The sequence below is a fragment of the Varibaculum timonense genome (assembly GCF_027694345.1).
Taxonomy (GTDB): domain Bacteria; phylum Actinomycetota; class Actinomycetes; order Actinomycetales; family Actinomycetaceae; genus Varibaculum; species Varibaculum timonense_A.
In genome coordinates this window covers 57672-115342 of the sequence record NZ_JAQEVU010000003.1, presented here as the reverse complement: position 1 = coordinate 115342, position 57671 = coordinate 57672, and the positions used below count along the sequence as shown (strand labels likewise).

Annotated in this window: 46 protein-coding genes and 1 other RNA gene (2 of these 47 cut by a window edge); 39 read left to right on the top strand and 8 right to left on the bottom strand. The window is 49.5% G+C overall.

Annotated elements, in window-relative coordinates; translation table 11 throughout:
- Window positions 1–323, top strand: partial view of an amidophosphoribosyltransferase gene (gene purF / locus PG728_RS03295; RefSeq protein WP_270625837.1) — the 3' portion only. Its footprint begins 1138 nt before the window's first position; the window shows 323 of its 1461 coding nt (coding positions 1139–1461); its start codon lies beyond the left edge, outside the window; it ends in the stop codon at window positions 321–323.
- Here the strand turns inward: purF and PG728_RS03290 are convergent.
- Window positions 307–1248, bottom strand: a complete 942-nt coding sequence (locus tag PG728_RS03290; RefSeq protein WP_270625835.1) for a DMT family transporter — start codon at window positions 1246–1248, stop codon at window positions 307–309. The genes purF and PG728_RS03290 overlap by 17 nt on opposite strands.
- Before the next feature lie 274 nt (window positions 1249–1522).
- Here PG728_RS03290 and pyrB point away from each other — a divergent pair, with 274 nt between their 5' ends.
- Entirely contained in the window at window positions 1523–2569 is a 1047-nt protein-coding gene (pyrB, locus tag PG728_RS03285) for an aspartate carbamoyltransferase (protein ID WP_072509831.1), read from the top strand.
- Between the two features lie 230 nt (window positions 2570–2799).
- Here pyrB and PG728_RS03280 read toward each other — a convergent pair whose 3' ends face one another.
- The gene (locus PG728_RS03280; protein WP_072509610.1) at window positions 2800–4284 is read right to left on the bottom strand and encodes a DUF1846 domain-containing protein; all 1485 of its coding nucleotides are present in this window, start codon (window positions 4282–4284) and stop codon (window positions 2800–2802) included.
- Window positions 4285–4505: 221 nt separating this feature from the next.
- Here PG728_RS03280 and PG728_RS03275 point away from each other — a divergent pair, with 221 nt between their 5' ends.
- Together PG728_RS03275 and PG728_RS03270 are read left to right on the top strand one after the other, a co-directional pair.
- Window positions 4506–5324 carry a Nif3-like dinuclear metal center hexameric protein gene (locus PG728_RS03275; RefSeq protein ID WP_270625832.1) on the top strand — a complete coding sequence of 273 codons (819 nt, stop codon included), beginning with the start codon at window positions 4506–4508 and terminating at the stop codon, window positions 5322–5324.
- A 15-nt stretch (window positions 5325–5339) separates the two neighbouring features.
- Entirely contained in the window at window positions 5340–6071 is a 732-nt protein-coding gene (locus PG728_RS03270; protein WP_270625830.1) for a zinc ribbon domain-containing protein, read from the top strand.
- Between the two features lie 27 nt (window positions 6072–6098).
- On the opposite strand, the gene gdhA is transcribed toward PG728_RS03270, so the two are convergent.
- A complete protein-coding gene (gdhA, locus tag PG728_RS03265) occupies window positions 6099–7436 on the bottom strand; it encodes an NADP-specific glutamate dehydrogenase (RefSeq protein WP_270625828.1) in 1338 nt (445 codons plus the stop codon).
- Between the two features lie 263 nt (window positions 7437–7699).
- Between gdhA and uvrC the strand changes: the two genes are divergently transcribed.
- From uvrC to PG728_RS03190, 15 genes are all read left to right on the top strand, one after another.
- Entirely contained in the window at window positions 7700–9661 is a 1962-nt protein-coding gene (gene uvrC / locus PG728_RS03260; protein ID WP_270625826.1) for an excinuclease ABC subunit UvrC, read from the top strand.
- A gap of 29 nt (window positions 9662–9690) precedes the next feature.
- Window positions 9691–10641 (top strand): RNase adapter RapZ, encoded by a 951-nt coding sequence (rapZ, locus tag PG728_RS03255; RefSeq protein ID WP_072509615.1) that lies wholly within the window; start codon window positions 9691–9693, stop codon window positions 10639–10641.
- Window positions 10638–11636 carry a gluconeogenesis factor YvcK family protein gene (locus tag PG728_RS03250; protein WP_270625822.1) on the top strand — a complete coding sequence of 333 codons (999 nt, stop codon included), beginning with the start codon at window positions 10638–10640 and terminating at the stop codon, window positions 11634–11636. Before rapZ ends, PG728_RS03250 begins: the two co-directional genes overlap by 4 nt.
- 76 nt (window positions 11637–11712) lie before the next feature.
- Window positions 11713–12693 carry a DNA-binding protein WhiA gene (whiA, locus tag PG728_RS03245; RefSeq protein ID WP_072509617.1) on the top strand — a complete coding sequence of 327 codons (981 nt, stop codon included), beginning with the start codon at window positions 11713–11715 and terminating at the stop codon, window positions 12691–12693.
- Window positions 12694–12909: 216 nt separating this feature from the next.
- Window positions 12910–13917 carry a type I glyceraldehyde-3-phosphate dehydrogenase gene (gene gap / locus PG728_RS03240; RefSeq protein WP_072509618.1) on the top strand — a complete coding sequence of 336 codons (1008 nt, stop codon included), beginning with the start codon at window positions 12910–12912 and terminating at the stop codon, window positions 13915–13917.
- Between the two features lie 113 nt (window positions 13918–14030).
- Entirely contained in the window at window positions 14031–15227 is a 1197-nt protein-coding gene (locus tag PG728_RS03235) for a phosphoglycerate kinase (protein WP_270625820.1), read from the top strand.
- Window positions 15228–15229: 2 nt separating this feature from the next.
- Entirely contained in the window at window positions 15230–16003 is a 774-nt protein-coding gene (gene tpiA / locus PG728_RS03230; RefSeq protein ID WP_072509620.1) for a triose-phosphate isomerase, read from the top strand.
- Between the two features lie 126 nt (window positions 16004–16129).
- Entirely contained in the window at window positions 16130–16378 is a 249-nt protein-coding gene (gene secG / locus PG728_RS03225; RefSeq protein ID WP_270625819.1) for a preprotein translocase subunit SecG, read from the top strand.
- A 39-nt stretch (window positions 16379–16417) separates the two neighbouring features.
- Window positions 16418–17731: a CapA family protein gene (locus tag PG728_RS03220; protein WP_270625817.1), complete on the top strand. Its 1314-nt coding sequence runs from the start codon at window positions 16418–16420 to the stop codon at window positions 17729–17731.
- A 252-nt stretch (window positions 17732–17983) separates the two neighbouring features.
- On the top strand, window positions 17984–23080 hold the full coding sequence (locus tag PG728_RS03215) for a sugar-binding domain-containing protein (protein WP_270625816.1): 5097 nt from the start codon (window positions 17984–17986) through the stop codon (window positions 23078–23080).
- 235 nt (window positions 23081–23315) lie between these two features.
- A complete protein-coding gene (tig, locus tag PG728_RS03210) occupies window positions 23316–24662 on the top strand; it encodes a trigger factor (RefSeq protein ID WP_270625814.1) in 1347 nt (448 codons plus the stop codon).
- Between the two features lie 157 nt (window positions 24663–24819).
- Window positions 24820–25515, top strand: a complete 696-nt coding sequence (locus PG728_RS03205) for a ClpP family protease (RefSeq protein WP_270625813.1) — start codon at window positions 24820–24822, stop codon at window positions 25513–25515.
- A 4-nt stretch (window positions 25516–25519) separates the two neighbouring features.
- Entirely contained in the window at window positions 25520–26182 is a 663-nt protein-coding gene (locus PG728_RS03200; RefSeq protein WP_072509625.1) for an ATP-dependent Clp protease proteolytic subunit, read from the top strand.
- 83 nt (window positions 26183–26265) lie between these two features.
- Window positions 26266–27510, top strand: coding sequence for an ATP-dependent Clp protease ATP-binding subunit ClpX (gene clpX, locus PG728_RS03195; RefSeq protein WP_072509626.1), 1245 nt, complete (start codon window positions 26266–26268; stop codon window positions 27508–27510).
- 117 nt (window positions 27511–27627) lie between these two features.
- A complete protein-coding gene (locus PG728_RS03190; protein ID WP_072509627.1) occupies window positions 27628–27954 on the top strand; it encodes a chorismate mutase in 327 nt (108 codons plus the stop codon).
- A gap of 108 nt (window positions 27955–28062) precedes the next feature.
- On the opposite strand, the gene PG728_RS03185 is transcribed toward PG728_RS03190, so the two are convergent.
- The 4 genes from PG728_RS03185 to PG728_RS03170 form a co-directional block, all read right to left on the bottom strand.
- Window positions 28063–29976 carry an AMP-dependent synthetase/ligase gene (locus tag PG728_RS03185; protein WP_270625807.1) on the bottom strand — a complete coding sequence of 638 codons (1914 nt, stop codon included), beginning with the start codon at window positions 29974–29976 and terminating at the stop codon, window positions 28063–28065.
- Between the two features lie 23 nt (window positions 29977–29999).
- The gene (gene valS, locus PG728_RS03180) at window positions 30000–32687 is read right to left on the bottom strand and encodes a valine--tRNA ligase (protein WP_270625805.1); all 2688 of its coding nucleotides are present in this window, start codon (window positions 32685–32687) and stop codon (window positions 30000–30002) included.
- 245 nt (window positions 32688–32932) lie between these two features.
- Complete coding sequence (locus PG728_RS03175) at window positions 32933–33892, bottom strand: DUF5692 family protein (protein ID WP_270625802.1); 960 nt, start codon at window positions 33890–33892, stop codon at window positions 32933–32935.
- 3 nt (window positions 33893–33895) lie between these two features.
- Window positions 33896–34942, bottom strand: coding sequence for a hypothetical protein (locus tag PG728_RS03170; RefSeq protein WP_408648192.1), 1047 nt, complete (start codon window positions 34940–34942; stop codon window positions 33896–33898).
- Between the two features lie 209 nt (window positions 34943–35151).
- On the opposite strand from PG728_RS03170, the gene PG728_RS03165 reads away from it, so the two are divergent.
- The 3 genes from PG728_RS03165 (at window position 35152) to PG728_RS03155 (ending at window position 41468) form a co-directional block, all read left to right on the top strand.
- Window positions 35152–36498 carry a DUF5692 family protein gene (locus tag PG728_RS03165; protein WP_270625801.1) on the top strand — a complete coding sequence of 449 codons (1347 nt, stop codon included), beginning with the start codon at window positions 35152–35154 and terminating at the stop codon, window positions 36496–36498.
- Between the two features lie 47 nt (window positions 36499–36545).
- Complete coding sequence (gene uvrA, locus PG728_RS03160; protein ID WP_270625797.1) at window positions 36546–39377, top strand: excinuclease ABC subunit UvrA; 2832 nt, start codon at window positions 36546–36548, stop codon at window positions 39375–39377.
- A gap of 273 nt (window positions 39378–39650) precedes the next feature.
- Complete coding sequence (locus PG728_RS03155) at window positions 39651–41468, top strand: AMP-dependent synthetase/ligase (protein WP_270625796.1); 1818 nt, start codon at window positions 39651–39653, stop codon at window positions 41466–41468.
- Here the strand turns inward: PG728_RS03155 and rnpB are convergent.
- Window positions 41469–41817, bottom strand: an RNA gene (gene rnpB, locus PG728_RS03150) — RNase P RNA component class A. It abuts the gene before it with no gap.
- A 124-nt stretch (window positions 41818–41941) separates the two neighbouring features.
- Here rnpB and PG728_RS03145 point away from each other — a divergent pair.
- The 17 genes from PG728_RS03145 to pyrF all read left to right on the top strand — a co-directional run.
- Window positions 41942–42565: an L-threonylcarbamoyladenylate synthase gene (locus PG728_RS03145; protein ID WP_270625794.1), complete on the top strand. Its 624-nt coding sequence runs from the start codon at window positions 41942–41944 to the stop codon at window positions 42563–42565.
- A complete protein-coding gene (locus tag PG728_RS03140) occupies window positions 42565–43917 on the top strand; it encodes a replication-associated recombination protein A (protein ID WP_270625792.1) in 1353 nt (450 codons plus the stop codon). The genes PG728_RS03145 and PG728_RS03140 overlap by 1 nt, the downstream gene beginning before the upstream one ends.
- Window positions 43918–44029: 112 nt before the next feature.
- Window positions 44030–44653: a 30S ribosomal protein S4 gene (gene rpsD / locus PG728_RS03135; RefSeq protein ID WP_072509635.1), complete on the top strand. Its 624-nt coding sequence runs from the start codon at window positions 44030–44032 to the stop codon at window positions 44651–44653.
- Window positions 44654–44781: 128 nt separating this feature from the next.
- Complete coding sequence (locus PG728_RS03130) at window positions 44782–45132, top strand: DUF948 domain-containing protein (RefSeq protein WP_072509636.1); 351 nt, start codon at window positions 44782–44784, stop codon at window positions 45130–45132.
- A 3-nt stretch (window positions 45133–45135) separates the two neighbouring features.
- Complete coding sequence (locus PG728_RS03125) at window positions 45136–45312, top strand: hypothetical protein (RefSeq protein ID WP_270625790.1); 177 nt, start codon at window positions 45136–45138, stop codon at window positions 45310–45312.
- A 50-nt stretch (window positions 45313–45362) separates the two neighbouring features.
- Complete coding sequence (gene alaS / locus PG728_RS03120; RefSeq protein WP_270625786.1) at window positions 45363–48044, top strand: alanine--tRNA ligase; 2682 nt, start codon at window positions 45363–45365, stop codon at window positions 48042–48044.
- A complete protein-coding gene (gene ruvX, locus PG728_RS03115; RefSeq protein WP_270625784.1) occupies window positions 48044–48520 on the top strand; it encodes a Holliday junction resolvase RuvX in 477 nt (158 codons plus the stop codon). Before alaS ends, ruvX begins: the two co-directional genes overlap by 1 nt.
- Window positions 48520–49776: an endolytic transglycosylase MltG gene (gene mltG, locus PG728_RS03110; RefSeq protein WP_270625782.1), complete on the top strand. Its 1257-nt coding sequence runs from the start codon at window positions 48520–48522 to the stop codon at window positions 49774–49776. Before ruvX ends, mltG begins: the two co-directional genes overlap by 1 nt.
- Window positions 49764–50591, top strand: a complete 828-nt coding sequence (locus tag PG728_RS03105; RefSeq protein ID WP_270625780.1) for a shikimate dehydrogenase — start codon at window positions 49764–49766, stop codon at window positions 50589–50591. Before mltG ends, PG728_RS03105 begins: the two co-directional genes overlap by 13 nt.
- A 16-nt stretch (window positions 50592–50607) precedes the next feature.
- Window positions 50608–51252, top strand: a complete 645-nt coding sequence (locus PG728_RS03100; protein ID WP_270625777.1) for a prepilin peptidase — start codon at window positions 50608–50610, stop codon at window positions 51250–51252.
- 93 nt (window positions 51253–51345) lie between these two features.
- Window positions 51346–52557, top strand: a complete 1212-nt coding sequence (gene aroC, locus PG728_RS03095) for a chorismate synthase (RefSeq protein ID WP_270625776.1) — start codon at window positions 51346–51348, stop codon at window positions 52555–52557.
- Entirely contained in the window at window positions 52554–54248 is a 1695-nt protein-coding gene (gene aroB, locus PG728_RS03090; protein WP_270625774.1) for a 3-dehydroquinate synthase, read from the top strand. The genes aroC and aroB overlap by 4 nt, the downstream gene beginning before the upstream one ends.
- 8 nt (window positions 54249–54256) lie before the next feature.
- Window positions 54257–54784: a shikimate kinase gene (locus tag PG728_RS03085; protein WP_072509643.1), complete on the top strand. Its 528-nt coding sequence runs from the start codon at window positions 54257–54259 to the stop codon at window positions 54782–54784.
- Between the two features lie 86 nt (window positions 54785–54870).
- Complete coding sequence (efp, locus tag PG728_RS03080) at window positions 54871–55434, top strand: elongation factor P (protein ID WP_270625772.1); 564 nt, start codon at window positions 54871–54873, stop codon at window positions 55432–55434.
- A gap of 6 nt (window positions 55435–55440) precedes the next feature.
- Entirely contained in the window at window positions 55441–55881 is a 441-nt protein-coding gene (gene nusB, locus PG728_RS03075) for a transcription antitermination factor NusB (protein WP_270625770.1), read from the top strand.
- A 77-nt stretch (window positions 55882–55958) separates the two neighbouring features.
- Entirely contained in the window at window positions 55959–57257 is a 1299-nt protein-coding gene (locus PG728_RS03070; protein WP_270625768.1) for a dihydroorotase, read from the top strand.
- 9 nt (window positions 57258–57266) lie between these two features.
- Window positions 57267–57671, top strand: partial view of an orotidine-5'-phosphate decarboxylase gene (pyrF, locus tag PG728_RS03065; RefSeq protein WP_270625766.1) — the beginning only. Its footprint extends 450 nt past the window's final position; only the first 405 of its 855 coding nucleotides appear in the window; it begins with the start codon at window positions 57267–57269; its stop codon lies beyond the right edge, outside the window.

Genomic DNA, 57671 nt, shown 5'->3' with positions numbered 1-57671 from the left:
CTCGCGAGGTACATGTGCGGATTGCTTCCCCTGAGTTTATTTTTCCTAGTTTCTACGGTATTGATGTTTCTAATTCCGCTGAACTAATCAGTGCCCATATGGATGTCGATGAACTGGGTGCCCATTTGGGAGCAGATTCTCTGGCGTACCTGTCGGTTGCGGGTCTGGTTGAATCGGTAGGTTTGAATCTTCCCGGACCTTATGGTGGTTTGTGTATGGATTCATTTGCCGGGCATTACCCGGCGGGTCTTGGTAGCTACGAGGAAGAATACCTTGAAACTATGACGAAGATTCAAAGCGACTTTTCTAATAAGTCTCGCTAGTTTTCTTCCGGGTTAAGCGAATCTTATCGCGCGCCTGCCAGGCGGGGATTAGCTCGGTTGTTAGCATTGCCACCAGCACTAAAGCGCCCCCGATAAGCATTCTCGAAGTCACGTCCTCGCCGCCGAAGAATACCGCAAAGAAAGCGGCAAACACCGGTTCCATGGTCATAACTACCGCGGCTTTAGTAGGACGTAGCTGACTTTGTGCCCAAGTTTGCAAGATAAGGGCGCCGATAGCGGCAAACACTACTGTGTAGGCGATTGCCACCCACGCCGAAACAGTATGGGGCAAAGTTATACCGAATGGGAGCGCCGCGAGGGGACAAAATAAGCCTAAAGCGATTAGCTGTACCGCCGCTAAGGTTAAGGGGTTATCTCTCGTAGCCCAGCGAGCCGTCAACACGATATGTAATGAAAAGAGAATCGCCCCGATTAAGGTGATTGTTTCCCCAATCCCGATTGATAGCCCCTTCAGACTCAATACCATCAATCCTGCCAGGGCGATTATGGCGGCCGCCAAGTTTACCGGTTTGATTTTTTCGCGGAAAAGTAACCATACCAGCAGGGGAGTGAGCACCACATATAGACCGGTAATAAACCCTACTACCGATGCATCGGCGCTCTCTAACCCTTTGGTTTGAAAAATCTGGGCACTGGCATAGACAAAACCTAAGCCGAAGCCGTGAATCCAGGTTTCTTTGGGGGCGCGGCGCAGGCGGGAAAAGAAACATATTCCAACCAGAATTCCTGAGGCTAAGAAGCGAATCGCTAGGAACGATAAGGTGCTCATATCGCTTAAGAGGTCTTTAATCAAGAAAAAGGTGGATCCCCAAACAGTGGTCGCAACTAGCAGCGCACATACCGCTAAACTTTGTCGATAGTAGCGGTTAAGTCCCTTAAAATAAACCTGGTTGGATTTAATCATCACTCGATTCTAGAGCCGCCCTCGTAAGGAATTCTATTTGGAACGGTGTGTACTCTAGCACCCCCTAGAAATCGGGCAGGTAGCTGGGGCTGGCTATCAGAGCACCTCAAGCGAGAGCTGGTTATTTTATGCTATTCTTCCCTTCAGGTAAACGTTAGGAGAGTGATGGAAACCAGGAAGCTATCGCATCTAACTGGTGTTCCTATTCCCAATTCAAACCCGCTGTGGCGGGGTATTTTTTTATCAAAAACTATTAACAGGAAAGGGCGTAAATATGCAGGATCACTATGATTTTCCGCGTTTTGGAGTAGGGCAACATCTGATCTCGGTGTCTCAGTTCGATCACGAGAATCTGCAAGAGTTCTTTGACCTAGCCGAGTTTTTGCGTCCTATTGCGCAGCGTAAACAAATTTGTACCGTACTTGATGGGGCGGTTCTTTGCTCCCTGTTCTTTGAGCCTTCTACCCGTACCCGCCTTTCTTTTGAATCTGCTTTTTTGCGTCTCGGGGGAGAAGTCGAAACCACTACCGGTTTCACTTTTTCTTCTATGGCTAAAGGGGAATCAATCGCCGATACCTCGCGCGTGGTGTCCGGGTTCACCGATGTTTTAGTAGTTCGCCACCCCGATGCTGGTTCGGTAGCTGAGTTTGCCCGCCACTCTATAGTGCCGGTACTGAATGCGGGAGATGGTTCTGGCGAGCATCCCTCTCAGGCGTTATTAGATGTGTTCACGATGCGCAAGGAACTCGATAAAAGAGGTAAGAGCCTGGATGGCTGCACTATCGCTATCATGGGTGATTTAAAGTACGGTCGCACTGTTCATTCCCTAATGAAACTAATGAGCCTCTATGAGAATGTCACCTTTAGGCTGTTTTCTCCTCCCTCCCTGGAACTACCGGGACAAATTGCTGACTATGCTACTAAACGGGGAGGACGAGTAGTTACCTGTGGCACTCAGATTGAGGCTTTAGAGGGCGCAGATACGGTTTACGCTACCCGAGTCCAACGCGAACGGATGACTGAAGAACTGGCGAAATCAAAACAGCTGCAAGGCTGCTTACTCGATAAAGCCATGCTTGAACAAGCGGGTGTTGCCCAAGATATTATTATCTGTCACCCGCTGCCTCGTGATTCGCGTCCTAATGCGCTAGATCTTTCAACTGACGTGGACTGTTTGCCCGGTCTGTCGATTTTTAAGCAAACAGATAATGGGGTTCTGGTACGGATGGCAATGTTCCTAACCACTATGGGGGTAGGTAAACAGTTGGTGCAAGCAAAAACCAAGCAAAAAATCTGGAAAGTAACTCCCGAGGAAGAATAGTCAGTTATTTAGCTGTCTATCAGTTAGCTTTTCGGTCAGGGCTTTTAGAGCGAGCCAGGATAGGTAGCTAGGTTATTATTGTCTACTCTGCTAATAGATTTTTCGTTATAAATTTTTCGCCTCAGAGAGTGCAAGTAGTGGCATAAACGTTTATCGGGGTTGAGTAAACTTGGTTTACTCAACCCCGATACTAACTAAGAGCGATTTACCTATGGATTGCTTCCCGAACCTTACTTCTTGAATAGGGTTTTGCGGGCATAAACCGGCTCAGAGGTTACTTGCAATCCCAATTGGCGGAAAATGTGGGTATCGACTGAACCGAGAATCGTGGTGGTGTGGACTTCGCAACCTCTAAGATTAACCAGTTGCTCTAGAGCTTTGCGCGCATTTTCATCGGTATCGGCAGAAACTGAAAGCGCAATCAAGACTTCATCGGTATGCAGACGGGGATTTTGCGCACCCAAATGGTCAACCTTTAGGGTTTGAATCGGCTTAATTGAAGTCGGCGCAAGTAATTGAACCTTATTGTCGATTCCGGCCAGCAGTTTCAGAGCATTTAATAGCATAGCCGAGCAGCACCCCAATAGAGGAGAGGTTTTACCCATCACAATCGTGCCATCACTAAGCTGCATAGCGGCTGCGGGAGCGCCAGTTTCGGACTCTAAACTAAGAGATGGATGTACCACAGTGCGGTAATCCTTGGTGATTCCCAGTTTTGCCATGGTCATGGCAATGCGGTGAGATTCAATTGGATCAGCCTGGGAAGCGGCTTCAGTACCTAAAGCGTGATAGTAACGCCGTACTACCTCTTGCTTTGCTGCCTCCTGGCAGACTAAATCGTCACTTATGCAAAAACCAGCCATATTAACGCCCATATCGGTTGGGGACTGATAGGGGCAAGAACCGGCTAACTGCTGTAGCAAGGAACGTAGCAGTGGAAACACTTCCACATCGCGGTTATAGTTCACTGCCTGTTTTCCATATGCCTGCAAATGGAAAGGATCAATCATGTTTACGTCATCAAGGTCAGCGGTGGCGGCTTCATAGGCAAGATTGACCGGGTGATCTAGGGGAAGATTCCAAATCGGGAAAGTTTCAAACTTGGCGTAACCAGCTTTTATGCCCCGTTTATATTCGTGGTATATCTGGGAAAGACAGGTTGCTAGCTTTCCGGAACCAGGTCCGGGAGCGGTCACCACCACCAAATCCCGGGTAGTTTCGATATAGTCATTTCGTCCTAGCCCGTCCTCGGAAACAATCAAATCCGTGTTCGAGGGATAACCGGGGATTGTGCGGTGGCGAGCAACCTTTAACCCGGAACGTTGCAGCCGCTCTTTAAATAAACTTGCGATATGGTTATCGTCCTCCATCTGGGTAAGGACAATGTTTTCCACCAAAAAACCGCGCTCACGAAATACGTCCACGAGACGGAAAACGTCTTGTTCATAGGGGATGCCTAAATCTGCTCGCATCTTTTTGCGGCTGAGGTCTTTAGCATTAATCGCGATAACGATTTCCATTTCGTCCCGGAGTCTTTCCAGCATCGAAATTTTGTTATCAGGAGTGAAACCAGGAAGAACCCGGGAGGCATGGAAATCGTCAAATAGTTTGCCCCCCATCTCTAAATAGAGTTTGCCGCCTATCTGCTGGCGACGTTCATCAATATGCTTCGATTGCGAAGAAATATAACGTTCAGAATCAAAACCAATTCGCATTGGAGCCCTTTCATATCCTAAATCCTGTGGGGGATACAAGCGCCCTTACCCATAATAGTAGGTGAACCCCGAAGCGTTAAACCCTGAGGAAAAACAAAGAACTAGGAGCTAGATTTGCCTAAAATGACGGATGTTTAAGGACAGGGGAATATCGCAAGTAAATATCAGGGTCAAGCGCGGTGGTGGATTTGCGCGCCTAAAATCTCGATTAGTATCAAGATGTGAGCGTAGAGTTAAACGAAATAATTAGGCTACTTCAGGAAATATATCCGCCCGAGTTAGCTGAAGAATGGGATCGGGTAGGTCTAATCACTGGTCACCTCGATTCAAAAATAGATAAAGTGCTGGTGGCAGTAGACCCGGTAGCAACAGTTGCAGATCAGGCAATCGCATTAGGAGCTCAGCTGATTGTTACCCATCATCCGCTGTATCTCAGAGGAACCTCTTTTGTGGCAGCCACCAACCCCAAAGGCGTTTTGGTGCATCGGCTAATCGAAAATGGGATAGCACTTTTTAACGCCCACACTAACGCTGATTCCGCCAACGGGGGAGTAGCTGATTGTTTAGCGCGCGCCGTAGGTCTTACGAAAACTCGCCCTCTGCTTCCTGTCAGTGAAAATACTGGAAGTGGTCGGATTGGGAAACTTCCTCAGGCTATGACTCTGGGAGACTTTGCGAAACAGGTATCGTCCCGATTACCCAAGTGTCCAGCGGGGATATTAGTAGGTGGCGACCTAGATGCCTCGGTAGAAACGATAGCCGTTAGCGGTGGCAGTGGAGATTCTTTTCTGAGCGCTGCCCGCGAAAAGGGTGCTGATGTCTATATTTGTGCGGATTTGCGCCACCATCCTGCCTCAGAACATCTAGAAGCGGGAAAGCCTTACCTGATTTGTGCAACTCATTGGGCCAGTGAATGGCCGTGGGTACCCCAATGTTCCCAAATACTTAAAGAAAGTTTTCCCTCTCAACTGGAAGTTATTGCCTCAACCATTTGCACCGATCCGTGGACTAAGCGGATTCTATCTGAAGAACAAGACTAATAGAAAGGAGATTTGATGGAAGCGCCCTGGAAAGATCAACTGGCATTACTGGATTTGCAAGAGCTAGACACGAAAATTACCAAGCTGGTTTCGCGGCGAAAAAAGCTGCCCCAATTAGCGAGGCTAACAGAACTAACTGAAAGCAATAAACAGCTAGCAGCTAAACTAACTGAGCTTTCAACGCTGAAAACCGATAAGAAACGGGCAATCACCGCCTTAGAAAACGAGGTAGCCGGGATTGAGACTCGCCGTAAAACCCAGCAAAATCGGCTAGATAACGGGCAAGGCTCACCAAAAGAGTTGCTGCGATTGCAAACAGAAATCCAGCAAATGAATAAGCGCGTAGAGGATTTAGAAGCACAATTACTTGCCGTTATGAGCGAAGTGGAACAGTTGGACGCTGTTGGGCAAAAAATCTCTCAGCGACAAGCAGAATACGCTCAGGAAACCATCAGTCTGAAGGAAGAAGTCGAAGGGGAAAACTCTCAAATAGGAGAGGAACTAAAAGAGTTAGAAAACCGGCGTAACCAGCGAGTAGCCGGCATCGACAGCGATTTATTAGATTTATACGAAAATATAAAATTACAAACCGGTGGGGTAGGAGCAATTAAAGTAGTTGCCGGGCATCCCGTTGGGTACAATCTTTCATTCTCGGTAGCCGAGGCTGCGCGCTTGCGGGCAGCTAAACCAGAAGAAGTTATTACCTCCGAGGACGAAGGTTATCTGCTGATTCGCTGCCCGCAGTAGTCGCTATTTGCTTATTTAGCTGAGGTTTTAGACGATGCCCTGTTCCATCATGGCATTGGCGACTTTCAGGAAGCTGTTGATATTAGCTCCAATCACATAATTGCCGGCATGTCCATATTCTTCAGCGGTTTGGGCACATTCATCATGAATGTTGTGCATGATTTTCGTTAGCTCTGCTTCCACCTTTTCAAAGCTCCAGGAGGAACGAGCTGCGTTTTGACTCATTTCCAAAGCAGAGGTGGCAACCCCGCCGGCGTTTGCTGCTTTGCCGGGAGCAAAAAGCACCCCGGAGTCTTGGAACAAACTGGTGGCGTTGGGGGTACAAGGCATATTTGCGCCCTCGGCTACCACTTTTACGCCGCCATCAAGGAGTCGTTTAGCGTCCTTCGAGGTCAATTCGTTTTGAGTGGCACAAGGTAGAGCCACCGTGCCCCCGACTGCCCAAGGCTTAGAACCAGAATGATAGGTGACCCCAGCTTTGCGGTTAGCGTAATCGGTCAAACGTCCCCGTTCGACCTCTTTAACCTGTTTCAACAGTTCAACGTCGATACCGTCCTCATCTAGCACCCAACCGGACGAATCCGAGACGGTAACTACTTTTGCACCCAGCTGCTCAGCTTTCTCAGCTGCATAAATTGCAACGTTACCGGCACCGGAAATCATGACCCGCTGCCCTTCCAAATCCATGCCCCGGGTTTGCAACATACGCTGCGCAAATAGCACCGTGCCATAACCGGTAGCTTCAGTGCGGGTCTGGGAACCACCCCAAGATAGGGATTTTCCGGTGAGAACTCCGGTCTCGAAACGGTTGGTTAGACGCTTATACATCCCGAACAGGTAGCCGATTTCACGTCCACCTACCCCGATGTCACCAGCGGGAATATCGGTGCTTTCGCCAATGTGCCGGTAAAGCTCAGTCATGAACTGTTGGCAAAAACGCATAACTTCGGTGTCGGAGCGTCCGTGGGGATCAAAGTCCGATCCGCCCTTGCCGCCTCCGATACCTTGCCCAGTTAGGGCGTTTTTGAAAATCTGTTCAAAGCCCAAGAACTTTAGGATTGAACGATTCACGGAGCGGTGGAAACGTAGACCGCCCTTATATGGACCTAGAGCTGAGTTGAACTCAATGCGATATCCCCGGTTTACCTGTACTTCTCCATTGTCATCAACCCAGGGAACCCGGAACAGAATCTGGCGTTCAGGCTCAACTAAACGGTCAAGCAGCTTAGTTTCTGCAAACTCGGGATGTTTTTCTACCGCCGGCCCGATTGATTCCAGAATTTCCCTAACTGCCTGGTGAAATTCGGGTTCATTGGGGTTACGATCTAGGACTTCGTTATATACCTCTTCCACAACACTGCTCATAGTGGCTCCTCGCTGTCTATTAACCTCATTCTCCTTATCGGAACGAGGCACGCTACTTCTTTAGGTTTTCATTTTCCGACGAAACGTTACCACTACAATCCACATTTTGACTAAAGCGTTAAATAATTTTACCTTTCTCACAATTTGGAGGAAGGGTGAGCTAGGCTAGTGCCCGCTATTGGGAGCTCGCTAGTTTCTTAGGACGACGGCTACAGAAAAACCCGTGGTTAAAAAGGTAGTCGCTGCCGGGTATCCTTTTAACTATGGCTGATTGCGTACCCTACCGCCCTGCTCCGGGTGATATTCCTACCAGCCCGGGGGTATACCGATTTTTAGATAAAAACGGTCGGGTTATCTATGTGGGAAAAGCAATTAACCTGCGCAATCGGTTAGCAAACTATTTCCAGCCGCTTGATTCTTTACATCCCCGTACCCGGAAAATGGTCACCACCGCTGTCGGGGTTAAATGGATAACGGTAGCTAATGAGCTAGAGGCACTTTCGCTGGAATACTCCTGGATAAAAGAGTTTGCTCCGCGTTTTAATGTGATGTTTCGTGACGATAAATCGTATCCGTATCTGGCGCTCACGATGGCAGAAGAATATCCTCGCATTCACATTACTCGGGAGAGAAAACGCGCGAACACCTGTTATTTTGGCCCTTACACCCAGGTATGGGCAGTTCGCGAAACCATGGATCTACTGCGCAAAGCATTTCCTTTACGTTCGTGCACTAAGGGAGTATTCAAACGCTCTCAAGCGCTCGGACGTCCCTGCCTAGAAGGTTATATCGATAAATGTGCCGCTCCCTGCGTGGGACGGATAAGCTCGGCTAAGTATCGCCACTTAGCCGAGCAAGTGAGAGCGTTTTTAGATGGAAAAACGGAACCGATTACTTCTCAATTGCGTCAAGAAATGAGCAAAGCGGCCGCTAAACTTGACTATGAACAGGCAGCCAAAACTCGTGACCAGCTCCGCGCCCTCGAAACAGTGAGAGAAAAAAACGCGGTAGTCTTGGATGAAAGTATTGACGCTGATGTATTTGCTTTCGCTAAAGATGAACTCGAAATGATTATGCAGGTTTTTTACGTGCGAGCTGGCAGAATCAGGGGAGAGCGCGGCTGGGTAGTAGACACTTCAGAAAATACTGAGCTACCGGAAATGTTAGAGGCTTTCCTAGAGCAAGTTTACGGCGAATATCAAGCAATGGATGGCCAAATTGCCCCCGCAATGAGCGTTGATGATATCGCACATACCCCAATCCAGGCGATTCCGGCACAGGTGTTAATGCCGCTTCTGCCAGCTCATTCGCCGGTGCTGGCGGCTTGGCTAAGCCAAATACGGGGGAAAAAGGTAGAAATTAAGGTACCCCGGCGGGGAGCGAAGTATTCTTTAATGCAAACCGCTGCGGAAAATGCCCAGCAATCATTACGCCTGCATAAAAGTAAACGGGTAGGGGATTTGACTCAGCGTTCTGAAGCCTTGCGGCAGCTGCAAGAATATTTGGACTTACCAGAAGCTCCCTTACGAATAGAAGGCTACGATATTTCCCATACCCAAGGAACTAACCAGGTAGGGTCAATGGTTGTTTTCGAGGACGGAGCGCCCTTAAAACGCGCCTATCGCACCTTTAATATCAAAACCACCCCCGATGATTCTTCAGACGACACTAAAGCTATGAATGAAGTGCTTACCCGGCGCTTCCTGCGCCTAAAACAAGAAGAACAAGAGGCACAAGATGAGCTTAATAGCGCTGAAAGCCCTAAAGATTTAAAGTCGAGACGTTTTTCCTATCCTCCCGATTTAGTGGTTGTTGATGGAGGCGCTCCCCAGGTTAATGCCGCCCATAAGGCATTATTAGAGGTAGGAGCAAATGTGAGCGTTATCGGTTTAGCGAAACGCCTGGAAGAAGTTTGGATTCCCGGCAGTGATTTTCCGGTAATTTTGCCCCGTACCTCACCGGCTCTGTACCTATTACAGTATTTGCGTGATGAATCCCATCGTTTTGCTATCGGTGCTCACCGAAAGAAACGCGGAAAATCGGTGCGCCGCTCAGCTCTCGATAAAGTCCCCGGTCTGGGGAAGGTACGTCAAAAAGCACTGTTGCAGCACTTTGGTTCGCTAAAACGTTTAAAGGCAGCAACCATAGAGGAAATAGCCGAGGTCGAGGGAATCGGTTCGGCAATAGCCAAACAGATATTTCAATCTTTTGCCGATAGCCGGTAAGGCTGGCATCTTCGTAGCATACTTAAAACATGAATGAAGATTTTCACTACCAATCGTCTCCGCCAACCGTACCTGAAGGTGTTCCTCTTTTGGACGAGGCGGCACCCCCTAGAAATGCCCATGTGCCCGAGATGATAATCATTACCGGTATGTCAGGGGCAGGGCGTTCCCGGGCTGGTCAGGCGCTTGAAGATCTTGATTGGTATGTGGTTGATAATCTCCCTCCCGCAATGCTTTTGCCATTTGCCGACATGATGACCCCACAGGGAGAAGGCATCCATCGTTTGGCGGCGATAGTGGATGTGCGTAGCGGAGATTTATTCTCTAAGTTTCAACGAGCCCTAGATGAGCTTTCGCTTAGGAATATTCGCTACCAGTTGGTGTTTTTAGATGCCGATGAAGGGGTATTGGTGCGCCGCTATGAATCGAACCGGCGTCCTCATCCGCTCCAGGGAGGAGGACGAATTCTTGACGGAATTCGCTTAGAGCGACAGATATTAGCTCCTATCCGAGCCCGTGCCGATGCCCTAATTGATACCACTAATATGAATGTGCATGATTTGAACCGACATATGCGCGATGTAGTAGCCGGTGAGGGTGAACGCCCGATGAAGCTCACCGTAATGTCTTTCGGTTTTAAGAACGGTATTCCTCTGGACGCGGATTGGGTATGCGACGTGCGCTTTTTAGCTAATCCCTATTGGGTTAGTGAGCTGAGACATTTAACCGGGCGTGACGAGCCGGTAGCGAAATATGTTCTCGAACAAGCCGGAGCCGAGGACTTTGTTAATAATATAGTGAATATGCTCACCCCTATTTTTGAGGGGTATTTAACAGAGCTAAAACCCTTTGTTACTATCGCGGTTGGCTGTACCGGCGGACAGCATCGTTCAGTAGCTTTAGCTGAAAGAATCAGTGAACTTTTCCGCCTCCAAGGATTACCGGTTCGTACCGTACACAGAGATATGGGGTTGGAATGAGGACGCTACTAGATTCCGATGGTTGGGTAACCAGAGGGCAAGCTGGGCCAAAAATTGTGGCACTGGGGGGCGGTCATGGTCTGTCTGCTACCTTGCGCGCCTTACGACATATAACTCGCGAACTTACCGCTGTGGTTACCGTAGCTGATGATGGGGGTTCTTCGGGGCGTTTACGCAAAGAACTGGGGGTGCTTCCTCCCGGGGACTTACGGATGGCGCTAGCGGCTCTATGTGACGATACTGATTGGGGATTGACTTGGCGGGATGCTATGCAGCATCGTTTCAGCTCTGATGGTCCTTTAGATAACCATGCGCTTGGAAACCTGTTAATCGTCACCATGTGGGATTTGTTAGGCGATGTGGTGGAGGGTCTTGATTGGGTGGCAAGATTGCTCAACTGCTCAGGCAAAGTATTGCCCATGTGTGCAGAGCCAATGGAAATTGAAGCAGACTTGGTGCGCGCAGGGAAAAAACGCACTGTTTATGGGCAAGCTAAAGCTGCCAAAGCTCCCGGAAAAGTAGTTGATGTTCGTCTTAGCCCGGTTCACCCGAAAATTTGTCCTCAAACTATTAAAGCGATTGGTCAGGCAGAGGGGATTGTGCTCGGGCCTGGTTCCTGGTTTACCTCGGTGATTCCGCATTTGCTGGTACCCGAGCTTGCCGAGGCCTTGCAAACATCACCAGCTGGAAAAGTGATGGTGATGAATTTGCAACCCCATACCGATGAAACCGAGGATTTGACGGTCTCGGGACATATTGAGGCTTTCCGTCATTTTGCGCCTGACTTGAAAATTGATGTCATCATAGTTGATCCCACCGCTATAGAAGATGACGATAATTTGGAACGCGCTGCGGATTTGGTAGGTGCAAAACTAATTATGCGTCAGGTGAGGGCGGGTTCGGCCTCGGAAAAACACGACCCCTTGCGCCTGGCAGCTGCCCTCAGAGATGCCTTTGACGGATACCTGTCAGAAGTGGGAGTTTTCGAGCTTTAGTTACAATATTGGCTAGTTAAAAGAAAAACTCGATGGCATTAAAATAGCTGAAATTTGGCGGCGAAAGGAAGAGTAAATGTCTTTGACCTCAGATATAAAAGATGAGTTAGCGGAAAAAATCCCCGCTAAGCAGTCTGAGGCGCAGGCGCAAACCGCCAGCATCTTGCGGTTTGCGGGCGGTATTCACCTGATTAATCGCAGCATCGTGGTAGAGGTGGAAGTAGACAATGTTGCGGTAATGCAAAACCTGGTTACCTGTCTGCAACAGCTGTTCGATGCCAACCCGGATGTGGTGCGGGTAGGAGCCAGCGGGATTCGCTGTGATGATCGCTATGTGGTGCGGGTAGTGGAAAATGCTGCTACTTTAGCTCGCCTAACCGGTTTAATTGATCGCGCCGGTCGGCCGGTACGTGGATTGTCTCCTCGGCTGGTATCGGGTGCTTTGGAGGTTTCAAAAGCTACCTGGCGAGGGGCGTTTATGGCACGTGGTTCCCTGGCGCAGCCCGGACGGTCCGGATCTTTAGAGATAACCTGCCCCGGTCCAGAAGCGGCTTTAGCACTGGTAGGAGCGGCCCGTCGCCTCGGAGTAAATGCCAAGTCCCGACAGGTTCGCGGTCTAGACCGAGTAGTGGTTCGCGATGGGGAACAAATCTCTAAACTTTTAGAGGTTATGGGAGCAAGCCGGGCGCAAGCAATATGGGATAAGAATCGGCAAACCAATCAGGTACGAGGTTCAGTTAATCGCTTAGCGAATTTTGATGATGCGAATTTACGTCGCAGTGCCCGGGCAGCGGTAGCGGCGGGAGCGAGGGTGCGCCGAGCCTTTGAAATCTTGGGCGAGGATATTCCCGCTCATCTTTTGCAAGCCGGCAGGTTGCGGCTTCAATATAAGGAAGCTTCCCTAGAAGAGCTGGGACAGAAGGCAAATCCGCCCTTGACTAAAGATGCAGTTGCCGGTCGGATTAGGCGTCTGCTGGCAATGGCGGATAAGGCTGCTCGCGAGCAGGGAATCCCCTCTACCCAGGCGGCAGTCGATGAAGATGATGGGCTTATCTAGGGCGGATTCTAACTATCGCGTAGCTATTAGAAAAAGATTGCTAAATAACGACAATAGACCTAAGCGTAAATCAGGCATTCCGTGTAGAGTGGTCTTTAAGAGGACGGCTCAAGATGATCGTCCCCAGGGCTAAGGCTGCCCGGGTTTCCAGGTGGCGGTAAGCTCTGACCAGTAAGCAGACTCCGCTGGTTAAACCAGCAGTTCAGGAGGATAACAGTGACCATTCGCGTTGGAATCAATGGCTTTGGCCGTATTGGCCGTAACTTCTTCCGGGCCGTTCGTGCTCAGGGTGCTGATATTGAAGTTGTAGCCGTAAATGACCTAACCGATAATAAAACCCTTGCTCACCTGCTAAAGTATGACTCCATTTTGGGTCGTCTAGATGCAGAAGTAACTTATGACGAAGAATCTATCACCGTTGGTGATCACCGGATTGTTACCTTTGAAGAGCGCGATCCTGCCAACCTACCTTGGAGCAAAGTTGGAGCAGATATCGTAATCGAATCTACCGGTTTCTTCACTGACGCTACCAAGGCAAAGGCTCACCTAGAGGGCGGGGCAAAGAAAGTTATTATTTCTGCTCCTGGCAAGAATGTTGATGCCACTTTCGTAATGGGTGTAAACCACACTGATTACGATCCTGAAAAGCACACCGTTATTTCTAACGCCTCTTGTACCACTAACTGCCTTGCTCCGATGGCAAAGGTACTCAATGACAAGTTTGGGATTGAACGTGGCTTGATGACCACTATTCACGCCTACACTGGCGATCAGCGTCTGCATGATGCTCCGCACAAGGATTTGCGTCGCGCTCGTGCTGCTGCTCTGAACATTGTTCCTACCACCACTGGTGCTGCTAAAGCGGTTGCTTTGGTATTGCCGGAACTAAAGGGCAAGTTGGACGGCTATGCTTTGCGCGTGCCGGTACCGACCGGTTCGGTAACCGACCTAACCTTCACCCCCTCCAAGCCCTGCACTGCGGAAGAAATTAATGCCGCTATGAAAGAGGCCGCCGAGGGCGAACTAAAGGGTGTGCTGGCTTACTCGAACGATGAACCGCTAGTATCTACTGACATTGTTACCGATCCTCACACCTCGATTTTCGATTCCGCTTTGACTAAGGTAATCGACGGTCAGGTCAAGGTAGTTTCTTGGTATGACAATGAATGGGGCTACTCCAATTCCCTAGTTAGCTTGACTAAACTGGTTGGAGAGAACCTGTAAATAATAATGCGAACTGACGCTTAAGTTGTGCCCGCCTGCCTGTTTCAGGTAGGCGGGCACAACTTGATGCCGGTGTTCATTCAGCATTTAACCGCAGAAAGGTATAGCAAATAATGGCGCTACGAGATATTAAGTCCCTAGGAGATATTGCCGGTAAAAAAGTCCTGGTGCGCTCCGATTTTAATGTGCCGCTAAAGGACGGCAAGATTACTGATGATGGGCGGATTCGCGCCGCTCTTCCCACTTTAAAAACCCTGATAGAGGCAAAAGCTAAGGTGCTAGTAATGGCGCATCTTGGACGTCCTAAAGGTCAGGTGAATCCGGAGTTTTCGTTGGCGCCGGTAGCGAAACGGCTGGGGGAACTGCTGGGGCAAGATGTTGCTTTAGCTAAAGACACTGTTGGTGAGGACGCTCAACAGCTGGCTTCTGTTTTGGAAGACGGTCAGGTTGTACTGCTAGAGAATGTGCGTTTTGATTCCCGAGAGAATTCCAAGGACGATAGTGAGCGTGAGGCTTTAGCTAAAGAATATGCGCAGCTGGCTGATTGCTTCGTATCTGATGGTTTCGGGGTGGTTCACCGCAAACAGGCTTCGGTTTACGATGTAGCGAAGTTGTTACCATCAGCTGCCGGATATTTAGTTAATAAAGAAATTGAGTCTTTACGGCGGGCAACTGATAATCCGGAACGTCCCTATGGGGTAATCCTGGGTGGTTCCAAAGTCTCTGACAAGCTGGGGGTAATTGCGAATCTACTTGAAAAGGCAGATTTCCTGGCGATTGGCGGGGGGATGGCTTACACGTTCCTAGCTGCTAAAGGCTACGAGGTAGGTACTTCGCTACTGGAAACTGACCAGATTGAGACGGTCAAAGGCTATATCCAAAAAGCAGCCGAACGGGGAGTAGACCTCTTGTTGCCGGTAGATACCCTGGTAGCACCAGAGTTTTCTGCTGATGCCCCGGCTACTTTGGTTGATTGTGACGCTATTCCCAGCGATCAGATGGGACTAGATATTGGTTCAAAGACCGCTCAGCTATTTGCCGATAAGATTCGTTCCGCCAAGACGGTTGCTTGGAACGGTCCGATGGGGGTCTTTGAATTTGAGGCTTTCAGCTCTGGTACCAAGGCAGTTGCGCAAGCTCTTGCTGATTCTGATTGCTTTAGCGTAATTGGTGGGGGAGACTCCGCAGCCGCAGTTCGTACCCTGGGATTTGATGAAAATAAGTTTAGCCATATCTCTACCGGTGGCGGAGCTTCTTTGGAACTATTGGAAGGCAAGACCCTGCCGGGGATTGCCGTATTGGAGGATTAATTATGACTCGTACCCCACTGCTAGCAGGCAACTGGAAAATGAATATGAACCACCTAGAGGCAACTCGTCTGGTTCAAGAACTTGCTTTAGATTTGCAAGATCATCATTTTGACTACCATAACGATGTGGTAGTGGTTCCGCCCTTTACCGATATTCGTTCGGTACAAACCGTGGTGGAATCCGACAACCTGAAGATTACTTACGGAGCGCAAGATGTTTCCGTACACGAATCCGGTGCCTACACCGGTGAAATCGCCGCTTCGATGCTAACTAAACTGGGCTGCTCCTGGGTGGTTGTCGGTCACTCTGAAAGACGGGAATATCATAACGAAAGTGATGAGCTCGTTGGGCAGAAAGCTCAGGTGGCTTTAGAAGCTGGTATGACCCCAATTATCTGTTGTGGGGAAGGACTAGAGGTTCGTAAAGCCGGTGAGCATGTAAATCATGTTGTAAAACAAATTGAAGGCGCATATCAAGGCATTTCTGCTGATGATGCGGTTAATACCGTAGTTGCTTATGAACCTATTTGGGCTATTGGCACCGGTGAAACCGCTACGCCCGAGGATGCCGAAGAGGTTTGTGCAGCAATTCGAGAAAAACTCTCGCAGCTATATTCAGCCGATGTTGCCGAGTCGATTCGCGTTCTTTACGGAGGATCCGTTAAATCGGCGAACGTAGCTGAAATCATGGCTAAACCTAATGTAGATGGTGCTTTGGTTGGCGGAGCCTCTCTGAAAGCCGAGGAATTCTCCAAGATAGTTCGCTTTGATGGCTAGCATTTTACTAGGTAATTCAATCCGCTTTCAGCGGTGAAGTTCCTAACTATTGGCGGCGGGTCACAATAGACCCGCCGCCAATAGGTTATAGTAGTCAGTAAACATACTTATTGGGAGAAGAATTTAGTGCAAACCGTAATTGAAATCATTGCTGAAGTAGTGCTGGTACTATCCAGTTTGTTTCTGATTCTTACCATTTTGATGCATAAAGGATCAGGCGGGGGTCTGTCTGATATGTTCGGTGGCGGTCTTTCCTCCAGCGCCGGCTCATCTGGGGTGGCAATGCGTAACCTGAACCGGATAACTGTCGTTACCGCAGTTGTTTGGTTAATCAGCGTAATTGTTTTGGGCTTATTACCTCGTATGTTTGCGTAGCTCCATCTTCAGGTCATGGCTTAACCGATAGCACTTCCCATGATGCGCGCTAGGTATGCCTCAAAGTCACAAAAATCTGGGTATAAGGTTTCTTGGAAGATTCTTCTCGGGGCTTTAGGTATTTCTTGTCTCCTGGCATTGATTGCGGTTGGAGGGGCGATTGGTTATTCAATGTATCAGGCGGGAAAAGTCAATCAGCCTAAAGCTAGTGTGGCTCCCCCCAGTCCAATTACCCCTAAAACTACCTCTACCCCTCCTCCTAAAAAGGAGGTTCAGATAACTTTAGCGGCTACCGGAGATGTATTACCACATGACGCAATAGTAAAAGAAAGTTGGCGTCACGGATTAGGCTCTCATTTTAAGCCAATGGTAGAAAAAATACGTCCTTGGATAGTAGGGGCGGATATAGCTTTTTTCCACCAAGAAGTTCCTTTTGGAAAGTCCGATAAAGATTCTAAGGGCTACCCCGTATTTAAAGCTCCTATTGGTTGGGCGGCCGATACCAAAGCCCTGGGATATGACGGTTGTTCTACCTCCTCCAATCACACAATTGATCAGGGGACTAAGGGAATCAAGCACACTAACGAAACTTTGCGAGCGCAAGGTCTGGGAGTTACTGGCTCAGCCTCCAGCGCAGACGAAAAACGCTATCAAATGTATGAGGTGAATAAAGAGGGACGTTCCTTCAAATTAGCTCATATTTCCACTGCTTACGGGCTTAATCAGGGAAGGGTAGCAGAGGTAATCAAGAATCCCTGGTGGGTTAATCTTAGTTCTGATGGTCAAATTATTGTAGATATTGCCCGTCAAGCCCGCGCCGATGGTGCCGATTTCGTAGTTGCCTCGGTACATTCCGGCATCGAGTACAACTCCTCTCCCTCCACAGAGCAAGACCGGATAGCTCATAACTTGGCTCGCTCCGGTGAGGTCGATTTATATATTGGGCATCATGCCCATGTTCCCCAGCCAATCCGTAAACTACCCGGTGGTGTAGATAATCAAGGCATGTGGGTATATTACGGCATTGGTAATCTGCTTTCTGCCATGACTCCCACCAGAAATGGGATAGGCAGTCAAGTGGGGCAAATTGCTTTCCCTACAATTACTGTTCCTGCCGAAGGCCGTCCTTATGTTTCCAAAGCCGGATGGATTCCTCTGGTACTTGATAGATCCACAGTCCAGGTATTACCGGGTTATCTGTATGAAAATGGCAGTAAGACCGGAACTCGGTTATCACCGGCAACTGCTGCAAAATATCTAGCTCATGTGCGCAAAGTTACGGAGACGCAAGCAACTGAACTAAAAGACGCGCCCCCTGCCGATTCAATTACCACTATTACCCTCATCAACTAGATTATTGGTTGCTTTAGGTATCTTTATTTAACAGCTAATTAACATTTCCGATTACTTAATCAGTGATTTTCCTGTTCAGCTAGTCGCTATTTCAGTGGGGGATTGCGCCCTAATTATTCGTAGAGTATTGCTAAATTAGAAATCTTAGAAGCTAATGAGTAGATAAAACCTACCTATTATGAATCCGCAAGAATATATCAGGTCTCTTATGGCATAATGATTGCGGTAGCACGATGATGTGTAGGGGAAATAATGAACAAAAAATGCGAAAGTATTATTAAAGGTATCCTGGTGGTCACGATGGCTGGTAGTCTTGGTATTTTAGGGGTCTTACCTAAAGCTATTGCCGCTGGTAATACTGATTATTCACATTTGAACACTTCCGCCCAGATGGTATCTAGTGCACAGAGCGTTCCTTTGACCACGATTGATGGAAAATCCAGATTCCAAAGCCTGAATAACGGATGGAAATTCAATCTTGGAGATATTTCCGGTGCTCAGGCTACGGCCTATAACGATGCAAAATGGCGAACTGTAGATATTCCTCATGACTACAGCATCGAACAACCTTTTTCTAAATCTATGGAAGGAGAAAGTGGATACCTGCCGGGAGGTGTCGGCTGGTATCGCAAGAGCCTCAATCTTCCTTCTGAACTACAGCATAAACGGATAAAACTCAGCTTTGACGGCATCTATATGGATGCCACGATTTATGTAAACGGAACTGAGCTAGCCAATCATCCATATGGATATACGCCTTTTTCTATAGACATCACCGATAACGTAAAGTTCGGTGAAAATAACGTAATTGCTGTTAAAGTGAACCACCAAACGCCTTCGAGTCGCTGGTACTCAGGTTCTGGTATTTATCGCGACGTAGATTTAGTGATAACTGACCCAATTCACATTGCTTCTAGTGGCGTAAAAATTACGCCCAAGAATATCGATACCTATACGGAAGCTGGGTCGCTCGATCTCGATCTAAGCACGAAGATTATCAATGCGGCTGCTTCCCCAAAGACCATAACCTTAAGACATACAATTTCCCCTAAAACCGGGGGCAACAGTATCGGTACGGTAACAAGTACCCCTATAACAGTGGAAGCGGGAAAATCTTTAACCAATTCAACTGCTCTTTCTGCTCAGTCTCCACAGCTGTGGACGATAGAAAAACCGGTGCAGTACCTGGTGAAAACCGAAGTATTTGAGGGTAGTAGACTGCTAGATACCCTCGAAACTAATACTGGCTTCCGCCAACTGACTTTTGATCCAAATACCGGCTTTGCCCTAAACGGTAAGAAAATGAAACTCAAAGGGGTTTCTATGCACCATGACCAAGGGGCGCTAGGAGCAAAAGCCTATCGAGATGCTATCGCGCGGCAGATAGATATCCTCAAGAAAATGGGGGCTAACACCATTCGGATTACCCATAATCCCGCTTCGCGAGATTTGATTGATTTAGCGAATCAAAAAGGAATGCTCCTGATTGAAGAAATCTTCGATGGTTTGCATTGTACGAAAAATGGTAACCAGATGGATTATGCCCGCTTTTTCAATCAGCTCGTACCAAAAGACAGCAAACTAGAAAACGTTACTGCTGGTAGCACCTGGGCACGTTTCGATTTAGAAACAACTATGCGCAGAGATATCAATGCCCCCAGTATCATCATGTGGTCACTGGGAAATGAAATCCAGGAGGGTACTACCTGTGGCATCGACAGTTTCTTAAGCCCGCAGACAAATCTAATTAAGTGGGCAGCGGAAATTGACAATACCCGCCCTCTTACCCGGGGTGATAATGCAATAAAGCATAATAACTCGGCTATAAACGTTATGAAATCTTTGGTATCTACCGCGAAAACATCTGGTACCACTGGCGCGGTCGGGGCTAACTATGCCAATGGCGGACAGTACGATTCTATCCATAGGCAGATTCCGGGAGCTATGCTCTACGGAGCGGAAACCGCCTCATCAGTAAACAGTAGGGGAGTTTATTCCAGAACTACCGATAACCGTCAAACCGCGGATAAACAGCTTACCTCATACGATAATTCTAAAGTGAACTGGGGAGCTACCGCCGCTCAAGCCTGGTTAGACGTGATTAAGCGAGATTTCGTAGCCGGAACTGCGGTCTGGACAGGATTCGATTACCTGGGCGAGCCTACCTTTTGGAATGGGACTTCACCCGGCCCGCAAGGACAATGGCCATCTCCAAAGAATTCCTATTTCGGTATTATCGATACTGCTGGTTTTCCCAAGGATTCCTATTACCTGTATCAAAGTCAGTGGAATGACAAAGTTACCACTCTCCACGTTTTACCGGCCTGGAACCGGAGTATCCTGCAAAATCAAGGAAATGGAAATCAAAAAGTTGTTGTTTACTCGGATGCCAGTGCAGTAGAGCTTTTCTTTACCGGTACAGACGGTAAAAAGAAATCTCTCGGTAAGAAAACTTTCGCGAAAAAAACTACTCCTGCAGGATATAAATATCAGCTTTATGAAGGAAGCGATAAGAGCTCCATCGAATCCGAAAACCTGTATCTTTCTTGGAACGTGCAATATGCAGACGGTACGTTGAGCGCAGTTGCCTATGATGAATCCGGAAATGTTATTACTAATACTCAAGGTCGCGACACAGTTAGCACCGCCGGGAAAGCTGCGAAACTTGACGTTAGCCTAAACAGAACTGAGCTAAGCGCGAATAACCAAGATTTGGCATACGTCGAGGTAACAGTCATAGATGATAACGGGACTCCCGTACCCGATGCCAACCTAAAAGTAGATTTTAATGCTAGCGGAGCCTGCGAAATGATGGGCACAGATGCTGGCAAACAAGACGATCACACCTCCTATCTATCGAGTAGTCGCAACACCTATAACGGTAAGGTTTTAGGAATTGTTAAATCTAAAAAGATAGCTGGACAGTGCACTATAAACGTTTCCGGGACTAACCTTCCCAAAGTTACGAAGACCATTACGGTCACGCCCGCGCCTAACGCTTCCCAAGACCGAGCAATTGATGCTTACTCGTATCCTCGAAACTACTACGTTCAGGTAGGAACCCAGCCGCGCTTGCCCGATAAAATCGATGCTATCTTTACCGATGGCAGCCAAGATGCGGTAGAAGTTACTTGGAATCAAGTACCCAAGGAACAGTATTCTAAGGCAGGATTTTTCACTGTCCTTGGAAAGACTAAGCACGGTCATCAGGTCAGCGCTAATGTCACGATGCTCAACCGCGTAGGTGCGGTTTTGAACTACTCAGCAACTACCCCGGTGGGGATAGTCCCCACTATTCCCGCTACCCGCCCGGCGGTCTTACCGGATGGCACTATTTTGGATGTACAGTTTGACGTTACCTGGCAAAAACCAAACGAAAAGGTTTATTCCAAGGCAGGAACGGTAACTATTGAAGGTAAAGCTAAGTTCCTAGATAAAGAACTTCCGGTCACCGCCACCATCAGGGTGCAAGAAGCAGTAGTGAAGATAGGAGATAGTGTCAGTGGAGCTGCTACTCTCTCCCAGGATATTCCTGCTGATAAACAGTCAGATACCCTCGATGCGATTAAAGACGGTAATACCGCAGTAGGCTCAAATACCCAGGGAGGGGCAAATCCAACTGCCTGGACAAACTATACTAATTCCCAAGCTGGTGATAACAGTGCAGCTATAGAATTCAAATATGCTACTCAGCAAACTTTTGGTGAGTTCAATGTTTATTTCTTTAAGGATTCTTATTCTGCCCGCTATCCCGATGGGGGAACCACCAAGTTTTATGTAAAAGAAGCCGCTGGTGACCAATGGAAACCAGTGGAAACTACCGAAAGTATTGCCACTAGCGAACATCCTGAAAACGTTAAAAAGTATTCCTATGCTTTGAAAAAGCCGGTAAATGCCACCTATGTAAAACTTGAAGTAATTAATAAGTCTGAACAGCTTAGCGGTCGTAATCCCTGTACCGGGATTACCGAAGTGGAATTAAAAACCGCTTCCAACACTACCTCTACCTTCAGTACCGCTAAGCTAGCGTCACTGCAAGTAAATGGGGAAAACCTTTCGAAATCAGTGCTTAAGTCCTTTGAATATGCCACCCCAGCCGAGAAAATAACGCAGATAAAGGCACTGGCGAAAGATAACGCGGCGATAACTGTACTTCCTGAATACGAGGGCGTAGCCCGGGTGATTATCGAATCGGAAGACCACAAAACAATTAATACTTTCAAGATTTATCTAGGGAAGGAACAACCAGAACCGGCCGATGATGCTAGCAGAGACCTACCAGTTAATCAGCTAAACATTGAGGTCGGAAGCCAAGCTAAAACCGCAGGAAACAACTCCAAAGGTAGCGCCATAGATAACGATGCAAATACGCTCTGGCATACCCCTTGGGGGGCGGACAACCCGATTAATGGCAATGCCGATAATTTTGCAAGCGCCGGTTGGGCAGTATTGATTCTAAAACAGCCCACCGACCTAGAGGCTCTGCGGTATCTTCCCCGCAAAGACGGAAACAACGGTACTATTACCGGTTACAAAGTTTACGTTAGTAACACGGACAATCCCCAGGGCTCTACCCGCCCTGACGGGGTGCGACTTCCCGCCGAGAACCAATATACTTTAGTATCTCAAGGCTCGTGGGACGATAATTCCGACTGGAAGCTGGCGCAATTCGATAAAGTACATACCGCTAAATATGTGAAACTTGTTCCTACCTCCTCGGTAAGCGACACGAAACCAAATATGTTTGTAAGTGCAGCTGAACTGCGTTTGCGACAACCGAAACCACGGATCGACCTCAGTGATGACACCCTAGGTTATAGCGTGAGCGTTAAGCCCACAGTTATTGAAGTCGATGCAGTAGATGCTGCTCATCCGGCTCGTCCTCAGACGGTCACGGTAAAAGACAAACAGGGCAAAACCCTGATTGAGGGCGTAAATTACCGTTTAACCTACGTGGCTGATACTCAGGTAGGTACCGCGATGGTCACTGTAAGTGGCATCAATACTCACAAAGGTCAGTTGAGTGCTCAATACCAAATCAAGCTAAAGAAAAACCCCGGGTCTTCCCAGCAGCCTGGGGGAGATTCACAGGTTAATCCAGGTACGAATCCAAACCCGGGTTCCAAGCCTGGTAAAAATACTAATCCAGCAACCAAACCTGGCGGACAAGACACTACCATGCCCCCTTCTGGCAGTTCAGCTAGCAATACAGGGAGAAAGACCTCTAGTTCAATCGCAAATACCGGCGCTAATACTCTTTGGTCATGGGGGATTATGCTCGCGGTCGGATTAGTTACCGGGGGATTGAGCATCTTGAAATATCAAAGTCACAAACGCAAGACTTCATAGCGTTAGACCTCGATAGCTAAACCTGGAAAATCAAACTGCTAACCTGGTTTAGCTATCGGGAAGTATTAGCAATAATGCTTGCTATTGCGTACATAGTTTGCTACCTCACACTGTGTGCCTAGCATTTCCGCAAACCCGCTTAGTGCCATAAGATTAGCAACGTTGCAAGTAATTCTAATCAGCATGGCAGTATTTATTTGTCAGTGCTGTTCAACCTGCTTCAGGAGTGTATTTCGTGAAAACAGACGTGGAAAAGCTGGAAGAAACCAGGGCTAAACTAACCGTTCAGGTGCCTTACGAGGATCTCAAACCTGAAATAGATAAGGTTTATAAGCAGGTTGGAAAGCAGGTTTCGATTCCTGGTTTTCGTCCTGGTCATGTACCGACGAGGATAATCGACCAGCGGATCGGACGCGGCTACGTACTAGAACAGGCTATTAACGAACGTCTAGGAGACTATTACGGGCGCGCTCTTGGGGAAGCAGACCTGACCCCTCTGGGGCAACCCGAGGTTGAAGTAGTTGAAACTCCCGCCGTTGAAGGTAAGCCCGGAGGCGATTTAAAGTTCACTGCCGAGGTTGATATTGTTCCTGATTTCGATTTACCTTCCCTTGAGGGTCTTTCTTTAGAGGTTTCTAAACTGGAAGTATCGGACGAGGACGTAGAAAAAGAACTTGATCAGCTGCGTGATCGTTTTGCTTCCCTAAAGACCGTAGACCGTCCGGCTCAAGACGGTGACTTTACCTCGATTGATATGGTTGCCAAGATTGGGGACGAGGAAATCGATTCGGTTTCTGGGGTTTCCTACCAGATTGGTTCTGCGTCCATGCTAGAGGGGATGGATGAAGCCCTAAATGGCATGAAAGCCGAGGAAACCACCGAGTTTAAATCCACTTTGAAGGGTGGAGACCACGAGGGAGAAGAAGCTGATGTCACCCTCACTCTCCATAAGGTAAAAGAGCGGGAACTGCCGGAAGCTGACGATGATTTCGCCCAGATGGCTTCCGAGTTCGACACTATCGGAGAGCTTCGCAGCGATTTGCGCGTTAATGTAGAGAAGATGCGCCGTCAGCAGCAGGCTTTGGAAGCCCGTGAAAAGCTCCAGGACTACCTGGTAGATAATACTGATTTCCCGCTTCCGCAAGCCTTTATTGACTCTGAGGTCGATCGCCTGGCAGACGGAAAAGAAGAGGCTGATCGTGACGAACTAGCCGAGACGGTTAAGAAGCAAGCTAAACAGCAGATTATTGTAGACCGGATTGCGAATGAGCGTGACGTAGAAATCGACCCCAACGAGCTTTACCAGTCTATTTTCGAGATTGCGCAAATGTATGGGGTTGATCCAATGCAGCTAATTAAGGATCAAAGTCAAGTGGCTGCCATGGGGCAGGATTTGCGTCGCAACCGCGCCCTGGTATCGGCTCTGCGGGAAGTAACGGTAAAGGACGAAGAGGGCACCGAAATTGATCTTTCGGAGTTCACCAAGGATCCGGCCGAAGCACGTGCGGAACAAGCAGCTATGGCTGCCGCCGAACAGACAGCTGCCCCTAGCGAAGAGGAAGTATCTGGTAGCGAAGACTAGATTTCTGCTGGGTATCTAGCTGAAAGTATCTCAGCGGTGAAGCAGTTTTGTTGGGGCGGGAAGGACTGGCTTCCCGCCCCAACAACATATACCGGCTACAAATCTGGCTAGCATATCCGGATAAACAAGTTTTCATGCGCTGAAAGCGTAAAAGGGCATGGCAGAGAAGAAAAGTCATCTTAAAGACGGTAGTTTGATAGAGAATCGTTTTAGTTCCACAGATAAGGAAAAACACGTGCACACTTCGACAGTAAGAAATGAGGGAGATGTCCCTGGCTCCTTGGCTTTAGGAGATCATGTTTTCAACAAACTGTTAAAAGAACGGATTATTTGGTTAGGGTCAGAAGTTGGCGAAGAAAACGCTAACCAGATTTGTGCCCAGATGATGTTATTGGCAGCCCAAGATTCCGAAAAGCCGATTTTCCTATATATCAACTCCCCTGGTGGCTCGGTGACAGCCGGCATGGCTATCTACGACACCATGCAATACATTGAACCCGAGGTGGTTACAGTAGCCTTAGGGATGGCTGCCTCTATGGGGCAATTGCTACTATCTGCCGGGGCTCCCGGTAAACGCTATGCGACCCCACACGCTCGGATTTTGATGCATCAACCCTCCGGAGGAGTGGGGGGAACTGCTTCCGATATTCGCATTAACGCTAATCTGATTTTGCAAATGAAAAAGGAATTAGCCGAGATTATCGCCCAGCGTACCGGTAAATCTGTGGAACAGATTCGCCAAGATTCCGAACGTGACCACTGGTTCACAGCTCAAGAAGCTTTGGAATATGGTTTCATCGATCATGTCATAACTTCTGCTCGGAATCTGGGCAGCGACGGAAAGGAACTTTAACCCGATGTTTTCCCCGCTATACCCGGCTGGTAACCCCCGTTTACCTAAAGCTATGCCTACTAATCGTTACGTGCTTCCCGAATTTGAAGAACGCACGTCCTATGGATTTAAGCGTCAAAACCCCTATACCAAGCTATTTGATGAGCGCATCATTTTCTTAGGGGTGCAGGTTGATGATTCTTCGGCTGACGATATTATGGCGCAGCTTTTGGTATTGGAATCTCAAGACCCCGATTCTCTAATCACCATGTACATTAACTCTCCGGGTGGCTCTTTCACCGCCATGACGGCAATCTATGACACTATGCAGTACGTTAAACCCCAGATTCAGACGGTCTGCCTGGGTCAGGCTGCTTCGGCAGCAGCAGTACTGCTAGCTGGGGGTTCACCGGGTTCTCGTCTTGCCTTACCGAACGCACGTATCGTGATTCATCAGCCCTCTATGCAGGGATCGCAAGGCCAAGCCACCGATATCGAGATTATTGCGGAAGAAATTGACCGGATGCGTACCTGGTTAGAAGAAACCATCGCTGAGCATTCCGGTCAGACCGTCGAAAAGGTGCGCAAAGATATTGAACGGGACAAGATTCTGACTGCCCAGGCCGCAAAGGAATATGGTTTAATCGACCAGGTTTTACAGTCCCGTAAAACCTCCCTTAAAAAGTAGAATCTGCCAGTCAGCGTGTTGATGCCTACAAGCTACAAAATACGTTTAGGCTAAGAAAAGCGGATTTGATTTAGGAGGAAGCCTTGGTGGAGGAAGAGGCCGAGCTACTTAAATGCTCGTTTTGCGGAAAAACGCAACGACAGGTACGCAAACTGATTGCCGGACCGGCGGTGTATATCTGTAATGAGTGCGTTGATCTTTGCAATGAAATCATGGAAGAGGACTCTGCAAAGCACTCTCGTTCCAAAGCCAAGCCTTTGCCTAAACCTAAAGAAATCTACGATTTTCTTAATAACTACGTTATTGGGCAAGACCAAGCCAAAAGGGCGCTTTCAGTCGCGGTTTATAACCATTACAAGCGGGTGCAGGCAAAAGAGCGGGGTCAAAACATTGATATGTCGCTCACCAAATCTAATATTTTACTGCTCGGGCCTACTGGCTGCGGTAAAACTCATTTGGCGCGCTCGTTAGCTAAACTGCTTAACGTCCCGTTTGCGATTGTTGATGCTACGGCACTAACTGAAGCCGGCTACGTAGGTGAGGACGTTGAAAACATCCTGCTTAAGTTAATTAATGCCGCCGATGGGGATATTAAACGGGCAGAGCGCGGGATTATCTATATTGATGAGATTGATAAGATTTCCCGCAAAGCCGAGAACGCCTCGATTACCCGCGACGTGTCGGGGGAGGGCGTTCAACAGGCACTCTTAAAAATTATTGAGGGTACGGTGGCCTCGGTACCGCCGCAGGGTGGACGTAAACATCCTCACCAGGATTATCTAGAGATTGATACCAATTCCATCCTATTTATCGCTGCTGGTGCTTTTGCCGGAATAGACGACATTGTCAAGTCCCGGCTTGGGCAACATTCCACCGGTTTTGGTTCTTCCTTAAAATCTTCTGCCGAACATGGGGATCTTTACGCACAGGTCAGTGCGGATGATTTGCACCGTTTTGGGCTTATCCCCGAGTTTATTGGACGTTTGCCGGTGCTTACTTCGGTAAAACAACTTAGTGAATCAGATTTGGTGCGGGTACTGGTAGAGCCAGAAAACTCCCTGGTTACCCAATATTGTTCCCTGTTTGAACTAGATGGGGTTGATTTACATTTCACCGATGGGGCTATCAGAGCTATGGCTCGGATGGCCAAGGAAAGAGGCACGGGAGCCAGGGCGCTTTCTTCCATTATGGAGGCAGTGCTTAAAGAAACTATGTTTGAGGTTCCCTCTCAGCCGGACGTACGTTCCGTCACTATCACTGAGGAAGTGGTGAACCAGGGGGCTAAACCCACTTTGCTAGAATCTATTCCCCGTTCAAAGACAGCTTAATACCTACTATGCAGCTAGGATGATACCATCAAGGTTATAGGTTTTATCGAAAACTGTCTCAATACTTAGCTTGGACACTTATAGCTGAGCCCTGCGGCAGTGCTTTATCCTTAGGGCATGGATAACAAGCAGGATAACAAACTTCCGGACATTCCCCCGCAGTTACTAAAGGCACGTGCCACTATCGACAATATAGATGCGGCGTTAATTCATATCTTGGCTGAGCGTTTCAAATGTACCCAAAAAGTTGGTTATTTAAAGGCAGAACTGGGGCTTAAAGCTGAAGATAAAAACCGAGAGAAACAGCAGGTAAAGCGACTACGTAACCTGGCGGAAGAAGCCGGTCTCGATCCGGTATTTGCCGAAAAGTTCCTTAAATTTATTGTGGAGGAAGTTATCCGGCATCATATTGGAATAGCGGAGCAGCAAAATCGGAATGAATAGCCAAAAGTACCTCTAGCCTAATATCTATATCCCTCTAGAGGGAGAACCGTTTAGATACCGCGAGCCTAGCTTTTTAAGAATCGGCTAGATAAAAAATAATAACTATCCCTATTCTTGTTCCAGCGGACCGCCGTAAATGGCGTTAATCTCGTTCTCGAAACGCTTGATTACTACCGAACGTTTTACCTTCAGCGAAGGCGTCATCGTACCGTTTTCTAAAGAAAAATCGGTGGTGAGGACGCGAATCTTGCGGATGGATTCGGCGCGCGAGACCTTCTGATTAGCTCTGCCCACCGCGCGCTCTAAGGCTTTTAGTACAGCCGGGTGACGCGCCGCATCTGAAACATCCATCGGTGGCAGGTTGTGATTGCGTAGCCAACCGGGGAGCATTTCTGAATCTAAAGTTACTAATGCTGCGATAAAGGGACGCCTATCGCCTACGACTACCACATTCGAGATTAGCGGGTGTCCGCGCAGACCATCTTCTAAGATTTCTGGAGAGACATTTTTGCCCCCGGCGGTCACAATTATTTCTTTCATGCGACCAGTTATATAAACAAAGCCATCAGTATCAATCCAGCCTTTATCTCCGGTTCGTAGCCAACCATCTTCGGTGTAGAGGGGGTTGTCTTTAGAGTCGATATTCAGGTAACCCTTCGACATGGGGTTACCTTTAAACTGAATTTCACCAACGTCAGAAGTTCTAACCGCAATTCCTGGTACCGGCTGCCCAACAGAACCAATTTTTGCCCGGTGGGGGACATTAACGGTTGCCGGCCCTAGTGTTTCCGTCAAGCCGTAACCTTCACAAACCGTGACTCCAATCCCGCGGAAGAAATGTCCCAGCCGTACCGATAGGGGGCCGCCCCCGGAAATAATATATTTCGCGTTTCCGCCCAATAGGTTGGTCAGGCGCGACAAGATTAGTTGGTAAAATACTTGTCTGCGAACCTTGAGGGCTCGGGACGGCCCTTCTGCCGTATCGAGCGCTTTTGAATAGTCGATGGCAGATTTAGCCGCTAGTCTAAATAGCCGCAGCTTCAAGCCGTGACCAGCAGAAGCATCGGCGGCATTGTAAACTTTCTCGAGGACGCGCGGTACAGCCAAAATATATGAGGGCTTAAAGGAAGCTAAATCCGCTAATAGATTCTTGGTGTCAGGTACTAATCCGAGAACCCCAGGTCCTAGCAACGCCCCCCAGGACACCAGCCGCGCCAAGGCATGGGCAACCGGTAAGAACAATAAACAGCGGGTAGTCTTTTGCATCCCGATTTCTGTCAAATAGTCTAAAAGATTAGGCAATAGGGAAGTCGCATTACCTTGGGTTATTACTGTACCTTTAGGGCGTCCAGTGGTTCCAGAAGTATAAATAATGGTGGCGACACTATCGGCGGTCAGCTGATTGTTATAGGAATCGATAACTGCCGGAGCTATTTGCCGTCCGGCCTCGATAATAGAAAGTAAATCTCCAGCCGCTAAGGAATAGATTTTGCATTTATGTTCCGCGCGACCAGCAACCGCGTGCATTAGTTCCACCGAGGACTGGGTAGAGACGATTGCGTAATGAATATCGGCGTCCTGTAAAATCCATTCGATTTGCGCTGCCGAGTCAGTTTCGTAAATCGGGACAGTCACGACCCCAATAGCTAGGCAAGCCATATCGATTAGCGTCCACTCGTAGGAAGTTGGACCGTGCAAAGCCAAGCAATCTCCCGGTTTTAGACCAATCCCTAGCAGACCGCGAGACACTGAGCTAATCTCATCCCAAAATTCTCCGGCGGACAGTTTTCTCCACTGTTCCCCGAGTAGGGTTTTTTGTTCAATAACGGTCTGGGAGGGATCTTGAGTTACTCGCCGCCGAAATAGAGAGACAACGTTTTCGTTTTCTCCCCACTGGGAGATGGCGGGCATTGAGAACTCCTTAAGCGTTCCGGGAGCTTTACCTGCTACCGCCACTGTTCCGGGGGGAAATCCGATAACGGGTTCGGTCTTTACTTGTTTGTCCTTAAACCAGTCCATCATGATAGTTAGCCTACCCTATACCTTTAATTACGGGGTTTCTTGGCTGGAGGAGTTCCCAGCACCGCATTTCGGGTAGATACCGGAGCAGAGGCATCCGCATCTACCTCGATATTTACCGTCCCGTTGAGTGAGGCAGCAGCCTCTAAATCGGCGCGAACTGCCGGAAGATTATTGGCAGACCAATCATCAGCGTAAACCATAGTTACCTGCTCAAATGGGGTGCGCTGACCTACTTTGGCTTCGGATTTTACTTTCCGCAGTACGCTCAGCGTGTCGCCCGCGAGTTTAAGGAGCTGGCTATCTCCTGCCACCTGTTTTAGCTCGGGGGAGACGCTTGGCCAGGGCGCGATATGGACGGAGCCGGTGCGATACCAAGACCATACTTCCTCGGCTGAATAAGGTAGGAACGGAGCTAGCAGTCGGGTTACGTTATCGACCACTATGGCGAGGGCGCAGCGAGCGGAATCTTGGGCGTCCTCTTGCCATTTTCCGGAAAAATTGTGGGCACGGTCTTTTACTAGCTCTAGGTAGTTGTCACAAAAATCCCAGAAGAAGGACTCGGTTTGCTCTAGAGCGCGGGTGTGGTCATACCGTTCAAATGCGTCTGTAGCAGCGGTAATAACCTCACTGAGGCGGGCAATAACCGCTTTATCTAAAGGAATGATTACTTTTGCGGGATCTAGGCATAGACCAGCGTCCTCGGTCATTGAAAGTGCGAACTTGGAAGCGTTTAGCAGTTTCATCGCTAGGCGGCGTCCAATTTTCATTTGGGCTTCTTCAAAAGCGGTATCGGTTCCCAGCCGTGCAGCTGCGGCCCAATAACGAACTGCATCGGATCCATGTTTTTCTAACAGTCCCATCGGGGTTACTACATTCCCCTTGGACTTGGACATCTTTTTGCGATCGGGGTCTAGAATCCAACCGGAAATCGCGGCGTTTTTGAAGGGAAGGGCGCCGAATTCTAGGTGGGCACGCACCACGGTCGAGAACAGCCAGGTACGGATAATGTCTTGACCTTGGGGACGCACATCCATGGGGTATACTCGCTGGAATAAATCCTCGTCTCGCAGCCAACCGCCTGCAATCTGGGGAGTCAGGGAAGAGGTTGCCCAGGTGTCTAAAATATCGACTTCTCCGGCAAATCCGCCGGCTTTGCCCCGCTGATCTTCGGTAAATCCCTCAGGTACATCACTGCTGGGATCAATCGGCAAGGATTCTTCAGAAGGCATTAACACCTGGTCGTAATCGATTTCGCCGTTCTGATTAATGCGGTACCACAGCGGAATCGGTACCCCGAAGAAACGCTGGCGAGAAACCAACCAGTCATTATGCAGACCATGTACCCAGTTGGCATAGCGTACTTTCATAAAATCGGGGTGGAAACGCAATTCCTCTCCGCGTTTGAGGAGTTCAGTATTAAGGTTTTCTTGATGTTCCGGTAGCGTATAGTCACTGCCGCCATTGCGGATATACCATTGGCGCGACATTACTATTTCCAGCGGCTTATCTCCCTTTTCAAAGAAATTGGTTTGCCGCATAGTTTTTTGCGGTTCGCCCTTTAGCTCTCCGCTTTCTTTAAGCGCCTCAACTACGATTTGCCGTGCTGAGAAAGTGGTTTTTCCGCGAATAGCGTCCATCAGCTGTTTGCCGGAAGTATCGGTAATCCAATCGGTGTTTTCGTGGGTAATACGACCATCCTTAGTTAAAATCACCCTGGTGGGTAGGTTTAAATCCCGCCACCATTCCACATCGGTAACGTCACCAAAAGTACAGCACATGGCAATGCCAGCGCCTTTATCCATTTCGGCCGCTGGGTGCGCTAAGACCGGAACCTCTACGTTAAAGCCCGGGCTGGTCACGGTTTTACCAAATAGATGCTGGTAGCGCTGATCATCGGGGTGAGCTACTAGGCAGCAGCAAGCAGCCAATAGTTCCGGACGGGTGGTTTCAATAATTACGTCCTGCCCATCAGGAAGATGGAAAGCTAAGGCATGGTAAAGACCGGGGTAGTCACGAGCCTCTAGTTCGGCCTGCGCTACCGCAGTTTGGAAAGTTACATCCCACAGCCCCGGTGCTGCTGCCTGATAGGCTTCCCCGCGTTTAAGATTGCGTAAAAATGCAGTTTGAGCCACTTTTTGGGAGTCTTTAGAAATAGTTTGGTATTGGTGCTTCCAATCTACGCTGAGCCCCAGGCGCCGCCAGAGCGCTTCAAAGGATTTTTCGTCCTCTTTAGTTAGCTGTTCGCACAGTTCAATAAAGTTTTTGCGGGAAACCGGAACCTGATCGCGGGCTTTAACCGATTTGGAATCGCCATGATGAGGCGGCTCAAAATTTGGGTCATAGGGCAGCGAGGGATCGCAACGGACTCCGTAATAGTTTTGGGCGCGCCGCTCGGTAGGTAGCCCGTTATCGTCCCAGCCCATGGGGTAAAACACTGCTTTGCCCTGCATTCGCTGGTAGCGAGCCAGGCAATCGGTGTGGGTATAGGAGAACACGTGCCCTACGTGCAAAGAGCCGGAAGCCGTAGGCGGGGGAGTGTCGATTGAGAACACCTCTTGGCGCTGCGCCGTGCGGTCAAAAGCATAGACCTGTTGCTCTTCCCAGGTCTGTTCCCAGCGTTCTTCAAGGCCATCAACGCTTACCCGATTAGGAACTTTTGGTGCAGGTAAGTTCATATCTTCTAAATCCCGGTGGTTTTGGGGATTACTCATCGGCCATCTCCTGTTTCATTATTTCCAAACTACCGGCGCTTGAGCTAATAGGGGGCGCGGTAACTGGTGCTTGCCTACCCTACTAAACTACTCGGTTTGCTAGGGCAATCTCAAAAATACCTCCCCCTCCTTGAGACAGATAAACCGTTGGATATATAAATAGAGCCTGCCACTAAAATCAGCTAAATGGCTAAGATAATCGAAGTGGCAGGCTCTACGGTATCCTCCTGGGGAGGAGAAGTTTTTTAGTTTTCGGTTCTACCTCCGTTTTCGCGGGCAATCTGCAAGTTGTAGGGGGTGTCCCAATAAACTTCCTGGGTGAAAGGGGAACGTTTGGTGGAACGTACCTTATAAATGTGGTATGCGAACACCGCCACATTAGCCACTAAAGCTGCTGCTGACAGCAATAGCATCGCAGTCGGGTTGTGGGCGCTGCGGTGAGCAAACATGGAATCTTGCATAAAGTGCGGGAAAGTTAGCACTATCGCCGACCAGAAGGTCAAGGTATAGGCTCGGTATTGAATCCAAGCCCCTTTCCCAAAGGGCAAGAAAGCGGGAATTGTGCAAGCGGCGAGCAAAGCTACCCCCGAATACCAGGCGCGGTCAGCTAGACAGTTATATACGTAGGCAACATTCCACAAATCGTAGGCGATAATCCAACCAACAGTCAGATCGCCCCAGATAATTTGCTTATTTTTACCTTTGGATACGTAGATTCCCATCCAGCCCGAAATCATGAGGAAATTTAGGATTCCCGCGATTCCGTTCATAATGTTCCAAGGCCCGCCCCAGGTAACCATTCCTTGGGAGGGATCCACCCCGTGAATCGAATAGCACTGGAAATCGCGGATTACGGCCTCGATAATATTCACCGCCAAAATCAGCGGGGGAATACATAAATACCAGCGTTTAGTGCGTAGCTTGGGGAAATATTGCAACGCTACCAGTGATAGGGAGCCGATTAGCGCTGAGTACTGTTTTACTATCGGAAACCAACCGTCCGAGTTAGTACCGGCGCGCGAAGTAGGCCACCAAAAAATTGTCAGTGCCACCGGAATCACGATAAATACGGCAATCGCGACCCATTTATAGCGAATAGCCAACCAGGCCATCACCGCCAAGGCGGCAATCACCACCACTAGCATCAAGTAGTCATACCATTGCCCCAGTTCAAAAAAGAACAGGGTAGGATAATCCGGTTTCATCAGTTATTTCGCCGTCCTTTTACCCCAGTTGGGAAGATAAGTTTTCTCTTTCTTTTGGCGAATCTGTTCCTCCCAAGAGAACTCTGGTTCTTCCCAATCTGTGAAATAGTCACTATCTACTACCTTGGCCCAGGGAGAGTCAGCGGAAGAGGGTGGCCAGGCGGGATTATCGGTTACTGGAGGACGTACCTCGTTCACTGCCGGGTCTTGCCGTCCATAGCGCAGCCATTGGTTGTGAATACCTTCGTAAAGTTCGGTGCCATCCCAACGTCCTGCCGGAGTGTCGTAGCCGAAGAGCTTACCTCCCAGCACTGCCCGCTTAATCCGTCCTTGCCACTGCGGCTTTTTACGGAACTCGGCAACCCGCTTTACATATAGGTTCTGTAGGTGCGCCATACAGCCCCCGATAAGCTCGATATTTATCCAGTTAATCGCAGCTGCGAACTTGGTGTCGGGTTCAAATCCGATCCGCCAATGGTTGATTAACCGGCAACGATTACCTTGGAGGGGAATCAGATAGAAGCACCAGGCAGCCGCATAGTGTTTCATTCCCGGGTAGCGGAAAGCGAAAGAGCCCGGTGCCCGCGGTGGATGCTTGGTATCTACCCACTGGGAAAGATATTTACCAGGGACTACGTCTGCCCACTCCATAGACATACCCGTGAAGTCAAAAGCTGCTATATCACCCGGTTTTAAAGCGTCTGACCCTTGCCACTGTTCTTGAATTTCGTAGGAATTAAAGAAAGGTAGCCGGGCAAAAGTACGTTCCAAAAACTCGGAAGAATAAGAGCCCGCCTTGTCGCAACCTAGCTGTTTTAGGTGCCGGTACACCGCATAGGCGGGAGCATCGATATTAATCGCGTAAGTGGAGGAGCGACCATTGGAATAACAGCGGTCAATCAAGTCATCGGAAGGATAGTGCCACTCATTTTCCTCTTTGGTAGCTTTGCCCGAAAACTGACTGAAGCCGAGCATTCCGCCGAGGATGACACTGCCCCCAATTGCGCCTAGGCGCAAAATACTTCCAATACGAGCGTTAAAAACAGACATATTTCTTCTCCGTAGCTTAACTTTTCCAAACAGGTAACATCTTCGTCAGTCCTGCGTTACCATTAAATTTACCACTTTCTGATGAATAGTAACGTCTTTTGAAAAGGAATATCCAAAAGCCATACTCGCAGCTAGTGGCAAATATAAAAGGTAATAAGTAAGCTCAAAGTGACCAGGCAGCGCAGCCTGGTTAATAAGAAGGAATTCTAATGGGGTTTTTATGGGAAGTAGGCCCGGTTTGGGTCTATCTTTTTTGGATATTAATTTTTGTCCTCCAAATGCTGGTGGCAGAAATGCACCGCCGCTGGACCTGGACTGCTTTCGCCCTCTGGACAGTCGGGGGAGTATTAGCCATTCCCTATGTGATTATCCATGGGGTTCCCATGGTGGGTTGGTTCCCTTTCGGAAAATTCATCATCATGCTCGCCACTGCCACTATGACCGCGTTCCTACTGCATTGGGGAAAACGTAACCCCCTAAAAGCTCGCCGATACGCGATTTGGTTTGGGGTAGCCCTGTGGATCGGATTGGCAGTAAACATTATGGAAGCCAATATTCGCGACCTCACCATCTATTTTGAAGCCGACACCTACCGTGCCTGCGCCACCAACTTCCAATGCCTAATGGATATTGATTCCTCTCGCTCAATCTCAATGATCGAGGGATTACCAGAAACCCGTGACATTACTGCTGCTAGCGGATCTGTCGCCTGGTATCAAGCCGCCGCCGATGCCTTTAAGGTCAGCGGAGTGGGAATTGACCCCGCCACCGGATTCCGCACCATCGGCGGCTACTGGAATCTGCTCTCGGCAGCGGCCGGGGTGCTAAACATTATTACCATTACCGGGCTGGGAAAAATCTTTATTTCCTCGGCGAAGAAAGGAAAAGTACAGGGGCTAATCTGGGCAGATATGGCCTGGCCGTGGATTATTGCCTATGACCTGTGGAATCATTCTTTCCTGTACAACTCGCTCGCGGATTACACCTGGTATTGCACTTTGGCGTTACTGCTCGCCTGTACGGTTCCCGCCTTTACCTGGGCGAAAGGGCAATGGATTTGGTTCCGTTGTTTCACTTTGATGTTTTGGATTGCGGCTAATAATATCTTCCCGGAACTCTTGGTGCGCCCCTCTATCATGACCAACTACGCCACTATGAACCCGACGGCTAATATCGTGTGTGCCTGGTTGGCATTGCTCTCTAATGTGGCACTGTTTGTCTATTGGCTCTACAAGATGAAGAAACATCACCGTAACCCCTGGACAAACTGCCTGTTCTTCGAGTTGGGAGCCTTTAGGAAAGTGGTGAAACTCTACGCGGATGATAAGGATAAGTATTTCTTGACTGATTTCATTCCCGAAACCCCCTCCCAGCTGGGGTTCGAACCAGAATCGCAGCAGCCGCCAGTAGACGGATATGTCGGGTGGATGCCTTGGTGGAAACAGGACAAGCGCTATCCGAAACCGCGCACTCCGCTTTCAGCTGACCCCAAGCTCGTCGAAAAAGGGATCGAATCTGATCCCAGCTGGGACGTCACCAAAGAAAAGGAAGCTTAACTATCTGCAAAAATGCAAAATAGAACGTTTGTTCGTAGGATAGAGGTGTGGATGAAAAACTGGTAGTTAAAGGGGCACGCGAACACAATCTGCGCAATGTAGGCATTGAGATTCCGCGTGACAAGATGGTGGTGTTTACCGGGCTGTCTGGCTCGGGGAAATCCTCGCTGGCATTTGACACCATTTTTGCCGAGGGACAACGCCGCTATGTGGAATCTCTTTCCTCCTATGCCCGCCAGTTTTTAGGTCGTCTGGATAAACCGGATGTGGATTTTATCGGCGGTCTTTCCCCCGCAGTCTCTATTGACCAAAAATCCACCTCCCGTAATCCGCGTTCTACCGTAGGTACAATTACCGAGGTCTATGATTATCTCCGTTTGCTGTATGCGCGCGCTGGGCAAGCCCACTGTCCGGTGTGCGGGGAAAAGATTCAGGCACAAACCGCGGGACAAATCGTTGATCAGCTGCTGACTTTGCCGGAAAAAACCAGATTTCAGGTCTTAGCTCCACTGGTACGCGGACGCAAAGGCGAATACAGCGAGCTATTTGCCGATTTGGTAACCCAGGGGTTCTCGGCGGCAGTGGTGGATGGGGAAACCGTGCGTCTGACCCAGCCCCCCAAGCTAGAACGCCAAATTAAGCACGATATTTTTGTGCGCGTAGATCGCCTGGTTATAAAAGAAGGGGTGCGGACCCGGCTTTCCGACTCGATAGAAACCGCGCTTAAATTAGCGCAAGGGCTGGTGGTAATCGATTTTGTAGACTTGGAGGAGACGGATGTAAATCGTTATCGGCGTTTTTCTGAAAATCGTGCCTGTCCCAATGATCACCCCTTGCAGCTTGAAGAAATAGAGCCCCGCACCTTCTCTTTCAATGCCCCCTATGGAGCGTGTCCAGACTGTTCAGGGCTAGGGTCTCACCTGGAAGTTGATCCGGAACTGGTGGTTCCCAACCCGGAGCTTTCAATTTCTGAGGGCGCGATTGCCCCCTGGTCCACCAAGAATAAGTATCTGCTCAGCATGGTTTCCGCGCTAGGGAAAGAGCTTGGATTCGACCTAGACACCTCTTTCCGCGACCTCTCGTCCTCCCAAAAGAAAGCACTGTTAAAAGGACGCGACTACCAGGTAAAAGTAAAGTTTAAGAATCGTTGGGGCAGGATGCGCACCTATTCTTCCGGGTTCGAGGGCGCGATTCCTTGGATTATGCGCAAACGGGAGGAAACCGAATCCGAGGTAATGCGTGCGCGTTACGAGGGTTATATGCGCCAAGTTCCCTGCTCTACCTGTCACGGTGACCGTCTAAAGCCGGAAGTATTGGCGGTGAGAATCGGAGACCTGAATATCGCAGAATTGACGAAGCTGTCTATCACTGCCTCCAGTGATTACTTATCTAAATTGCGCTTACAGGGGGCGGCGAAGAAGATTGCCGAACCGATTCTTAAAGAGGTAAAAGCCAGGTTACAGTTCCTAAAAGACGTGGGCCTAGGCTATTTAACTTTGGCGCGGGGAGCAGCCACGCTCTCCGGGGGCGAAGCCCAGCGGATTCGCCTGGCTACCCAGATTGGTTCCGGCCTGGTAGGGGTACTTTATGTGCTGGATGAGCCCTCAATTGGTTTGCACCAGCGCGATAACCACAAGCTAATCGAAACCCTAAAGAAGCTCCGCGACCTCGGAAACACTTTATTGGTGGTAGAACATGACGAGGACACTATCCGCGCTAGCGACTGGATAGTCGATATTGGCCCGGAAGCCGGAGAGCACGGGGGAGAGGTTCTCTATTCTGGGCCGGTAGCGGGGATTGCTGACTGTAAGCGCTCTCTTACCGGACAGTATCTAACCGGTAAAAAGCAGATTGCAGTCCCCAAAAAACGGCGCAAGATTGAAAAAGATCGACAAATAAAAATTATTGGGGCGCGGGAAAATAACCTGAAAAATCTCGACGTTTCGATCCCTCTAGGTAAGTTAGTACTGGTCACCGGGGTATCTGGTTCTGGAAAATCTACTTTGATTAACCAGATAATGTATGAGGCTTTAGCGGCAAAGTTGCAACGCAAAAAAGTAGTTCCCGGTCGCCATAAAGGAATTGAAGGTATCGAACACTTGGACAAGGTGGTGCACGTAGATCAAAGTCCGATTGGACGCAATCCCCGTTCTAACCCCGCCACCTATACCGGGGTGTGGGACGCGGTGCGCGCCCTCTTTGCCCAAACTCCCGAGGCGCAGCTGCGCGGATACGGTCCGGGCCGTTTTTCCTTCAACGTCAAAGGAGGGCGCTGCGAGGCTTGTAAAGGAGATGGCACGCTTAAGATTGAAATGAACTTCCTGCCGGACGTGTATGTACCTTGCGAAGTCTGCGAGGGGGCGCGCTATAACCAGGAAACTTTAGAGATCAAATACCGGGGTAAATCAGTAGCCGAAGTGCTCGATATGCCAATCAGCGAAGCGGCAGAATTTTTTGCTCCGATAAACAAGATTTCTCGTCACCTGAACACCCTGGTAGAGGTGGGATTAGGGTATTTGCGTCTCGGACAAAGCGCCACCACTCTTTCCGGTGGGGAAGCCCAGCGGGTAAAACTAGCCAGTGAACTCCAGCGCCGCTCCAATGGACGCACTATTTATGTCCTCGATGAACCCACCACCGGGCTACACCTGGAAGATATTCGCAAATTAATGCTGGTGTTGCAGTCCTTGGTGGACAAAGGCAACTCGGTTATCGTAATCGAACACAATCTGGATGTGATTAAGTGTGCCGATTGGGTAATTGATTTAGGTCCCGAGGGCGGAGACGGCGGGGGAACTTTGGTCGCCCAAGGTACCCCGGAACAAGTTGCAAAAGTGAAGGCTTCTTACACCGGGCAATATCTTCGGCAACTTCTCTAAGGTTTTGGAATAGCTGTCTGATTACCTGTTTAGCAGGCTTCCTAACAAACCGCCGACGATTTCTTGATAGCAATCGTTAGTTATTTCCGCTTTTCTTAGGGAAGGAAACCTAAGAAACGTTATGATTATCCTATGTCTTGAAGCTTGGGATTAGCAGGTATTTTGGGATATGCAAGGTAAAAAAGTCCCGTAAACTACCTACTTAGGCGGCTAAATGAAGTTTCCTATGCTAGCCTACGGAAGCGTAATCTATTATGAATTGGAGATTCGCCAATGGGAGCACCGCTTATCGATTTAATGCAATTCACCTCGGTGGTCGCAGCTGTATTAGACCGTGGGCGCAAACGTCCTCGTGAAATTGCGGTAGAGCGCCCCTCAGCCCTAGGGGCTGCCTGGGAAAAAATATCTGCTTCCGCATTAGCCAGCGATATTCGTGCCGCCGGTCTTGGCTGGATAGGCTTGGGGCTTAAACCCGGAGAAGCGGTCTCTATTTTAGGTTCAACCAGCTACGAGTGGATGATTATGGATTTGGGAGCCCAAGCTGCCGGTCTAGTTACCGTTCCCATTTATGAAACTGACTCCTATGAACAAATCAAATGGATTACCCAAAAAGCACAGGTAAAGGCGGTAATTACCGATACTACGGCGCAAGCTGTAATGGTGCGCCAATTAGCTAAAGAACCAGAACTTGCCGGACAAATCTCGGAGGTTTTCTCTTTAGATGATTCTGGTTTAACTAGATTATTGGAACACGGTCGCGCACTTAGCCCTGCCCAGTTAGATCAGCGCCTGGAACAGATACAGCTAGAGGATCTTTGCACGATTGTGTTTACTTCCGGGACAACCGGACGTCCTAAAGGCGTTGAAATGACTCACGCTAACTTCCTTCGCCCTATGAATTCCGTAATCGAAAAGCGTAGCTGGAATGAATGGGTTTTTGATCCGGGGGCGCGGGTTATTTACTTCCTGCCAGTAGCCCATGTACTCGCGCGATTCTTGGGGTATCAGCAGCTGGTTGGTCATGGAACTGGCGCATTTTTGCCCAATGCCAAAACCATCGTCCAGGATATGCAAACCTTTAAGCCCAATGCTTTGCTAGTAGTGCCTCGCGTTTTAGAAAAAGTCTATAACGCTGCTGATGCCACCGCTGGTTCGGGAATTAAGCTTAGGATTTTCCGCCTGGCTGCCCGCACTGCGGAACACTGGGCGCGCCTGCAAGAATCGGGTAAAGAGATCACTTTCGCTCACAAAATAAAGATAGCTTTGGCACGTAAGCTAGTTCTAAATAAAATCCGTAAACTGCTAGGGGGCAACCTACAGGGAATCGTTTCTGGAGGTGCACCCATGGCTGAACGTCTCGGTCGCTTCTTTATCGGATGTGGAATCGAAGTCCTGCAAGGATACGGTGCTACGGAAACCACCGGTCCGCTAACCATGTCCGAGCGGATAGGGAACAAAACCGGGTATGTGGGGCAGCCGCTTCTTTGTAACGAAGTACGCCTAGGAGAGGGCGGAGAGCTGCAAGCCCGGGGCGGCTCGATTATGCGGGGCTATCATGGGGAACCAGAACTCACCAAGGAAGCTTTTACCGAGGACGGCTGGTTCAAAACCGGAGATCTTGGGCAAATCGATGCAGATGGGAATGTCAAAATTACCGGGCGCGCCAAAGAGATCATTGTTACTGCTGGCGGCAAGAATGTTGCCCCCGCCGTCCTAGAAGAACGTCTTAAAGGACACCCGCTGATTTCACAGGTTATGGTAGTTGGCGATAATAAACCTTTCGTTGCTGCCTTGGTCACTATCGACAAAGAAATGCTTCCTACCTGGTTAAAGAATCATGGAATCGAGCAGATGGACATTACCCGCGCGGCTCGAGATACCCGGGTACTGGAAGCCTTGCAGCGGGCGGTTCAGCGTACCAATCGGGCGGTATCAAGGGCGGAATCTATCCGTAAGATCAAGGTGCTTACCACCGATTGGACTATCGAAAATGGGATGCTTACGCCCTCGCTAAAAATCAAACGCGACCGGATTCGAGCTGCCTATGCGGAACAAATCGAGGATTTGTTTACCAAGAGGGAACAAAAATAGTAGATCAGCCGGCCTATAAGCCGGGTTCTGTACTGGCAAAGCCAGTGGCGACCATCTATCTACGACGTACGTTACCGCACGCCTGAAGCAACCTACCCGCAAGCTAAAGGCGGACAACCTGGCTTGCTGCTTGGTCTTGCTCCGGATGGGGTTTACCTAGCGAGTCAAGTCACCTCGACCCCTGGTGGTCTCTTACACCACCTTTTCACCCTTACCACGCGAGGCGTGGCGGTTTGTTTTCTGCGGCACTAGCCCGCGGGTCACCCCGGGTGGCTGTTAGCCATCATCCTGTCCTATGGAGCCCGGACTTTCCTCGACTATCACTAGCCGCGGCCGCCCGGCCGGCTGATCTTGGTCAATAATACGCTAAAAGTTTTAAGGAGCTGAAAAACAAAGCTTTGTGGAAAGGATTTATCGGAAGCTGCATAGGACGGGCAGGCAAACGATTTTTCTAAGGTTGCTAGACTAAAGACATGGTTGCCTATATTGATATTCACCCCGTAAATCCACAAGCGCGGCTAATCACTAAAGCTGCTGACATTATCCGAGATGGAGGGGTAATCGCCTATCCTACCGATTCGGGATATGCCCTCGGATGCAAACTTGGAAATAAAGCGGGGCTGGAACGGATTCAAACTATCCGCAAGCTGCCTAAAACCCACAACTTCACCCTGATTTGCCACGATTTTAAGCAACTGGGCAAGCTGGTAATCGTAGATAATTCGGCGTTTAAGCTGATAAACCGGCTTACCCCCGGACCGTTTACCTTTATTATGAAGGGCGACAAGGCGGTACCACGGATTATGGTTAATCCCAAGAAAAAGACCGTGGGGGCACGAATTCCTAATCATGTAACCACCTTGGCGCTAGTAGAAGAACTGGGGGAGCCGTTAATGTCCTCCACTTTGATTTTGCCGGACAAGGAAGTTCCAGAAGCTAACGGCTGGGAAATTCGTGATGAAATCGGTTACCTCCTAGATGCGGTTATTGAAGGACCAGTAGAAGAACCTCTGCCTACGACAGTTATTGACCTCACTGGAGAAGTTCCCGAGGTAGTGCGCCAGGGTGCCGGCGATCTTTCGGATGTAATGCTCTAGTGGATCTTTTCCAGCAGACCTCTTACAGTGAGCAGGGGATTCCTGTATATTCATCCTCGGCTCCCTTAGCGGTGAGAATGCGTCCCACTTCGGTTGCCGAGGTCGTGGGGCAATCTCACCTGCTAGAACCGGCATCTCCCTTGCAGCGGCTTTTAAAACCCCAAGGCAGCGCCGGACAGGTTAGCTCTATTATTTTTTACGGGCCGCCGGGTACTGGGAAAACCACACTTGCCTACCTGGTTGCCACCGCCTCACAGCGAAATTTCGTTGAGGTCAGCGCGGTTTCGGCCGGGGTTAAAGAAGTGCGGGCAGTGATAAAGGAGGCACGCCAGCAGCTACGAGCCACCGGTAAACAAACCGTGTTGTTTGTCGATGAGGTACATCGTTTTTCTAAATCTCAGCAAGATGCCCTGCTTCCGGCGGTAGAAAACTCTTGGGTAATTCTGGTGGCAGCTACCACTGAAAATCCCGCCTTTTCTATAGTGTCGCCGCTATTGTCTCGTTCTTTGCTGCTCACTCTAAATCCCCTAACTAAACAGGACGTTATTGAGCTTTCCCGCCGCGCCCTAATAGATAAACGCGGCCTTGACGGGAAAGTTACTGCTAGCGAGGAAGTCTTAGACTCGCTGGCAGATTTGGGGGGAGCCGATGCCAGAAAGACGCTGACTTTACTTGAGGCAGCGGCCGAGGGTGCTTTAGCGCAAAACCGCAGTGCTATTAGCATTGACGATGTTTCGTTGGCCGCCGATGCGGCGGTAGTTAAATATGACCGTGATGACCATTATGACGTGATTAGTGCTTTTATTAAATCGATGCGGGGCTCAGATGTGGATGCTAGCTTGCATTATTTGGCGCGCATGATTGAAGGGGGAGAAGATCCGCGTTTTATTGCCCGGCGAATAATGATTTGCGCCAGCGAGGACGTGGGGATGGCAGATCCGAAGGCTCTGGAAGTAGCGGTGGCCGCTGCCCAGGCTGTCCAGATGATTGGAATGCCGGAGGGACGAATTATATTAGCCCAGGCCGCTATCGCGGTTGCTACCGCCCCGAAATCCAATGCCTCCTATCTGGGTATCGAAGCCGCTATTAAAGATGTACGCGCCGGAAAAAGTGATGCTGTACCTGCTCCGCTGCGTGATTCTCATTACCCTGGAGCTAGCAAATTGGGAGTGTCCGGCTATAAATATGCGCACGATTATCCGCACCACATCGTGAAGCAAACCTATTTACCTGCATCTTTAGTTGGAACTCAGTATTATCACCCCAGTGATAACGGGTACGAAGATTTGGTGTCTAAGCGTTTGCATACCATTCGTGGCATTTTGGCCAATGGCAATGGGGAACAAAAATAAGCTAACCTAAGACAGTTGTCTCCAGACAACCCTGGGGTCTTAGCCCGCGTGGTGACCCCACCGGTCTGACCGGTGAAATGATAAATATCGGAAACATACAGGAGAAAACTAAATGGGAAATAAGCGTGCACGTAAGCAGGTTCGTCTATCTCGGGCTTTGGGGATTGCCTTAACCCCTAAAGCACAGCGTTACTTTGAACGTCGCCCCTATGGGCCGGGTGAACATGGGCGGGCTCGCCGCCGCAGCGAATCCGACTACGCCATTCGTCTAAAGGAAAAGCAGCGTCTACGCGCCCAATACAATATCCGCGAAGCTCAGATGCGTCGCTTGTTCGAGGAAGCCCGGCGGATGAAAGGCATGACCGGTGAAAACCTGATTGTGCTGCTAGAATCCCGCCTAGATGCCCTGGTATTGCGCTCTGGATTTGCTCGCACCATGCCTCAGGCTCGTCAGACCGTGGTACATCGCCACGTTCTGGTAGACGGCAAACCGGTTGATTGCCCCTCTTACCGGGTAAAGCCGGGACAGGTTATCCAGATTTGTCCGAAGTCCCAAACCAAGGATCCTTTCATTGTGGCTGCTGCCGGTTCCCACCGCGATGTATTGCCCGATGTTCCTGGCTACCTGGATGTGAACTTAGAACAGCTCCAAGCGACCTATGTGCGTCTGCCTCAGCGCGAAGAAATTCCCGTGGTCTGCGACCTGCAGATGGTTGTTGAGCACTACTCGCGTTAATCAAAATATCTTTCAGCCTGATGCCTCCCGATTTATCGGGAGGCATCTCGCATATCTGGCTTGGTTCTAGGCTGGGTGCTCGATAGGGTAAAATTTAGCGATATAAGGATTTTTACGGAAGGAAAACTATGAGCATCGGTGAGATTGCTTCACTAATCGCCGCTCTAGCATTTTTGCTGCTAGTGCTGTTCTTAGCGATACCGCTATGGAAACTGGGAAAGGTGTTTGACCAGTTACAAGGCTCAATCAAACAGGTCGCTAACGATACTGGTGACACTGTAAAAGAAGTAACTCAAACGGTGCGCGATGCCAACGCCCAACTGGTTAGGGTCGATGCCGTCACTACTTCAGCGGCGCAGGTTGCTCAAGATGTGTCGGCGGTTTCTACTTTGGTTTCTTCCACCTTTGCCGGACCGCTAATTAAACTTTCAGCCTTTTCCTACGCCACTCGCAAACTGTTCAACCGGAAGGGCAAATAAGAAATGAAAAAACTGGTAAAACTGGGAATTACGGTGGCGGTGCTCGGAGCTATAGCCTACTCGATTCCGCCGGTACGTCAGCGGATGCAAACCGCGTATGAAAACTTCCAGCAAGATTTTAAAGGCAGAGAATTCCAGCTGCGCGAAGCCTTAATGCCGCAGACCACTCCGCTTAGTTAAATTTGGTTTTATATTAAAAATCGTCCTCCCTATCTAGATTACGAGGCATAATGCAAACTTCTGAGATTCGTTCCCGTTGGCTCAACTATTTCGCAAAACAAAATCATCATTTAGCAGATTCCGTTCCCCTGGTGTCCCCAGATAAATCGATTCTGTTCACTATCGCTGGGATGGTTCCCTTTATTCCCTATATTGTGGGCACCGAGCCGGCTCCTTGGCCGCGGGTTGCCAGCGTACAAAAATGTATCCGCACCAACGACATTGAAGAAGTTGGGAAAACTACCAGGCATGGCACCTTCTTCCAAATGTGTGGCAACTTTAGTTTTGGCGACTATTTCAAACAGGGCGCTTCCAAAATGGCATGGGATTTGCTCACTGGGTCGGTTGCCGAAGGAAAATACGGTCTAGATGGCGACAAACTTTGGGTCACGATTTGGGAAAAGGATGACGAAGCCGAGGACGTTTGGCTAAAACAAATCGGCATTGATCCCGCTCACCTGCAAAAACTTCCGCGAGAGGAGATATTCTGGGATACCGGACAGCCCGGTCCTGCCGGTCCGTGTGCAGAAATCCACTATGACCGAGGCAGCGCTTATGGTCCCGAGGGCGGTCCAGAAGTTGATACCGGTGGCGATCGCTATCTAGAGCTGTGGAACTTGGTATTTGACCAATACCTGCGCGGTGAAGGAGCGGGAAAAGATTATCCGCTGCTGGGTGAACTAGATAAGAAATGCATTGATACTGGGTTAGGTCTAGAACGTCTCGCGTTCTTGCTGCAAGGCAAAGACAATATGTACGAGATTGACCAGGTATTCCCGGTGATTGAAAAGGCGCAACAGTTGTCGGGGAAACAATACACCCAAGGGGAAACCTCTAAAAACCCTGATGATATTCGGATGCGGGTAGTTGCTGACCATGTACGCAGCGCTTTGATGCTGATTGGGGATGGGGTGCGTCCCGGAAATGATGGACGCGGCTACGTGCTGCGTCGCCTGATTCGCCGGGTGGTACGGGCTATGCGCCTTTTGGGGGTAGAAAAACCAGTATTCCCCGAGCTTCTGCCAGTATCAAAGCAGGTAATGGCGTCATCCTACCCGAATCTAGACAGCGACTGGAAAACTATTTCTACCGTTGCCTACGAGGAAGAAGACGCTTTTAGGCGCACTTTAGAATCGGGTACCATGATTTTTGATCAAGCGGTATCCCAGGTTAAACAAAGTGGCGAAAAGCTATTTTCAGGTAAAGATGCCTTTACTTTGCATGATACTTATGGATTCCCGATTGATTTGACCATCGAAATGGCGCAAGAGCGAGGTATCAAGGTCGATCGCGAGAAGTTCACTGCCTTGATGCAGGAACAAAAGAACCGGGCGCGCGAAGATGCCCGTACCAAGAAAACCGGTCACGTCGATGCTCGTATTTACCACGAGTTAGAAAACGAACTAGGGCACGCAGTAGAGTTCGTAGGCTACTCAGAAGACACTTGTAACGCCAGAATTATCGGGCTTTTAGCCGATGGACAGGCGGTTCCGACTGCCGAATCGGGAAGCAATGTTGAAGTCGTTTTGGATGCCACCCCATTCTATGCGGAAATGGGGGGACAGCTTGCTGACCACGGCACGATCCGTTCTTTCCAAGGAGCAAAATTCAAGGTAGAGGACGTGCAAAGCCCGGTTGCGGGTCTGCGGGTACATCGAGGTCAGCTAGTTTCGGGACAGCTCACCGTGGGCGACGAGGTAGTGGCCGCGATTGATACCGCTCGCCGTCAAGCCATTGCCCGTTCCCATACCGCAACTCATATGCTCCATAAAGCTCTGCAAGAGACTTTAGGTGCTCAAGCCACCCAGGCAGGCAGTGAAAATAACGAAAACCGGCTACGTTTCGATTTCCACCATGGTAAATCTCTAAGCGATGGTGAAACCGAGCAGATTTTTGACCGGATTAATGATCAGCTACGTGAGAACCTGCCGGTTAATACCGAGATTATGTCTTTAGAGGACGCGAAAAAGTCGGGTGCTACCGCGTTATTCGGGGAAAAATATGGTCAAGAAGTGCGGGTAGTCGATATTGGCAACGGTTGGGATCGCGAGCTTTGCGGCGGTACCCATATGCCAACCACCGGATACCTGGGACAGGTAGTTCTCATGTCTGAAAGCTCTATCGGGTCAGGGGTGAGACGAATTGAGGCGCTAGTAGCAGATAAAGCCGCTGATTTTCAGGCAAAAGAGCATGAACTTATTACCCAAATCGCCAAAATTATGGGTACTAAACCGGAGATGATTCCGGCTCGAATTGATGATGCGCTACTTCGCTTACGCCACGCACAGAAAGAACTAAACCGCTTACAGCAAGAAAATCTCTTATCGCGGGTAGGGGAATTAGCAGCCTCTGCCAAAGAGATTGCAGGAAAGCGAGTAATCAGCTTCAATGCCGGTCACGTGCCGGGGGAAGCCCTGAGGGTACTAGCCGAAGCGCTGCGCCAACATCTACATGACGCAAATGCGGTAGTGGCAGTGGGAGGCATCTTTAAAGACCGTCCCTCAGTGGTAGTTGCTACTACCCCTAGTGCCCGGGAGAAGGGACTTAAAGCCGGAAATTTGGTGAAGGTCGCTGCTCAAACCATGGGAGGCGGGGGAGGAGGACGCCCCGATTTGGCTCAAGGTGGCGGTAAAGATGCTGGTAAACTTGGTGAGGCGCTGCAAGCCATTGAACGCGAGATTGCCAATAGCTGATGCGGCCGGGTGTTAGACTTGCGATTGATTTAGGTACTAACCGCATCGGGGTGGCTCGCTCCGATGCGGCAGGTATCTTGGCATTGCCGGTGGAGACTGTTTACCGTGACGGTGGACAAGAACTATTTCGGATTGCCCAGCTAGCAACGGAATATGATGCCAAGGAAATCATAATTGGTCTGCCTCGCTTACTCAGCGGAAAAGAGGGTAAAAATGCCGCTGACGTGCGCTCATGGGGTGCCGAGTTGGAACAGTTGTTACCGACTTGTAATATAAGACTTGTAGATGAGAGACTCACCACCGTAAGTGCTCATCAACAGTTACAGTCTGCTGGTATGAGAGGACGCAAACAGCGGAGCGTCGTTGATCAACAGGCTGCGGTGGTGATATTGGAACAAGCGCTAAATATAGAGCGACAAACCGGGAAAGCTCCCGGAAAGCCACTCGGTAGCGTACCCGAATGCGAGGAGGCCTAATGAGTCGGGAGTTAGAACCTAATCCGCCAACGCGGCATTTTCCCTCTCGTCGTGCCGAGAAATCGACAGAGTCTCCTTCATCTCCAGCTGCGCCAGGCGCAGAACTCGATAGCTATTGGGAGCAGGAATCTGAACCCCAGGAAAATCATTCCGCCGCGCCCTCGGGTCGGAGTGCCCGGCGTAAAGCTAAACGTAAGAAGCGCACGATAACTATCGCGGTAATTTTAGTGATTATCGGTTTAATTACGGGAGCTTCGGTGATTGCTGCCCAAGAATTAGGGGGAGTTTCCGGGATATTCTCCAGTGGGGAGGATTACGAAGGCAAGGGATCTGGGGAAGTGATCATCGAAATTCCCGCGGGCGCATCCGGTAAAACCATCGGGCAAATTCTACAAAAACAAGGCGTAATTGCAGACGCGGAAGTATTTGCGAGTATTTTTAAGAAGAACTCGCTAGCGCAAGGGGTACAGGCCGGACGTTTTCGTATGCACAAGCGGATGTCTGCTAGGGAAGCTTTAGCTATGCTACTGGATCCCGCATCAAAAGCCGATGTTAAGGTCACAATTCCTCCCGGGTTTACCCTCAAACAAATTAAAGCCCGACTAAAACAGACCGCTGGTTTTAGCACCGAGCAAATACAGGAAGCATTTGCTAATCCCGCAGATTACGGGATTCCCGGTCAAAGCGAAGAGTCTTTTGAAGGCTGGTTAGCTCCCGATACCTACACTGTGGCTACTAATCAAAGCGCTAAAGACTTAGTCGCAATTATGGTAAAAGCCCAGATTAAACGGCTTGATACTGCTGGGGTAGCGCCCGAGGAACGCGCCACCGTGTTGATAAAAGCTTCAATCTTGGAAAAAGAAGTAAATCTTGAAAAATATTACGCACAGGTTGCCCGGGTAATCGATAACCGCCTGCAAGATAACCCAGATACCCACGGATATTTACAGATGGATTCGACCGTAGTTTACGGACTAGGACGCTCCGGCGGTATTCCCAATAAAGAAGACCTAGCTAAAGATACGCCCTACAATACCTATAAGCATAAGGGTCTTCCTCCCAGTGCAATCGGCACAGTGGGCGATGCCGCCTTGAAAGCCGCAGTGAAACCGGCTGACGGCAAGTGGCTATATTTCACTACGGTTAATCTAGATACCGGAGAAACCAAGTTTGCTCTCACCTTGGATGAACAACGCAAGAATGTGGAGCAACTCAAGCAGTGGTGTGACCAAAACTCAGATAGATGCAAACGCTAAGTCCCTGGGCAGCGGTAATCGGTTCTCCGATTAAACATTCACTTTCACCCAATTTGCATTTGGCTGCCTATCGAGATTTGGGGCTGAATATTGATTATCGCCGCTTGGAAATAACTAAGGATAGCTTGGAATCTTTCCTAACTCCCTGGCCAGAAAACCTGGTAGGACTGTCGGTAACTATGCCCCTAAAACAGGCAATTACACCCTTGTTATCTCAAGTTGATGGGCTGGCGAAAGCGGTAGGTGCGGTCAATACCGTAGTGCCTTTCCCCGGAAGAATCACCGCCGGATTTAACACCGATGTGTATGGTCTGGTGGCAGCGATTAAAGAGGTAAAGGGCCCAGATTTCAGCCCCGAAAAAGCCGTAATTGTGGGGTCAGGGGCAACCGCGTCCTCTGCCCTTGCAGCAGTAGTAGAGCTGGGAGCAACCAAGATTAACCTACTAGCCCGCAGAATATCCAAGGCTGGTAACGCGTTGCAAGCAGCAACCCGCTTGGGAATAAATCCTGGCTATATTCCGTTATCCGCGAAGGCTAAAGCCCGCGAAACCATTGAAAATGCAGATTTAATTATTTCTACTACTCCTCGCGAAGTGCTAGATGAGTTTTATGAAACGGTTACTTTTAACCCCGCTCAAACCGTGCTAGATATTGTCTACGACCCGTCTCCTACGCTCCTAATGAAAAGAGCCTCAGGCGCCAAAGCCTGCACCGTATCAGGAAAAGTAATGCTGCTACATCAAGCATTAATGCAGGTTAAACTATTTACCTCCCGTACCCCGAACCTGGAAGCTATGCGAAAGGCAATCTTTTAGGGATGAAAGGGAACAGATGCAGATTTTAGTTTTCATATTGGCACTAATCTGTGCGGGAATTGGAAATCTAGCTTATGGATTACCCAAGGTAGAAAAGTATTTTCGCCTTTCTGGGCGAGCGAGAGCATTCTGGAATAAACCCTGGGTAATCGGTCTACTATCCGCGGTTGCCGTAGGAAGCGCAGTAATTTTACGTTTCGGTTCGATTAACCTGCTGCTGCTATTTCCTCTTTTAACTCTCGGTCCGGTCCTTTTGGTAATTGATGCTGCCACCCAAAAGCTACCCCGCTCGATGACTATAGCTTTCCTGGCGTTATCGATAGGGGCAGTAATCTTGTCGGGTTTCATGACGGGGCAGTGGGAAAAACCTGCATATGCTCTTATCGTTTCTATAGGTTCATTTATTCTGCTGTTACCGGGAACTTTTGTGCGTCGCGGAATCGGAGTAGGAGATTTGCGACTTATTCCGGTATTGGTAGGTTTAGTTACCTGCGTTTCCTGGCATTGTCTGCTCTTGATGGGGATTTTGTCGATTGCTGGTAGCGGACTTTGGGCAATATACCTGGTGCTACGAAGAGGGGCAAATGCTAGCACGCGTTTAGCGCTCGGCCCGTGGGTATTGACCGCTAGCTATATTGCGTTACTGCTAATTCCTCATTAAAAAAGACCCAGTTTGTAAGGGGATAGCTCCCATGATTTCCCTATTGGTGGAAAGCTGAAGCTCGCATAGCAGCTTCCGTGACAAAATAGGGGCATGTTGCGATGGATGAGTGCGGGAGAATCCCATGGACGTGCCCTGGTTGGAATCCTGGACGGATTACCCGCGGGGATAAAAATTACTACCGCCACCGTGCAAAACTATCTGGCGGCTCGCCGGGCAGGATACGGACGGGGTGCACGTCAAAAGTTTGAGCAAGATAAAGCGCAGATGGTAGGGGGAGTCATTCGGGGAGTAACTACTGGTGCGCCGATTGCGCTGATAATAGAAAATAGCGAATGGCCAAAATGGGAAACCGTGATGAGCCCGGATCCGGTATCCGCGCAAGCGCTAACTATTGACGCTGGAAAGGGCGATGAGCGCGAGATAGCCCGCAATAAACCTTTGACTCGCCCTCGCCCCGGACACGCCGATTTTGCGGGAATGCTCGCCTATGATCTTAATGATGCCCGACCGGTGTTAGAACGAGCCAGTGCCCGGGAAACCGCAATGCGGGTAGGGCTGGGAGCTTTCGCCCAAGAGTTTTTGAAACAGGCAGCCGGGATTGAACTGGTCTCCTATGTGTCTTCGATAGGTAAAGCCTCGCTAGCAGCTAAACACCCAATTCCAACCGTAGAAGAAGCCGCGCTGCTGGCAGATAACCCGGTGCGCTGCCCCGACCCGCAGGTCAGTAAAGAAATGATTGCCCAGATAGATGGGGCACAGCAAAATGGGGACACCATTGGGGGAACGGTTGAGGTGGCCGCCTACGCCGTGCCGGTAGGTTTAGGTAGTCACGTACAAGCAGATCGTCGCCTAGATGCCCGCATTGCGGGAGCGCTAATGTCGATTCCCTCTGTAAAAACTGTGAAAATCGGGGATGGTACGCAGCCGTATCTGCTGGGATCTGAGGCTCATGACGAAATAATACGGGGACAAACCGGCGAAATTACCCGCACCTCGAATCATGCCGGCGGAATTGAAGGCGGAATGTCCAATGGACAGATAGTTCGCGTTAGCTGCGAATTTAAACCAATTTCGACGGTTCCTAGGGCTTTGAGCACTGTTGATTTAGCAAACGGAACGCCGTGTCAAGCGATTCATCAGCGCTCTGATACTTGCGCGGTAGTTCCCGGGGCGGTAATCGCCCAGGCACAGGTGGCATTGGTGCTTGCAGATGCACTTTTAGAGCATGTAGGCGGGTATTCCCTGGAGCAAGTTCGTGAGAATCTGCGGGCATACCGCCAGCGAGTGGAGGCCAGAGTATGAGCTACCCAAAGCAAATAGTATTTATCGGTCTGCCGGGCAGCGGAAAAACTTCGGTTGGCCAGGTTGTAGCAACCCGGCTAGGGCTTTCTTTTAAGGACGTAGACCAAGTTATTTCCCAGCAATTATCGATGTCGATTCCGCAGATATTTGCCTCGCGGGGCGAAGAGGGGTTTCGGGATTTAGAAGTAACCGTTACCGGGCAAATATTAGGCAGTAATACCGGAGTTGTTTCCTTAGGGGGAGGAGCCCTTACTCGCAGCGAAACCTGCAACGCTCTGAAAAACAAAGTGGTAGTTTTCTTAGACGTAAGCCCGCAGCAGGCAGCAGCACGCCTCGGAAAAGATTCAAAACGTCCCCTATTAGCGGACGTAGCTGATACCGCCACCACGATAGCAAAACTGCAGGACGAACGTCGGCAGACCTACTTAGCTACAGCCACCCTCACGATTCTTGCTGATGGAAGCATTGAGGAAGTAGCTAACGAAGTGATTAAGGCTTTAGGGCTCGCCACCGACACAAACACCGATTGCCGTTACGATTTATCTTCTTCCTGGGATTTGCTACCGCTTAAAGCAAATGGTCAGCGCATAATCCCGGTAACTTCCGCTAACGGATATGAGGTTACGGTAGGTCACGGGGCTATCTTTAGGATTCGCCAAGTGCTGGAAAATCCTGCTCGTAAGGTCTTTTTACTGTTTCCGCCCCCACTTTCTGCTAACGCCCGCCGTCTCCAAAACGCGCTTACTCAGGAGGGACACCCGGTAGTAATGTTTGAACACCCCGATGGGGAAGGGGCAAAGAATATTCGGGTAGTTGAAGATGTTTGGCGCTGCCTGGGGGAGAACCATTTTTCGCGTGAGGACGCGCTGGTGGCTTTGGGGGGAGGAGCAACCACCGATATGGGGGGCTTTGGCGCCGCGACCTGGCTGCGCGGTATTGACCTAATAAACATTCCCACCTCCTTGCTGGCAATGGTTGATGCCGCGGTTGGGGGAAAAACCGGGATTAACACTTCGGTGGGTAAGAATCTGGTGGGTTCGTTTTATCCGCCGCGCGCTGTCCTTTGCGAGTTAGATTATTTGAATTCTTTACCTCCTCGGCATCTGCGTGCCGGTTTAGCAGAGGTAATTAAATGCGGTTTTATTGCCGACAAATTAATTCTGAAGCTATTGAGCGAAAACTCAGTTGAGAATCTTATCCGCCAACCAGATGTTTTTGAAGAGGTTATTAGCAGAGCTATTTCGGTCAAATCCCGGGTTGTTAGCGAAGATTTGAAAGAAAGTGGAATGCGCGAGTGTCTTAACTATGGACACACCCTGGCTCACGCTATCGAGAAAGCTAGCTCCTACCAGGTGTTACATGGGGAAGCAGTCGCTGTCGGGATGGCGTTTGCCTCCCAGGTAGCCCAAGAATTAGGTTTACTATCTGCTCGGGAAGGGCAGGCTCAACGCCGTCAAATAGCGGCTCTGGGATTACCGACTTGTTGCCCAGATTATTCTTTCGACCAGCTAGTTAAAATCATGGCCTCCGATAAAAAAGTCCGCGGGGGAGTAGTCCGAATGGTGCTAACCGGCAGTGACGCTCTAGTGCACGTTAGACCATTGCGCGACTATGAGCTGTTACAAACAGCATTCAATGCCGTAAATCAGAACTTCTCGACCAGCGTCCCGCTCACAGTCGTATCTAAATAGGGGAATCCGTGGGCAGAAAAGTATTCCTAATTGGTTTACCGGGTAGCGGCAAATCCACTATTGCTTGTCTTTTGGCAGATAAACTCGGGTGGAAACTGGTTTCTACTGATACTTTAGTTGCTGCCCAGCTGGGTTTACCCCGGCACTCAGCACTAATTTCAGCTGGAGAAGAGCGATTCCGTCAGGTAGAACGAGAAATAATGCACGCCCTATTAACTGAGAACAGGCGAGAAGATATCATCGTAGATTGCGGTTCTGGAGCACTGGACAACCCCCTCACTTTACGCGAGCTACAGGAGCTACCGGGGCGGGAAATACTCGAATTGGTGATTGATTTAGCAACTATGGCTGATAGAGCGGGTCTGAATCGTCCTCGTTCCCTAGGACTGGGGATGCCTAGAACCTGGCTGAGGCAAATGGGACAAGCTCGCCGCGAAAATTGGCAGCGATTGCAAGCCCTTCCCCTGGAAGTTAGCGATTTATCAGTTGAACAGGTGCTTGAAAAAGTGCTTGCCGTCCTAGGTATAAAGGAGTAAAAACCCTTCTAGAGGTATCTATTTTTTATCAACCGCCCTCCTGAAGTAGAGTAGAAACGATTTATTGAGACTTTTTGGGGGTTAAGTTGGCGACAACAAATGATTTGAAGAATGGTCTGGTACTAAAAATTGATAACCAGTTGTGGCAGGTTGTCGAGTTTCAGCATGTAAAACCGGGTAAAGGTCCGGCTTTCGTGCGCACCAAGATTAAGAACGTACTGAGCGGTAAAACCGTAGATCGCACCTTTAATGCCGGGGTAAAGGTAGAAACCGCGACCGTTGATCGCCGGGATATGACTTACCTGTATCAAGATGGAACCGATTTCGTGTTCATGGACGATGACACCTATGAACAGGTAATGATTTCCACTGAAATTGTAGGAAATGCGAAGAACTTCCTGATTGAAAACCAACGCGCAGTAGTGGCCTTCCATGACGGGCAGGTTCTGTTCCTAGAGCTACCGGCATCGGTAGTCATGCAGATTACCCACACCGAACCTTGGCTGCAAGGCAATCGTTCCTCGGCAGGAACTAAACCAGCTACCGTAGAAACCGGTTACGAAGTGCAAGTTCCTCTTTTCATTGAAGAGGGCGAAAAGATTAAAATCGATACCCGTTCCGGTGACTACATTTCCCGGGTCAAGGACTAGCAGCCAGTGTCCAAGAATCGACTATCTCGGCGTACTAAAGCGCGCCGACGGGCAGTTGATACCGTCTATGAAGCGAATCTAAAAGGTCTTGATGAAGACCCGGAAGATTTACGTCAGCTAGTGGCTGAACGTAGGCAGCTAAGCACGGCACAAACCACCTTGCCTGACTATTCAGCGGAAATTGTTAATGGGGTGGCTGATCGGCTTTTCGATATTGATATGACCCTCAGCCAATACTCAAAGGATTGGGCTTTGGATCGGATGCCTAAACCGGACTTGGCGATTTTACGCTGTGCAGTTTGGGAAATCCTCTACAATGACGATGTACCCTGGAAGATTGCGGTAGACGAGGCGGTAGGTACTGCGCGGGCAATATCAACTCCGGACTCTCCGGCTTTTATTAACGCAGTGCTCGATGCGATTGGGCATGCCAGTGAAACCGGCTGAGGTGATGGGCTTTCTTATTGGTTAGCTACCTGAATCCGTCCTCACCTACCTGGGAGAATAGATTTTAGGAGGTTGCCATGAGCGCAATAGTTTTCCGCGGGGCAAGCATACTGGGCAAAGACCGCGCCGATATTTTGGTGGAGGGTGATAAAATCCGCCGGGTAGGTGTCGATTTGTCCCTGCCCAAAGAATCGACTGCGCTAGAGATTGATACCAACGGTCTAATTGCTCTGCCGGGACTTGTGGATTTACATACTCATTTGCGCGAACCAGGCGGAGAAGATGCTGAAACCGTAGATACCGGTACGGCTGCGGCCGCTAAAGGTGGATATACCTGCGTTTTTGCTATGGCCAATACCACTCCCACCCAAGATTGTCCCCAGGTGGTAGAACAGGTTCTTAACCTGGGTCGGCAAGCGGGTAGAGTAGACGTTCATCCGGTAGGAGCGGTTACCAAGGATTTGGCAGGTAAAGAGCTTTCCCAGCTGCGAGCAATGCATGAGTGCGGAGCAAAGGTAAATGTTTTTAGTGATGATGGGAAATGCGTTTTTGATCCGCTTTTGATGCGTCAGGCTCTAGAGATTCTCCGCGATTTTGATGGAGTAATCGCCCAGCACTGTCAAGAGCCACGTTTAACGGAAGATTCTCAAATGAACGAGTCTTACCTGGCGAAAGAACTAGGCTTGAAAGGCTGGCCGGGCGTAGCGGAAGAAATGATTATTGCCCGCGATATTTTGCTTTCTCTTTATTTGGATGTTCGCGTACATATTTGCCACCTTTCCACCGCCCGCGCGGTGGAGCTGGTGCGTTGGGGTAAGGCACAGGGAGCCAAGGTTACGGCGGAAGTCACCCCGCATCACCTATTCCTTAGCGAAGATGAGCTAAAAGGGCGAGCGGCGCTTTTCAAAGTTAATCCCCCTCTGCGCTCTGCAAGTGATGTTCAAGCGCTGCGCACTGCTTTAGCTGATGGCACTATTGATTTGGTTGGTACCGATCATGCCCCGCATCCGGATCGGCTTAAAGACTGCGATTTTGAATGTGGCGCTTTCGGAATGATTGGGCTGGAAACTGCCTTGCCGGTGATATCGACTTTGATGGTACGCACTAACCAAATGACCTGGGCTGATGTGGCTCGGGTAATGTCTATTACTCCCGCAAAAGTGGGGAAGGCTCTAGGGCAAGGTGAAATGATAGCGACCGGCTCACAGGCAAACCTGTGTTTTGTATCCCCAGATACCTCCTGGCAGGTTAGCCGGGATAGCCAGGTTTCTCGCTCAAATAACACCCCCTTTGCAGGTAAAGAACTGGTGGGGGCTATCCAGCACACCTGCTATCGCGGAAAACTCACAGTTACTAACGGACAGTTACAGTTTTAAGGAGGAGACATGAGCCGCTATGGAGTTCGCCTAGAGCAGGCAATGACCAGGTTAGGTAATGTTTGCGTGGGGATTGATCCTCACCCTTCCCAGTTAGCAGCCTGGGGTTTGTCAGATAGCGTGCAGGGGCTGCGTACTTTTGCTTTAACCTTGGTGGAAGCAATGGCGGGGCAGGTACCGGTGGTTAAACCACAATCGGCGTTTTTTGAACGCTTTGGTTCGCGGGGAATCGCGGTTCTTGAAGAGGTACTTACAGCTTGCCGGAAGGCGAATCTACTTAGCATTTTAGATGTTAAACGCGGAGACATCGGCTCTACGATGACCGGTTATGCCAGGGCTTATTTAGAGGACGGGTCGGCGCTTTCGGCAGATGCGATTACGGTTTCTCCGTATTTAGGTTATGGATCTTTATCG

Excerpts from the sequence above, each read along its gene's own strand:
- PG728_RS03290 (WP_270625835.1), bottom strand. The coding sequence starts at position 1,248 with ATGATTAAATCCAACCAGGTTTATTTTAAGGGACTTAACCGCTACTAT.
- pyrB (WP_072509831.1), top strand. The coding sequence starts at position 1,523 with ATGCAGGATCACTATGATTTTCCGCGTTTTGGAGTAGGGCAACATCTG.
- PG728_RS03280 (WP_072509610.1), bottom strand. The coding sequence starts at position 4,284 with ATGCGAATTGGTTTTGATTCTGAACGTTATATTTCTTCGCAATCGAAG.
- PG728_RS03270 (WP_270625830.1), top strand. The coding sequence starts at position 5,340 with ATGGAAGCGCCCTGGAAAGATCAACTGGCATTACTGGATTTGCAAGAG.
- gdhA (WP_270625828.1), bottom strand. The coding sequence starts at position 7,436 with ATGAGCAGTGTTGTGGAAGAGGTATATAACGAAGTCCTAGATCGTAAC.
- uvrC (WP_270625826.1), top strand. The coding sequence starts at position 7,700 with ATGGCTGATTGCGTACCCTACCGCCCTGCTCCGGGTGATATTCCTACC.
- rapZ (WP_072509615.1), top strand. The coding sequence starts at position 9,691 with ATGAATGAAGATTTTCACTACCAATCGTCTCCGCCAACCGTACCTGAA.
- PG728_RS03250 (WP_270625822.1), top strand. The coding sequence starts at position 10,638 with ATGAGGACGCTACTAGATTCCGATGGTTGGGTAACCAGAGGGCAAGCT.
- whiA (WP_072509617.1), top strand. The coding sequence starts at position 11,713 with ATGTCTTTGACCTCAGATATAAAAGATGAGTTAGCGGAAAAAATCCCC.
- PG728_RS03235 (WP_270625820.1), top strand. The coding sequence starts at position 14,031 with ATGGCGCTACGAGATATTAAGTCCCTAGGAGATATTGCCGGTAAAAAA.
- tpiA (WP_072509620.1), top strand. The coding sequence starts at position 15,230 with ATGACTCGTACCCCACTGCTAGCAGGCAACTGGAAAATGAATATGAAC.
- PG728_RS03220 (WP_270625817.1), top strand. The coding sequence starts at position 16,418 with ATGATGCGCGCTAGGTATGCCTCAAAGTCACAAAAATCTGGGTATAAG.
- PG728_RS03215 (WP_270625816.1), top strand. The coding sequence starts at position 17,984 with ATGAACAAAAAATGCGAAAGTATTATTAAAGGTATCCTGGTGGTCACG.
- PG728_RS03205 (WP_270625813.1), top strand. The coding sequence starts at position 24,820 with ATGGCAGAGAAGAAAAGTCATCTTAAAGACGGTAGTTTGATAGAGAAT.
- PG728_RS03200 (WP_072509625.1), top strand. The coding sequence starts at position 25,520 with ATGTTTTCCCCGCTATACCCGGCTGGTAACCCCCGTTTACCTAAAGCT.
- PG728_RS03190 (WP_072509627.1), top strand. The coding sequence starts at position 27,628 with ATGGATAACAAGCAGGATAACAAACTTCCGGACATTCCCCCGCAGTTA.
- PG728_RS03185 (WP_270625807.1), bottom strand. The coding sequence starts at position 29,976 with ATGATGGACTGGTTTAAGGACAAACAAGTAAAGACCGAACCCGTTATC.
- valS (WP_270625805.1), bottom strand. The coding sequence starts at position 32,687 with ATGAGTAATCCCCAAAACCACCGGGATTTAGAAGATATGAACTTACCT.
- PG728_RS03175 (WP_270625802.1), bottom strand. The coding sequence starts at position 33,892 with ATGAAACCGGATTATCCTACCCTGTTCTTTTTTGAACTGGGGCAATGG.
- PG728_RS03170 (WP_408648192.1), bottom strand. The coding sequence starts at position 34,942 with ATGTCTGTTTTTAACGCTCGTATTGGAAGTATTTTGCGCCTAGGCGCA.
- PG728_RS03165 (WP_270625801.1), top strand. The coding sequence starts at position 35,152 with ATGGGGTTTTTATGGGAAGTAGGCCCGGTTTGGGTCTATCTTTTTTGG.
- PG728_RS03155 (WP_270625796.1), top strand. The coding sequence starts at position 39,651 with ATGGGAGCACCGCTTATCGATTTAATGCAATTCACCTCGGTGGTCGCA.
- PG728_RS03145 (WP_270625794.1), top strand. The coding sequence starts at position 41,942 with ATGGTTGCCTATATTGATATTCACCCCGTAAATCCACAAGCGCGGCTA.
- rpsD (WP_072509635.1), top strand. The coding sequence starts at position 44,030 with ATGGGAAATAAGCGTGCACGTAAGCAGGTTCGTCTATCTCGGGCTTTG.
- PG728_RS03130 (WP_072509636.1), top strand. The coding sequence starts at position 44,782 with ATGAGCATCGGTGAGATTGCTTCACTAATCGCCGCTCTAGCATTTTTG.
- PG728_RS03125 (WP_270625790.1), top strand. The coding sequence starts at position 45,136 with ATGAAAAAACTGGTAAAACTGGGAATTACGGTGGCGGTGCTCGGAGCT.
- alaS (WP_270625786.1), top strand. The coding sequence starts at position 45,363 with ATGCAAACTTCTGAGATTCGTTCCCGTTGGCTCAACTATTTCGCAAAA.
- ruvX (WP_270625784.1), top strand. The coding sequence starts at position 48,044 with ATGCGGCCGGGTGTTAGACTTGCGATTGATTTAGGTACTAACCGCATC.
- mltG (WP_270625782.1), top strand. The coding sequence starts at position 48,520 with ATGAGTCGGGAGTTAGAACCTAATCCGCCAACGCGGCATTTTCCCTCT.
- PG728_RS03105 (WP_270625780.1), top strand. The coding sequence starts at position 49,764 with ATGCAAACGCTAAGTCCCTGGGCAGCGGTAATCGGTTCTCCGATTAAA.
- PG728_RS03100 (WP_270625777.1), top strand. The coding sequence starts at position 50,608 with ATGCAGATTTTAGTTTTCATATTGGCACTAATCTGTGCGGGAATTGGA.
- aroC (WP_270625776.1), top strand. The coding sequence starts at position 51,346 with ATGTTGCGATGGATGAGTGCGGGAGAATCCCATGGACGTGCCCTGGTT.
- aroB (WP_270625774.1), top strand. The coding sequence starts at position 52,554 with ATGAGCTACCCAAAGCAAATAGTATTTATCGGTCTGCCGGGCAGCGGA.
- PG728_RS03070 (WP_270625768.1), top strand. The coding sequence starts at position 55,959 with ATGAGCGCAATAGTTTTCCGCGGGGCAAGCATACTGGGCAAAGACCGC.